Here is a 51,750-nt window from a genome sequence, read left to right on the forward strand (position 1 = left end):
AAACACAAGAAGGTGTGCTGATCATCGCTTTTGAATATGCTGATGATAATGATCTTCTTATTTTGGACCTAAAAGACCTTCGCAAACTTTTGATCCATGTCACTGAAGTGCGAGATGAGATCCAGAAAGAATATGGAAATGTGTCTCCAAGTTCTGTGGGGGCGATACAGCGTCGATTGCTTGTTCTTGAACGCGATGGCGCTGAAGAATTTTTCGGTGAACCTGCGCTTGAGTTAGAAGATTTTATGCGCACGACGCGAGATGGGCGCGGATATGTATCTATTCTGGATGCAACGACACTGATCAATTCACCAAAATTGTATTCGACATTTCTGCTTTGGCTATTGTCTGCATTGTTTGAAGAACTTCCAGAGGTGGGTGATCCTGATAAGCCTAAAATGGTGTTCTTCTTTGATGAAGCACATTTGCTATTTGATGATGCGCCAAAGGCGTTGATTGATAAAATCGAGCAAGTGGTGCGTTTGATCCGGTCTAAAGGTGTGGGTGTTTATTTTGTAACTCAAAATCCACGCGACCTGCCAGACAGTGTGCTGGCGCAATTGGGCGCGCGGGTTCAACATGCATTGCGTGCCTATACGCCATCTGAGCGCAAAGCCATTAAAGCGGCAGCGCAAAGTTTCCGCGAAAACCCTGATATTGATACAGAGACAGCTATCACTGAACTAGGAGTGGGTGAGGCGCTTGTGTCTACTCTGGATTTGAAAGCTGCACCTTCTATTGTTCAACGTACATTGATCCGTCCGCCTTCATCGCGCATGGGGCCGGTGACGGATGCTGAACGCAAAATAGTGATCGAGAATAGTCCCGTCTTTGGGAAATATGATGACGCTGTCGACCGCGAAAGTGCGTATGAACTGCTAAGTGAGCGCGAGGCAAAAGCAGCAAAAGAAGAGGCTGAATTGCTTGAAGCTGAAGCCAAAGCAAAGGAACAAGCGGCCAAGGCAAAGAAACGCAAACCAACATCGCGGCGTCAAACAGCGACTGAAGCAGCGACCAAATCTATGATGAGGACGGCTGCTAGAGAGCTAACCAAATATGTATTGCGCGGCGTGTTTGGCGGGCGTAGCCGCTAGAGAATGACGCACAGGTAATAAAACTGTGAACGCTCAATGTGTTAATAATGGTGACTTGTAGCTGTATGGTCTGCTATAGTCAGCTCAACTATGGAAGTGTGTGCACTTGCTGCGCTTCAATAAACGAAGGAATACATCATGCGCCAGTCTTTATTTGCTCTAGTTACAGTGTCAGCTCTGGCTATCAGCGCTTGTGCCACTCAGCCTGCTTACAAACAAGCAACTTCCTATAATGGAAGAGGTTATTCAGACCAAATTATTGAATCTAATCGTTTTTATGTGTCATTCAAAGGTAATTCCACAACGCCGCGCGATGAAGTGGAAACATTTCTATTGCTTCGCGCTGCTGAGCTAACATTAGAAAACGGATTTGATTATTTCGTTGTTGTTGAGCGCGAGACGGAAACAAAAAGTCGTATGCAGTCTAGTCCCTTTGGTGGACATTATTCTCGCTATGGATTTGGATATTCTTATTTTCACCCGCGTAGCGGCTGGTATGGAATGTATGATCCATTCTGGAGCCGTGGGTCATATGATTACAACCAAATCACGAAATATGAGGCATCTTCCGAGATTGTTATGCATTCAGGGAAAAAGCCCAAAGACGAGCTTCGTGCATTTGATGCCCGTGATGTTGTCAAAAACATAGGGCCGACAGTTCAACGCTCATAAACAGCGCGGTTAACTGATCCACTTTAGCAGGCAACCATAGATATAATGGCTCATGATCACATGCCTGCGGGCCGAATGAACCCGCCGGAAGCAGCGGAAATTACAAAGCAAACTGTTTTGATTTCAGTTACAGTGGCTTCAATCCTTATTGGGTTGAAACTGTGGGCTTGGTTCGTATCTGGTTCGGTGTCTGTGTTAGCATCATTGGCAGATTCTGGGTTGGATCTGGCGGCGTCATTGGTAACTTTGGGGGCTGTAATATATGCGGCTGTTCCACCTGATGCTGATCATAGATATGGGCATGGAAAGGCTGAGGGGTTTGCTGCATTAATGCAAGCAGGCCTTGTCGGCGCTTCATCTGCATTGATTGCGCGAGAAGCGTTTGATCGCTTTTTTGATCCTCGACCGATGGAAGAGGGCGTTATTCCAATTGTTGTGATGCTGATTTCAATCGGTTTAACGCTGGGATTAATCTACTTTCAAACGCGCGCCTTAAAGAAGACTGGCTCTATCGCGACGGCGGGAGACCGTGCGCATTATATGGCGGATTTGGGGGCAAATGTTGCGGTGATTATTGGGGTTGCGGGCGCTTCTTTTCTGAAAATTCCGTTGATTGATCCGATTATCGGGCTTGGTGTTGCGATCTGGCTGGCTTTTGGGGCGCTAGATGTCGCCAAAGAAGCATTTAATCAACTCATGGATCGGGAATTAAGCGATGAAGCGCGCACGCGGATTATTGCGTTGGCGCAAGGTGATAGTAAAGAATGGTTTGTGCATGATTTAAGAACCCGTTCTGCGGGGCCAATTATTCACATACAATTCCATCTAGATTTACCCAATACCAGTTCGCTGGCTGAAGCGCACGATATTATGGTAGAGTGTGAAAAACGAATCTTATCTGAATTCCCCGGAGCCGATATTCTTATCCATCCAGATCCTAAAGATGCAGTTCCTCACGGTACCGACTTTTTCAAATCGATGAGACAAGAAATAGCTCCAGATACATAAAGCGGAACCGTATTGATGCGCACTTTATATCACTGGATATTGGACCCGTTTTCACGTTGTGTACGCATTGCTCTTGCAGAGAAAAAGATCGAATTTGCATTAGAAACATCATCTCCGTTTGAAGCGGATTCAGAAGCGCAGAAGCTAAACCCTATAGGCGGTGCTCCAGTATTGGTTGATATGTCAGCTGCCGGCCGGGTTATTATTTCAGAGCCGCGTGCCATTTTAGAATATATTGATGAAGTTTATGCGGGTTATCCTTTATTGCCTAAGAACCCCGTTGATCGTGCTGAAGTGCGTTGGGTTATGGGGTGGCTGGAGCGCGGCTTTGAAAATGATGTAAATGCCACATTGCTGCGTGAACGTATCATGATGCGTTATTTACGCGCCGGGAGACCCAATACGAGCGCATTGCGCGAAGGCGCAAAAGCGCTGGATGGATATCTTAAACATATTGAAGCGATAACCGCTGTTCGTCCTTATTTGGCGGGGGATGATTATACGCTCGCTGATGTCAGCGTAGCTGCGCATTTGTCTTGTTTGGATTATTTTGGGGATGTTGTTTGGAACCGATTTGAAAATACGAGCAGCTGGTATCTTCGTATGAAAAGTCGAGCTAGTTTTAGAGAAATACTCAAAGATAGTTTGGAGGGTGTGCTGCCAGCTCCACATTATGCAGAGCTGGATTTTTAGACCCAGTATTATTGATCCAACAAGGGAACACTCATACCGCGACCAACGGCTGCGCGTTGCCCGATAATATCAAGCCAGCGCAATATGTTTGGGAGGGATGATGTATCATCTTCAGCAAGGTTGAAGCCTGCTTTTACCCATGGATAGAGTGCCATATCAGCGATGGTATATTCGCCCGTGACATAGTTTTTATTTTCCAATTGTTTATCTAAAACAAGATGAAGGCGATGCACTTCATTTTTAAAACGCCTAAAAGCATAGTCACTAAATTCTGGTTTTTCAGCTAAGTTTTTGAAGTGATAAAATTGACCCGTCATGGGGCCATATCCACCAATTTGCCACATTAGCCATTGAAGCGTGAGTGATCTTTCAATGGGGGAGGTGGGCAGAAATTTTCCAGTCTTTTCTGCCAGATAGATTAGTATCGCTCCGCTTTCAAATATGTTGATTGGGCCTTTGGGGGTGTCAGTGTCGGTGATGGCAGGAATTTTATTGTTGGGGGAGATTTTTAGGAATTCAGGATCGAATTGTTCTTCCTTACCTATATTGATAGGGTGAGCTATGTAATCCAAACCGGTTTCTTCAAGCATAATCGAAATTTTCTGGCCGTTTGGAGTGTTCCACGTGTATAGATTTATCATCTATTGCATCCTGTAATTTTAAGCTGGTCGTATTTGCTTTAATGACTGTAAACTGAAAATAGATTTGAAAAGTAACTAGACCTTCATTTGGTTCGGTGCAGTGTATTTCGCAATATGGATATTTAGACGAGGTCGTCACAAATGAGTGATTTGCAAACAGCTAAAGATATTCTCACTAGACTTGTTGGTTTTGATACGACTTCGCGTGATTCCAATTTGGAATTAATTGAATGGGTTAGAGCTTATCTTGAACCTTTCGCTTCGCAAATCAATATCCTGCACAATGAAGAAGGCAATAAAGCCAATTTGTGGGCGCGTATTGGGCCTGATGTTGCTGGTGGGATTGTATTATCGGGTCATTCGGATGTTGTGCCTGTGGATGGTCAACCTTGGTCAACACCGCCGTTTGAACTGACAGAAAAAGATGGCAAATTATTTGGTCGTGGGTCTTGCGATATGAAAGGCTTTCTCGCGCTTGCACTTGCGTTCGCACCAGAAATGGCGGCAGCGGATTTAAAGAAACCTTTCTACATTGCTATTTCTTATGATGAAGAGATTGGCTGTGCTGGTGTGCTCAGCATGATTGATGAGCTTGTTAGTCTGGAATCAAAACCATCAATCTGTTGGGTGGGAGAGCCAACGCTTTGGGGCGTGGTGACAGGTCATAAGGGCATATGCAATCACGAAGTTGTTGTGACCGGTATGGAGATGCATTCAAGCCTGCCGCATCTAGGCGCATCTGCCATTCATGAAGCATTGGAAATTATGGGTGTGCTGCGCGACACTGCGAAATGGTTAAAGGAAACAGCACCAAGCGAAAGCTTGTTTGAGCCACCTCATGCCACATTGACCATTGGTGTTGTTGAAGGCGGTACAGCTGCCAATATTATTGCGAGAGAATGTCGCTTTTTGTTTGATTTAAGATCGCCCCCTGGTGTGGATGCAGCGCAAACTTTAATTCCATTTTATGAAAAAGTTGAAGAAGTGGATGCGCGATTGAAGGCTTTCCATCCATCTTGTGGCGTTGAGGTTGTGAAATTATCGGATGCGCCACCACTAGGAACTGAAGAAGATGGTCCGGCTGAATTGTTAGCACGATCTTTGACCGGAGATAACCAAACGCGGTTAGTGGGCTATTGCGCAGAAGCAGGGCAATTTCAGAACGCTGGCTTGTCCACTATCGTATGTGGACCGGGCTCAATTGAACAAGCGCATCAGCCAGATGAATTTGTCGCTGTTTCGGAGTTGGAAACAGGAATTGGCATTATGAAGAAAATGCTCAACACAATGGTGTGATAATTCAGGCTATATATTGACTTTGGTTAGCTATTTGCATGTCTGCTATTTGTAATGAGTTGTTTTAATTTAGAGATTTTCTTTTTCGCTTAAATGTGAACGAAACCGGGGCAAGGGGAGCTTCTTCTAAAATGCCAGTTATTCTGTTTCTTATTGGTATTCTGGCATTGGGTGTTGCCGTGCTTATGAGAGCGCCGCGCAAGAGCAATGCTTTTTTGCCAATTGCTAGTTTTACCGGCGGGCTGATTGTGAGTGCAATATGTATTGCTGGGGCGGCACGTCTTTTTGACTTTCAACGTACAACCGATTTTGATCATTTTACAGCCAATAGTATTGAAGTGACTGCGGCGGATGACGCGCCGATTGCTTTGTTTTTGGGAGCTAGTCTTTCTCGAAATGCGATTGATGATGAGCGTTTGACCCAATTACTGCGCGAAAAAGGATATCCACATCGCGCGATCAATCTGTCTCTTGAAGGATCTTCACTGCAAGAACGCAACAAAGCTTTGCTTGAATACTTAAAACGTGCACCCAGAGCACCCGATGTGGTGTTTTTGAGCGTGGTGCAGGAATTTGATGAATTGTCAGCCTATGTATTTAAGGTCGCGAAATTTTCAGATCGCGCCATTGATCAGTTTGACCGTGAGGCCGCTGAATGGGCTGGTTTAGGTATTGTCGGCGGTGCGTGTTATGGCACAGTTGGATGTATTAAGGACATTGTCTTTGGCGGTATTCATCTCACGCTGAACTCACTAAATGTCGGTTTGCTTTCAAGTGGCGAACGTTTCTCCGATGTTGAAAAAAAGCCCGCTTATGATCCACAGACTAATCCACGCCAAGAACAGACACTCGATGAAATTGTTGAGGGTCTTGAAGAGGTTTTGCCGACGGAAGCAACAAATGGTCCACATTGGGCAATGAGCTTTAGAGCAATGCAGCGAGGGCATTTAAAAGATGCCGGTGTTCGGAGAATAAGTTATTATGCGCCGCCAACAGTGGATGCTGGCATTCGCGCTTATACTCAAAATGTGTGCGCGGGGGAGTTGGTTAAGTTCAATTGTATTCCGGCCAATGACCCAATATTGCTTGATCAACTAAAGTCTCAAATATGGTTTGACCCTGAGCATTTATTGGCTGACGGCGCGCAGATCTATACAAGCTGGCTTGCAGACAAGATAGATGAGACTGGAGCGCTGAAATGATTTTTACAGACGCAATTTTTCCAATATTTCTGACACTTGTTTTTGCCGCGCATTGGTTGCTGCCAGCTAAATTTAAAGAAACGCGCCTGATGGTATTGTTGGGTGCAAGCGCGATTTTCTATGGATGGTGGGATGTCCGCTTTCTGGCGCTTATTGGTGTCGTCATCGCTATTGCATGGGGCGCAGGCCTGTATGCGGGTGACAAATCGCTGGACGAGAAACAGCGCAACAGGGCGACAATGTTGGGTGTTACCGCCAATTTGCTGATCCTTGGTGTTTTCAAATATTTCAATTTCTTTGCTGATAGCTTTATTGATCTGCTCAATTTGGTTGGGGTGAATGCGAACCCTTCGACATTGAAGATTATTCTGCCAGTTGGGGTGAGCTTTTATATCTTTCAGGCGATTAGTTTTATTGTCGATGTGCGCCGTGAAGAATTAGCCGTTGAAACGCGGATACGACGCGTTGCACTATATATTGCTTTCTTCCCGCAGCTAGTGGCTGGTCCTATTGTGCGTGCGGCTGGATTCTTTCCGCAGATGGAAAAAGACCGCAAATTATCTAGCGAGATTATGCTGTCAGGTCTGCGTTTCTTTGCGATTGGTTGGGTATATAAGGCCGGCTTTGCCGACAATATCGCGCCATTTGTCGATCCCGTATTCGGTAATCCGATGGTGGCGGGCGATTCAGATGTGTCCAACTGGACCAATTTATCGCTAGTTGGTGCAACTTTCGCATTTGGCGCGCAGATTTATTTTGATTTTGCTGGCTATTCCATGATGGCGATTGGGGTGGCGCGTTGGTTTGGCTTTTTCATTCCGCGTAACTTTGACTTTCCATATTTATCAACATCGATTGCTGATTTCTGGCGACGTTGGCACATATCCCTATCTAGCTGGTTACGTGATTATCTATACATCTCGCTTGGCGGGAATAGGGCGGGTAAACTGCGCACATATGTCAATCTGTTTGCAACAATGTTGCTGGGCGGTTTATGGCATGGCGCGGCGTGGACGTTTGTAATTTGGGGTGCATTGCATGGGGCGGCCCTTGCTGTGCACCGTTTGTTGCTGGGGAATAAGAAGTATTTGATTGGCGGCGTGCTAGGTGCTGCAATCGGATTGGTTTTGACGCAGATGTTTGTCATCATGGTATGGGCACCATTCCGCGCTGAGAATATGGGCGATGTTTTGCAGGTTTGGGCAGCGTTTACTGGGCTACGTGATAGCTCTGAGGCGGTGAAGTCACTTGAATGGATTGTCTGGCTTGCACCCTTGGCTGTTATTCTGGATGGCATCTTAGGCAAAAGCGGCTTTTCAAAATTGTCTCGCTCGACAATCATGCGGCATCCGGCATTGTTTTGGGGGGCGTGCGGTGTATTTGCAGGCTGTGCCTTTGCATTCTTCCCGCTGCAAGCTGCACCCTTTGTGTATTTTCAGTTTTAGGGAAAAAGTAACGGGGATGGAATTGGCCCAAAGGCGACGGATGAACGAAATTCTGGATATTTAAATCGTTCATTGGTAAACGCCTCCAAATACCACTATATAGTAATTGGCACGTTCTAATTGTGGAGACTATTATAGGCATCGGTGAAATTCAGGAGTTGTTAAATTTGGCTAATAAAGTAGGTTGGCCGTTAGCTTTGGTATTTGGGATATCCTGTCTGACATTAACCATCTCAGGACACATGATCTATAAAAAGCTGTATCCACATGACACCTCTAGATCAGCTCAAACCACAAATGAAAATACTATAGTTGGTGATCAGTCGGTAATTCAAATTCCCGACATAGATGTTACTGGAAGCGCTGAGGTCAATCAGACCAATATCGGCAACGTCAACATTTATAGCGACACAAAGGTCCCGCCCAGAGTATCACGCCTGCCAACGGGATACAAAAAACATGGTTTAGACGGTATCGATGAAATCGAAATTTCGAGCCAAGAAATAGAAATAACACTCTCGTCAGGTAGGCAGGCTGATATAAAAGTTTGGGTTATTTCTAAGGATGGTTCTTGGAAGTCTGGAAAAGCGAGTTTAGGAAACTCACGAAAATTTGACGAATTTCTAAATAGCTCTCTTCTCGAACGCGAATTTGAAGAAGATGATGTTATTGTTTGTGCAGGTTTAGTTTCAAATAAAATGGATCCTAAACTTAAAGCTTCTGCCCCGAACATACGTGAAAACCATCTGGGACCATTATCCGATGATCGAGCAAGTAAGCTTTGTTATTTACTGGCAGAAAAGGCAAGATCCATTAAATCGACTTCTAGATTTATTGGTATTGGGCTTGGATACTCCCACAAAGATACCCAAACTAAAAATGAAGAATTGGGTCAAAGAGCTACTGTTTTTCTCGGTGTAAAGTCCCCCAAGGGAAAACCGTTTGAGAAATCAGATGTTGATGAAATTATACGTGGCATTCTATCCAATAAAGAAATTAAAGATTTTTCTCCCCAAGACTATTCTAGGGTGAAAGAGAAGAGGTCCATTTGCTGGATATCGGTAGAGCAAGGCGTATTTACGCATGATAATGATGAGTGCAATCGACAAAACTGAATGCCACCTTTTGACGATCAAATCCCAGCCTTCAAACACAAAAAAAGCCGCCGCTTCTGTGGAGAAGGGCGGCTCTTTAAATTAATAGCTCAGTTAATTTAGCTGAATTTCTTCAATAGAGCTTCAAGGATTTCGCGAGCTTGTGCGCTGTGTTCTTTGTCAGCGAGTGCGTAGCCAGCTTGAGCTTGGAGATAAAGCATTTTGTCACCGCAATCATAATCGTCACCGTCAAAACGGGACGCATAGAATTCTTGCTTCGCCATCAAACGTTCCATTGAGTCAGTCAACTGAATTTCATTACCAGCACCGGCGCTTTGTGTTTCAAGAAGCGCGAAAATTTCTGGCTGTAGGATATAGCGACCAGTGATTTTAAGATTGGAAGGTGCATCTTCAGTCGCTGGTTTTTCAACCATAGCATCCATCTTGATCAGCTTTTTGGAAACATCTGCACCAGCGGCTGGTTTGATCACACCATATTTGTGAACACGCTCCATCGGGACTTCATCCACAGCAATGATATTGCCACCAACTTCATTATAGCTGTCCATCATCTGCTTTAAGCACGAGACCTTGCTGTTGACCAAAACATCAGGAAGCAGAACAGCAAATGGTTCATCGCCGATAATGTCTTTGGCACATAAAACAGCATGGCCAAGACCTTTTGCTGTTTGTTGGCGCGTAAAGCTTGTTGATCCTGCAGGAAGCGTTGTCGCCTGTACTTCAGCTAAGATTGCCTCTTTGCCGGAACGTTTGGATAGACTGTCTTCTAGCTCATATGCGCTGTCAAAATAATCTTCGATAGCACCCTTATTGCGACCCGTTACAAAGACGATGTGTTCAATACCGGCTTCAAGCGCTTCACGAACCACGTGGTCGATTGCTGGACGATCAAATACCGGCATCATTTCTTTTGGAATCGATTTTGTTGCTGGTAGTACGCGTGTTCCAAATCCTGCGACAGGTAGAACTGCCTTACGTACGGGTTTAATAGCCATTTGTGGTCCTCTAACTTTATCGTCTGATACAATTTGTCCCGAAAATGGACGTTGAACTATAATCACAACATTATATGCAAATCACGGGACACATATCTTAAATATGTAATTGTCTGCTTACAGTAGAAAAATTACTCAACTGTGACGGATTTTGCTAGATTTCTAGGTTGATCCACATCAGTTCCTTTTTCCACAGCTACATAATAAGCAAGCAGCTGAATAGGCACTGAATATAAAATGGGTGCAATAAATGGATCACAGCTAGGCGCTATGAGGGTCCAAGCAGGTGTATCTGCACCGACCTTTGCACCATTCTCATCGGTGATTAGTAAAACTTTACCATGGCGAGCAGCAACTTCTTGCATGTTGGAAATTGTTTTTTCCAGCAATGGATCTGTTGGCGCGATCATAACAACGGGTGTGTTTTCATCAATCAGAGCTATCGGGCCATGTTTTAGCTCACCTGCGGCATAGCCTTCTGCGTGGATATAAGAAATTTCCTTAAGCTTGAGGGCACCTTCCATTGCGATAGGGAACATGGTGCCACGCCCCAGATAAAGAACGTCGCGCGCTTTGGATAGATCGACTGCGAGTTCTTTGGCTGCATTTTCAACCTTCAAGGCTTCTGTTATGCGACCTGGAATTTGCATGAGTTGTTCGGTGAGGTGTGTTTCGTCTTTTTCGGTAAGAACACCTCGTGCACGTCCTGCGATCACTGCTAAGCTGGCAAGGGAACATAATTGCGCGGTGAAAGCTTTTGTTGAGGCGACCCCAACTTCTGCACCGGCCAATGTTGGAAGAATTGCATCTGACTCACGGGCTATTGTAGAAGTAGGGACATTGACCACAGCTGCTGTCGTTAATCCATTTTCCTGACAATAGCGAAGTGCAGCAAGTGTATCGGCTGTTTCGCCTGATTGAGTCACAAAAATAGCAAGCGCATTTTTAGACAATGCGGGTTCACGGTATCGGAATTCAGAGGCGATATCTGTTTCTACTGGTAGTTTTGCGTATTTTTCAAACCAGTATTTAGCAACGCAACCGGCATAATAAGCTGTCCCACACGCAATAATGTAGACACGATCAAAAGAGGTAAAATCCAATTCCTGCTCATTGGGTAATTGGGCTGTTTGATCGACTGCGTTGACATAGGCACCGATTGTGCGCGCTGTTGATTCAGGTTGCTCAAAAATTTCCTTGAGCATGTAGTGGCGATAGGGACCTTTATCGACAACATCGGCAACGCCAAGCACTGTATCAATCGTATAAGCAACTTGTTCGCCGTCATCGTTGAAAACATTGATGCTGTGACGGGTGAGAGCACACCATTCGCCCTCTTTCAGATAGATGACTTTATCGGTGAAGGGGGCGACGGCAAAAGCATCAGAGCCTAGATAGGTTTCTTCATTTCCAACACCAATAATAAGGGGAGATCCTTTTCTCGCCCCAAACATAAGATCTTCTTCGCCTTTGATGATGATCGCGACACCAAAAGCACCGCGAAGTTTTGCAATTGTCGTTTTGACGGCTTCAAAAGGCGGCTTTCCGGCATCCAATTCAATTTCGACGAGGTGGGCGATAGTTTCGGAGTCTGTTTGCGTTTTGAATTCACATCCCTTCGCTTCAGCTTCTTCACGAAGTTCACGAAAGTTTTCAATAATTCCGTTGTGAACAATTGCGACACGGCCAGCTGTGTGAGGGTGGGCGTTATTTTCGTTAGGAGCACCATGGGTTGCCCAGCGTGTGTGTCCGATACCTGCATTTCCAGGTGTTTTCACAGACTCCATCGCAGCTTCTAGATTTTTTAGCTTTCCGGGTGCCCGCACGCGGAACATTTCGCCAGAATCCAATGTGGCAATACCTGCAGAATCGTATCCACGATACTCAAGTCTGCGCAATGCCTCCAATATCCGTGGAGCTGCTGGCTTAGTCCCCAATATTCCAATTATCCCACACATAATTTGAAGCCCTCTACTAAAATTTATCGTCTACCGTAATGCACGTTTCTCGCCACTGCTAGATGACCCAAAAAAACACATTAGAAAAGCTAATTATTTCGCAAATAATGATGCAATATATTTCAATGCTTTAGGTGAAGAGTTTTGTTCTCAAAGAGAAAAAGGCGCGGTGTTTGGGGGAAACACCACGCCTTTATAGACTCGGGGAGAATCTGGTGTCCGACGGCAAGGGGCTTGGGGGCTGTTGAGGTTTGCCGCCGGACTGATGTCGTCAGCGTGACTACCTTTGCTGCCGACAAACTCAGAATGGAGTCCAATTGCGGCAGGTAAAAGGCGGGACAATGGTCAAACAATGAGCAAGCAAGGTAAATTTATGATTCACCAAAAAAGAAAAGGGCGCTCAAAAGAGTGCCCTTTATATTTCTCATTCAAATCACTTTGATATGCGATATGAGGAACTTATTTTTAGATTTCTTGGTTGTATGCACCAACTTCATCAAAAGCAGCCAAGCGAGGTTTGACTTCTTCACGGAAAAGAGCACGCATATCTTCGTCTGACACCATGCTTTCAACCACGACGACCAATTCTGGCTTGTTAGATGATGCGCGAACCAAAACCCATGAGCCATCTTCCAAAGTTACACGTGCACCATTTACTGTGTTCACTTCAACGATTTTACGTCCAAGAATTGATGCACCTTCTTTTCCAAGTGCTTCATAAGCTGCCACAACTTTATCGACGACACCGTATTTGATTTCATCGTCACAATGGGCTGCCATTGTCAAAGATGTGTATGCAATGCCGAGTTCGTCTTTTAGCTGTGCAATAGTTTTGTCTGGGTTGCGGTCCAACATACGCAAGACTTCAGCAGCAGCCACAAGACCACAATCATATCCATATCCAAGTGGTGGACGGAAGAAGAAGTGCCCTGATTTTTCAAATCCAGCGAGAGCATCAAGGTCGGTTGTGCGACGCTTAATGTATGAGTGGCCAGTTTTGTAATAGTCTACTGTTGCACCATTTTCTTTCAAAACTGGATCAGTTTTGTAGAGACCGGTGGATTTTACATCGACCACGAATTTTGCATTTGGATAGTTTTTAGAAAGGTCACGCGAAAGCATTAGGCCGATTTTATCAGCAAAAATTTCTTCACCTGTATTGTCGACAACACCGCAACGGTCTCCATCACCATCAAAGCCTAGCGCAACATCAGCATCATGTTCTTTGAGCGCTTTAGCCATTGCTTCAAGCATGACTGAATCTTCAGGGTTGGCGTTATAGTTTGGGAAGGAGTGATCAAGTTCACAATCAAGTTCAATAACTTCAACACCCATATTGCGAAGGGCGTCTGGTGCGAATGCACCGGCTGTTCCATTACCACATGCTGCAATGACTTTGAGAGGGCGTTTGATTTCAATTTTGTCGGACACGGACTCGATGTATTTTTCGCGCATGCCTTCAACGCGGATAAGTTTACCACCATCACGCGGCTCGAACTTTCCATTGAGGACGACATCACGAAGTTGACCCATTTCATCAGGTCCAAAAGTGAGCGGTTTGTTGGCACCCATTTTGACACCAGTCCAACCATTTTCGTTGTGGGATGCGGTTACCATGGCGACACAAGGAATATCGAGTGCAAATTGAGAATAATAAGCTGTGGGGGATAGTGCGAGTCCGATGTCGTGGACTTCCATGCCGGCTTCAATGAGGCCAACAATAAGTGCTTGTTTGATTGCGATTGAGTAAGAGCGGTAGTCATGTCCAACGACGATTTTTGGTTCCACGCCCATTTGATGCACGACAGTACCCAAACCAAGCCCTAGCGCCTGTACACCTAAATAGTTTAATTCAGGAGCTTTAGAATTACCGTCAATACCGAACCACCAACGCGCATCATATTCTCGAAAACCTGTAGGCTTCACGAGTGGTGTTGTTTCAAATTCAAGTGTATTTGCTGCGATATTTGCTTTTGGCATCATTGGCATAGGCTTTTTCCCCTTTAAAGGTCCCACTATAACTCGCTTATAGGCTAACCCATTCGCGTTTGGTTGGTCACAATTGCAATAGTCCTCTACCTCGCAACTGACAACGCAGCGTTAAGGTAAAAGCCAACTATTGATGTAATAACATGTAACACTCGCAATTACGGTGCCTAAATCAGGGTTGTACGCAAGAAATTACATTAATGTCACAAACAGCGGCTTTTGTATGAATGTCGTCTGAATATTGTTCAATTTGATGCGAGCATTTCAAAACGAACTGATTTCACTTCTACATCAAAACCTTGATCGGCTGTAACGGGGCGAAGCGCAAAGAAGTCGTTTCCGATACCATCACCCGCGCCTGGAGGGCGGTATTCAAAGCTAAATTCAGAGAATTGCGGTTCAAGTGTGAACTTCTGCCACCCAGATGTTTCTGTCGCATTTGCAGCATAATTTGCTTCAAATGCCATTTTTTCATTTGGGCCGGATTCTTTGTAGTTGGCGGGCTGTCTTGCTATGATTGTGATTTTTAAAAATTGTTTAGCATAAGCTTTTTCAACATCAGCTTCGAGTCTGAGGTGGGGACCAAAGCTTGGCAGATCGTATAGCTCGCCTTGTTTGACGCCTATTTTAAGAAGGTAGGAATCACCCGTTTTGGATAATTCAAGTTTTCCCGCTTCACCCGTAATAAACCGGTTGAGATTACGGTTTTTGACGAGCAGATCTTTAGTGTCTAGGTTTGCAGCACTCATCGCACCTGTCGGTAATTTGTCGGACCAAGGTGATAAAGCAAGTAGAAGGAGAATTGTACCAACGAGCACACAAGATGAGAAAAAGAACTTGTCTGACATTTTTCCCTCTCTTAGATGCCTTGCTCAATATATGTTAGTTTTGCAGTTATCTATGTCATAACGGCTTAGTTAATGTGCACAAGTCACAATTAGCATATCTTTTTATAATTGGTTGGACTTGGAGGTTTGGTAAGCGAATGGTAACTCTCTCCTTTTACAATCTGTAATTTCTTTCAACGAACATTTGAAGTGGAAAATGAACGTCGTAAATTTGGATAGAGATGAGCTAGCTGCCGCAAACATCAATCCTGACACAGGGTTGGCGACGGATTATCTCAACCATTTTAATGAAGTCGCGATGTTGATTGATATGCTTGAATCCATGCCTGATATGAGTGAGGAAATATTGGATTGGGCTCCGCTTGCTTATCCTGAACACTTCACTCAGACAGGATTTCGCGCGAAAGATTTGGCGATTCGAGCGTATGAATTGTGTGATCCAGATATACGCAAACGGTTTGATGATGCATGCCAAGCTGTTGAAATAAAAATTGGCGAAGTTCAAGTAATATTGCAAAGTGGGGTTGAAGCTTTGGGAGATCCGACTATTTGGTCTAAGCAATTATACAGTTTAATTGCCGCAATCGGTGGTGTGATTAATCCCAATGGGCTAGGCGATTATGCTGTCGGTCTTGAAGAAGAACAAAGTTCTGGTGATGATCAGTCTGCGATTGATGCCTTGTTCGATTAGAATTTATTGATTTGACCCTTCATTCCCAACCTTTCTGGAAGTCAAAAACCTTAGAGCAGCTTTCTCATGATGAATGGGAAAGTTTGTGCGATGGGTGTGGCAAGTGCTGTCTTTTGAAACTGGAAGATGAAGACACTGGTGAAATTGCATATACCAAACTGCATTGTAAGCTTTTTGATGCGTCAACATGCCGGTGTAGCAATTATGAAAATAGAAAAGAAAAAGTGCCTGAGTGCGTCAGCCTTACGCCAGCGAAAATACCAGACTTAAAATGGATGCCTGTTACGTGTGCGTATCGCCTTGTATCGGAAGGTAAAGACCTGCCAGAGTGGCATCATTTGGTATGCGGTGATCGCGGTGCTATTCACAAAGCAGGAAAATCTGTCCTTGGAAAAACAGTCTGTGAAGACACTGTATTTGAAGGCACCGAGTTTGACTGGATCGTGAACTGGGAAGATATGGAATTTTGATTGAGCTATTTTACCGACTTAAAAACGTTGGGAGATAGATTTTTGAGACTCAAAATTTTGCATTGATAATTCTTGGATTTTTCGTTGCATTGCATCTGCCAAGTTTAAAACAATCTCATCATCTCTTGTATCTTTTGAGGTCCACCTAGCCAAAGTGTTGCGTTTGGGGCGTTCTGCCCAAGTAGACGCAAGCGGTGCACCACCGTTCAGATCGAGTAGATGAGCTTCACCCATGATGTCTAGATGGCTTGCTCGCGTTTCAACATAAGACTCTTGTGCATAATCCCAATCCCAAAATGGGAGTTTGCTTTTGATATGTCGAGATAGTCTTAAAGCCGGATTGGCTGTTTTCTTTGTACGGTATTTTACGCCTTCAGATTTAGAAACAACGCCATAAACCAATAGATAATCATATCCTTGATTTTGTGCTGCGAGCCTTGCCGATAGAATGGCAGAGCCTTGACCTGATCCAGTCTCCAGAGCACCGCCCGGCAAAAGGTTATTGTGAGGGATTGGTTCTATTCTTGAAATCAACGCGCCAAGATTCATTGAAAATTGGCTCCATATACGGCGATCTAATTCACCGGGTATGACTGCTCCGTTTTCATCCATTCTAAGAAAGACAACAGAGGCAGGTAACTTTAACAAAGGGTGGGTGCGCGCTGATGCTTTGGGCGTGAGCAAAAGACTTACACCGCCAGCTGCAATAACAGAGCGGCGTGAATATGTAGCTAGTTCGGTTTTAGCTGTCATTAGAATGTCCAATTGCATCCAATATCACAAAAAGCAGTCATTTTTGTAAGAATCACCACAATCGCGTTAACGTAAGGTACACAAAATCAAGATGATGTAGGCTGGAACAAAACAAGACTCGCTATTTTGCAGTTCACGCACCAGTTATGGGAAGATATTCATGTCTAAGGCCGTTCGCATTCTAGGAGTTGACCCCGGGCTGAGAAATACTGGATGGGGCATCATCGATATGGTTGGACCTAAACTTTTGTGGGTCTCACATGGCGTGATAAAACCCAAGACGAGTTTGCCCATGTCTGAGCGTCTTGCATTTATAGTAAACGGCTTAAACGAAGTGATTGAAACACATAAACCAGATGAGGCCGGCATTGAGGAAACATTTGTCAATGTGAATCCCAAATCAACCTTATTGCTGGGGCAGGCGAGAGGGGCGGCAATGGCTGGTTTGTCGTTGGCAGGATTGTCTGTGGCGGAGTTTGCTGCAACGAAGGTTAAGCAATGCGTGGTAGGAACGGGAGCTGCTGATAAAGATCAAGTGACTTTCATGATAAAACGTTTACTGCCAAAGGCTGAAGCGATGACGGCTGATGCCGCTGATGCGCTTGCAATTGCGATTACGACTGCTAACCATCGCGACATTAAAAGTTATAGGAAAACAGCATGATCGCACGCCTAAAAGGAATTGTCGCGGCCACGGGTGATGGTCAGGCGCTTATCGATGTAAATGGCGTTGGGTATGTGCTTTTTTGCGGTGGTCGCACATTAGCTAGATTGACCATTGGGCGCGAGAATACAGTTTTTGTTGAAACGCAAATGTCAGAAAATGCTATAAAATTATATGGATTTGAGACGGCAGAAGATAGAGCTTGGTTCTCACGGTTGCAGGATGCGCCGGGTGTTGGTGCAAAAGCGGCCTTAAATATTCTGGATGCCCTGACACCAGCGCAACTGATGGATGCAATTGTATTGGGAGATGCCGCATCTGTTCAGCGTGCACATGGCGTCGGGAAGAAATTGGCAGAGCGCGTTGTGTCTGAATTTAAAGACAAGCCGCCGCCAGCAGGTTTATTCTCTGTTAGCTTTGCGCCATCTGAAGGCGTAGAAGGATTAGCATCAGCCTCTTCTGCCTCAACGGGAAGTCGTGCTGCGGCTGCATCCGCACTGACGAACCTTGGTTATCAAAACGTAGATGCGCAGCGTGCAGTGGCCGTTGCAGCAAAAGAGCTTGGTGAAGATGCAAGCGAAGGAGCTTTGATTAAAGCTGCTTTGAAAGCACTGGCTCCAAGCTAATTTTCGGTGTCTTTAGGTGGGTCTTCAGGGTAGGTTGGAAATTTTAAAACCCAACTTCTGTTCATTGCCAGCATTCGAAGGGCAATCGCGCAGACCATTGCTATTATCGTTTTGATATCATGTCCCAGCCAAGCATCTGGCATGAGCACATATATTGTGCCGCCAAGAAGTGCTGCGCTTATATATATTTCTTTGTGGAATATGATGGGTTTGTCACCGCATATGACATCGCGGATAATGCCGCCAAAGCTGGCACTCATAGCACCAAATAAGACTGCTGCCATGGGATGAGCACCTGCTTCCTGAGCTCGTGCTGCACCAAGAACGCCAAACAATCCCAGTCCGATGGCATCCGCATATAGCAACCATGTCATGCGCATCCCGATCAGTCTTTTATTCAAAAAGCAGATTATGACTGCGCTGATGATACAAAGAATGACATTGGTTGGGTCCGTCACCCAGCTTATCGGTGTTGCACCGATAAGAACATCTCTCAAAGTCCCTCCGCCAACACCTGTAACTGTTGCCAAGAAGGTGACACCAACAACATCCATTTTTTTCTGGACGCCGAGTAATGCACCTGAAATCGCGAATACGATAATTCCGATATAGGAAATATACTGAAGGATATTGTCCAACTTGCGACCTCATGAGCAAGAATAAAGTAGTTTGTTTATCTAGGATGAAGTGTGTGATGCCAATGGTCAGCAAGGTCAACTGAACATGGTTATTTGAACACAAAAACTAGGACATTAGGAATGAGGATATGACAGCACATTCCATATTATATAAAAAACGCCAGACAATTCCTGTCTGGCGTCCTTTGAATATATGGTTTGGAAATTCGATTAGAATTTTAAAACCTTAGCGTAACGCACTTGAGTTAGCGCTTCGATTTTTGCCATTGCTTCAGCTGGTACATCTTGATCAATACCAACCATCGCAATTGCGTCACCGCCTTGTTCTTCACGGCCAAGGTTAAATGTGGCAATATTGACACCAGCTTCACCAAGAATTGAACCAAGGCTACCGATAAATCCAGCTTCGTCATTATTGTTGATGAAGAGAATGAATGGACGGAATTTTGCTTCTAGTGCCATGTCTTTGACGGCAACAATACGAGATTGTCCGTTGACGATCGTACCAGCGATTGTACGCCATTTACCACCAACGCGTACTTTAATGCGGATTAGGCTATCATAAGTGTCGCTGTCTTCTTGTGTGCTTTCTTTTAAATCAATGCCGCGCTCTTTAAGAACTGTAGGTGCAGACACCATGTTCACATCTTTCATTGATGCGCGCATGATTCCAGCCAGAGCCGCAGATGTAAGTGGCTTGCGGTTTAGTTCACAAACTTCACCTTCATAATCGATTTCAACTGCATCAAAGCCTTCAGTTGATATTTGACCAGCAAACTCACCAAGCTTCTCAGCAAGTTCAGCAAAAGGCTTTAAACGCGGTGCTTCTTCAGCTGTGATTGATGGCATGTTCAGGGCGTTAGACACGGCACCTGTTAGCAAATAGTCCGCCATTTGTTCAGCAACTTGGAAAGCAACATTGTCTTGAGCTTCTACGGTTGATGCACCAAGGTGAGGCGTTGCGATAAAGCCGCGTGTACCAAACAAAGCGTGTTCTTTGGCTGGCTCTGTTTCAAATACATCAAGCGCTGCTGCTGTGATGTGACCATTGTCTAGAAGGTCTTTCAAAGCTTCTTCATCGACCAGACCACCGCGGGCACAGTTGACAATGATGACGCCTTTTTTTGTTTTACCCAAGTTTTCACGAGATAGAATATTTCGTGTTTGGTCAGTTAGAGGCGTGTGCAATGTGATTGCGTCAGCGCGTGCAAGCAACTCGTCTAATTCTACTTTTTCAACACCAAGTTCAACAGCGCGTTCTTCTGTTAAGTATGGGTCAAAAGCGACGACTTTCATTTTGATACCAAGCGCGCGCTCAGCAACCAAAGATCCGATATTCCCGGCACCAATTAGACCAAGTGTTTTTGCGAACAATTCTGTTCCAACATAGTCTTTTTTCGGCCATTCGCCGTTTTGTGTGCGGGCAGAAGCTGCTGGTATCTGGCGGGCAGCAGCAAAGAGCATAGCAATAGCGTGCTCAGCTGTCGTAACTGCGTTTCCAAACGGTGTGTTCATGACAGCCACACCTTTGGCAGTGGCGGCTGGAATGTCGATATTATCAACACCGATACCCGCACGACCAACCACTTTTAGCTTGTCAGCTTTAGCAAAAACGGCAGCATTAGGTTTACATGCTGAACGTACAGCTAGACCGTCATAATCGCCAATAATGTCTGCTAGCTCGTCTTGTGAAAGACCCACTTTAACATCGACTTCGATGCCGCGAGCTTTGAAAATGTCGATAGCTCCAGGAGCTAGGCTGTCACCGATAAGAACTTTAATTGTCATCGTTTTATCCTTTTACGCATAAGCGCTGAAATTGTGCACATGGAAGGGGAAATTAGATATGTCCACCAGTGCCGTCACCAATGGAATTCCACGTGCGATTTCTGTTGATTTTCATTTTATTGTCGACTTCGTCAGCAAGCTCTTTGTTTAAGGTTCCCATAAGGCGATGAAGCAGGATTGTGACATCTGCTGCTTCTTTACCGGCTTCTTCGGTATCGCCATTTTCAAGGGCTTCGATTAGCTCATCCATTTCTTCTGCCGCACGTTTTACAAGTGCGACAGGGTTTTGGACTTTACCAAACGTTTCATCACCCCAAACCAGAATAGATTTGCTGGTTTCGGTCATGATTTATAGCTCTGCAACTGTCGCGGCGAATGCCCAATCAAGCCAAGGTCCAAGCTTTTCAAGGTCGGATGTATCAACTGTTGCACCACACCAGATACGCAGTCCTGGAGGTGCATCACGATATCCCGCAATGTCGTATGCCACATTCTCTTTATCGAGAAGGCCAGTCATTTTTTTCACAAAAGCTTGCTGTCCATCAGTGTCAAGGCCAGCCACACGTGCATCAGTGATTTTAAGCGTCACAGATGTATTTGAACGTGTCGCTTGGTCTTCACAAAGGAAAGCGGCCCAATCAGAAGTTTCCACGAATTTAGCGATAGCAGCGAGGTTTGCATCTGCGCGTGCCATTGTTGCTTTTGCGCCGCCAATGCTTTCAACCCAGTTGAGGGCGTCAAGGCAATCTTCCACAGCTAGCATAGAAGGTGTGTTGATTGTTGCACCTTCAAAAATGCCTTCGTTCAACTTGCCCTTTTTGGTCATGCGGAACAATTTTGGAAGCGGGCGGTCTGGTGTAAATGTCTCTAGGCGCTCAACAGCTTTAGGTGACAGTATCAACATACCGTGTGCACCTTCACCGCCGAGGACTTTTTGCCAAGAATAAGTTACAACATCGAGTTTATCCCATTGTAGGTCTTGGGCAAAAACAGCAGATGTCGCGTCACAGAAAACCAAGCCTTCTTGATCGGCAGGGATCCAGTCAGCATTTGCAACGCGTACGCCGGATGTTGTACCATTCCAAGTGAAGATGACGTCAGCTTCTTTGCGAATTTTGCTGAGGTCAGGTAATTGACCATAGTCGGCAGTGTGTACTTCTGCGTCGACTTTAAGCTGTTTGGTCACATCTGTGACCCAGTCATTTCCAAAGCTTTCCCATGCGAATACATCAACCGGGCGAGGGCCAAGCATAGACCACATAGCAGCTTCGATGGCACCTGTGTCCGAACCAGCCATAATACCGATACGGTAACCTGCTGGCAGACCAAGAAGCTCGGCTGACTTATCAATTAATAATTTAAGTTTGGATTTTCCAATTTTGGCGCGGTGTGATCGGCCATTGGGAGCATCTTCAAGAGCTGCTGGCGTCCAACCTGGACGTTTGGCACATGGGCCTGAAGAAAACTCGGCACGCGCAGGGCGCACGTCTGGTGTCGTGAGTGTCGTCATCTGAATTGTACTCCTATCCTTACAGATAGGCTGAGCGCCGTTGGGGACGCTTGGCCCGCAGTCTGTGTCTCGCAAATTTGAAGGGACGTCAAGCCATTAAAATATTGTACATTTGTTCTATAAATTTACCTCGAGTTAAACAAATAAGCTGAAGTATTAACCATATCAAAACAATATAGAAAACTCGAATGCGAGATGAATTATGCTCTTGCTATGACAGCTATATTAAGAAGCAGGACGATTATAATGACTAGCAATATTGAGCTAGAAAATAGGCTGACATTTATTGGAATGGACGCTAATTATCGAAATTATCTAAAACAAGCATCTCCTATTATATTAGAAGCTCTGCCATCGATATTGGATGATTTATACAAGCATTTCGATAAGCATTCGTCGGCTTCAGGCTTTTTTCTTAATAGTGCTGTTAAAAAGCATGCGCGAGACAAGCAGCTTGACCATTGGACGCTCATCCTAACCGCTTCTTTCGGTGAAGCGTATATCAATTCAGTTCAAAAAATTGGTGCCGTTCATGCGCAATTAGATCTGCCGCTGGATCTTTATATTGGCAGTTATTCATTCATAATCGAGCGATTAAATAACATATTGGCGGAGGTCTTTTTTGCTCAACGTCGAAAGGGCTTGCAGTTGTTTCAGCAATGCTCAGCCGCTGTTTCCAAAACCGCACTATTGGACATGGAGTTGACTGTTTCAACAATTGAGAATTTGCGTCATCAAAGCCGTGATGGAGCGCGTTTTAAAATTGTCGAAGATTTTGAAAGTAAGATTCTCGTTTTTGTAGATAAAATTGCCAATTCCGTGGGGAATTTAGAATTAACTGCGCGGACTATGGGGGAGGTTGCTGATTCAACTTCTCAACAATCAATATCCATGTCAGCGGCGGCAGAACAAACATCCTCAAATGTGTCTGTGGTGGCAAAATCAGCTGAAGAAATGGGAGGGGCGGTTCAGGAAATTGCTCAGCAAGTGAACCATGCATCTCGCATCGCAGCTGAAGCAGTGACAACTGCTCAAGAAACAGGGAATACAATTAATTCACTGTCGGTTGCCGCGTCCAAAGTGGGAGATATTATTTCTCTTATCTCTGATATAGCGGAGCAAACCAACCTGCTTGCATTAAATGCGACAATTGAAAGCGCGCGTGCAGGTGAGGCCGGAAAAGGTTTTGCTGTGGTTGCCTCAGAGGTCAAGCAGCTTGCAAGCCAAACTGCAAAAGCGACCAGTGATATTCGTTCTCAAATTGAAGAAATGTTGACTATAACCAGCCGGTCTGTGGAAGCTATTGATGTGATTCAGTCAAAAATTGATAATATCAATTCAACGAGTATTTCAATAAACGCTGCTGTCGAAGAGCAGGCTTCTTCTACGCAAGAAATCGCTAGGAACACGCGTGAAGCTGCTCGTGGTACACAGGAAGTTTCTGAACACATCATCAACGTTAAACAAGGGGCTGTTGATACAGGAACTGAGTCTTCCAAGGTTATTCAGTCCTCCGCTGAATTGGGTGATCAGGCGAGTGTGCTTCGCGAGGAAGTGCGCGCATTCCTTCAATTGTTGAAAGCTGCCTAGTTAAAAGTTGCAACCTCGCAATGGATAGCTGTTTATAAATTAAAATGGCCATCTATTACGAGGACAGCACTTCCAATGAGTTTTACGCGGTCTCCCTCCAAGCGTGTCGCAATATCAGCGCCGCGCCCAGGGAAAGCCTGAAAACAATTTAAGCTTTGCTTATCCAAGATCTTGGAGAAAAGTGGAGCAATCATGCAATGCGCCGACCCTGTTGCAGGGTCTTCAGGGATGCCTGAACCGGGACAGAAAACGCGAGATACGACATCATGTGTCGCACCGTCAATTCCGGTGCATATTAGATTACCAGTATCACCCTCATGTCCTAGCGAAAGTTTGGATATAGCTTTTGTGTCGGGTTTGAGATTGCGGACTGTTTCAGCATCACTGAAAATAGCAAGCATAAACGGTCCAGACCATAATTCTGACGGTGTGTCTCGTAATGCTGACGTAAAGTCTGCAAGCAGGAATGATCCTGACCAAACGCCATCTTCAGGGATGTCTTTGGGGTTAGGAAGATTGATTTTTTCACTCTTATACGCAGGGAAATCCATTTCCAGACGCCCATCTTCTAGACGTGAAACAAAGAGGTTTCCTGAATGGGTTGTTTGAAATGTGATTTGTTGGCTGTGAACCTGATCTGTTTCAAACAATACATAAGCGCTGGCTAATGTGGCATGTCCACATAACGGAACTTCAACGCTAGGCGTAAACCAGCGGATATCCCAAACATCATTGCCTTTTGATACGATGAAAGCTGTTTCGGCGACGTTATTTTCTGCTGCAATAGCTTGCATTTTCTCTGTGGGCAGAAATGAATCCAGCGGAATAATTGCAGCAGGGTTACCCTTCAAAGCTTCGTTTGTGAAAGCGTCAATTTGGAAAAAGCGATACTGAGCCATGATACTTGCAATCTTAGTTGGGATAATATGCTTAATTATATAATCACGATTGGAAAACTTGATTAATAGATAGATTACGCAGGCAAATTGTGGAAGTTGTATTTCTCAAAATTTCAAACGACGAGGCTGTCATATGTCATCTGCCGGATTAACAGGTTTTTTCCTTCTAGCTGCTGCGTTTGCAGGAGGGGTCCTTGTTTCAGCGCAGGGGATGGTGAATGGAAAGCTCAATCAGGTCTTGGGCAGTCCAATTCAGGCGGCGTTTATATCTTTCACGGGTGGTTGGCTTATCCTTGGGGTAATGATGTTCTTATCAGGGCATGGTGCACCATCTATGACGCGGCTTTCAACAGCACCTTGGTGGGCATTATTAGGCGGGGTCGCAGGGTCGTATATGGTTGCATCTACAGCTTTTGGCGTTCCACGTGTTGGAGTAACAGTCTGGTTTGCAGTTCTACTTGCTGGTCAATTGATAGCTGCTTTGATTTTTGATCATTTCGGTGCATTTGGACAAGATGTGCGGCCAGTGACGTTAGAAAAAATAGCTGGTGTAGTCGCGCTATTTGGCGGAGCTTGGCTCATTCTTAAGCCTTGAATTTTCCTAAAATTTTGTCTGCAAGGTCGGGGTGCTTTACTGGCCAACCATGATCAAGTGGCCCGTGTCCACGGCCATATCCGGGAGCCAATTTTATTGCTTGGGAAACATAAGCTTGTGCGCGCCGGAAGGCTGGTTCTAGCGTTAGGCCTTGGGCAAGTCCTGTTGCGGTCGCAGATGCAAGTGTACATCCCGTACCATGTGTGGAATTGCCTTCAATGCGGGCATGTTCGCAAAATATTTCCCCTTCAGGCGTTGCGATTAAATCAATGATCACATCTCCCTCAATGTGGCCACCTTTCACAATTGCGGCCTTGGCACCGGCTTCCAATATGCGTTCGGCGGCACGGCGTTGACCGTTAAGGTCGAACACTTCTTTGCCTGTTAAAAGGCCGGCTTCTGGAGCATTGGGCGTAACAATGGCATTGGGCAGCATTAGAACTTTTACAGCATCAACCGCTTCGGAAGGAAGTAGTCTGTCACCTGATGTCGCCACCATGACAGGGTCTACGATACGGGGAATATCTTTGGCTTGATCTGCAAAAGCCTGAGCGAGTGCTTCAATTAGTTTTTTATCGCCCAACATACCTGTTTTTATGGTATCTGCACCAATATCTGAAAGGACAGCACGCATCTGCTCTGTAACAGCTTGCACAGGGGCAGGAACAATGCCGCTAACGCCCAATGTGTTTTGAATTGTGAGTGCTGTTATGGCTGTTGCAGCATAGCCTCCAAGCATGGTGATGGTTTTGATATCGGCTTGTATACCGGCACCACCACTAGAATCAGATCCGGCAATGACAAGGACGCGACCTAAGTTTTGGGGCGTATCACTCACTTGCATACCTCAACATTTTCAAATGATTTTGTTTCCCATGAACATGCATAAGTGGAGTCTGTAAAACACATCCATTCACCGTTAAATTCTTGGCAATCACACTTGTCAGCATGTGTAACAGTTAGTTCTGGATTGCGAGAATTAGGTGAGGACGTGAAGTTTTTACAGAGTTTTTCTACCTGACGTTCGAAATTAGATTGCGCCATAGAACACGCAGCTTCACGGTCCGGGAATATCTGTTTTTCTAAATCATAAACGGACGTATCTGATGTCGCGCGTATCATTTGGCCAGCGGGCATTGGGATGGGTATCCATTTGTCGCGTTGTTCGTATGAGCAGAATGGCAATATTTCCTCACGAATTTTCTTTGCAAATGTACCTTGAGGATAGATTTTTAAGTAATCCAGATAGTCAGCTTTTAATGTACTTTGACCAGCCTTTTCAAATAAATCACTTTCAGCCTGACTTGGTGTTGCAGATTTACGTGAATATTCTGAGCTAGTGCCATTATCATAATCAACTGATACGCCTAATATAGAGTCTAACTTTGTTAGCACAAATATGCCCACACCGACGACCAGTGCAATGAGCGCCAATATTGGCAACATTTTTAACCAGACTGATTTGCGCTTTACAGGGCGTTCCAATCCTTCAACGGGTTCACCAGAAAGCGTCGCTTTGGCCGCTGCTAGGAAATGCTCCCAGTGTTGATCATTTGTATCTCCATCCCAATCAATGAGGTTTGCCATCTGAATGAGACCAAAACCCAATGGTGGATCAACTTCATCAATACGGACGGGGAGTAGTTTGCCGCGTGCTTTACCAACGCCGGCTTCTTCTTTGACCCAAGGTGCAGATATTGAAAGCTCAGACCAGACAGCCATGACCATTTTTGCTTCTGTCAGTTCTTTTTGAATGGTTTGGTCCCATTGGCTACCCGGGGCAATGCCATGGTCCCACCAGACTGAAAATCCAGCTTCGCGAAGTCCTTCAACGATGCGGACGACTCGTCCTGCATCTTCTTTTTTATATGAAATGAAAATATCTGCCATGAGAGACCCCGCATTATCTACATGCTATCAATTTTAACCATGCCAATAACCCATCTTGGAATAAAGGCACATAAGCTGTGTTTTTTGATATTCGTTTCTAAACCCACGCATTTTTATTAATGAGTTTGGATTAGAGGTCATCGTCCATTGCTGAATTTGCTAGATATGCATGGACCTTGAGGGCTTGTTTTGTAATTTGCACATCATGTACACGGATAATATCTGCCCCATGCTCGGCGGCATTGAGTGCCACAGCAATCGAACCACCAAGGCGTTGATCAGCATTTTGAGCTTGAGGGTCTATTTCAGCAATAAATCGTTTGCGGGATGCACCAAATAAAATCGGTAGGCCTGTCGCTTCGCTCAGTGAGTCCAAATTTCTCATTAATTCAGTATTATGTTTGAGTGTTTTGCCAAATCCAATTCCCGGATCAACCCAGATATTGCTAGCTTTGACGCCTGCTTTTATGGCTTTGTTTTTACGCTCAACAAGGAAGGCTGCAACTTCGCTGACGACATCTTCATATCGAGGCGCTACCTGCATTGATCGTGGTTCACCCTGCATATGCATGAGGCATAATTTGCAATTGAGTTGGGCTGCTATTTCAAGACTGTCTTCAGCAAAGCGGCCCGCACTGACATCATTCCACATATCAGCACCTGCTTGTATGGCGGCAATAGCTACATCAGGCTTCATAGTATCTATAGAAATGAGGGCGTCAGTATTAGCACGCAGACCAGTTATAACAGGTAAAGTGCGAGCTATTTCATCAATGGCGGAAACGGGCATAGCACCCGGACGCGTACTTTCGCCTCCTATATCAAGCCAGTCTGCACCTTGTGAAACAAGATTTAAGCCATGCTCGATGGCGATATCAGCTGCGGAATATTGGCCTCCATCCGAGAATGAATCGGGCGTGACATTGATTATTCCCATGACGGAGGGGGATTTAGGCATATCTATCCAAATGCTGTGTGAGGCGTTGTCTTTGGCAATCCAAGGCAGTTGACGAAATCTTACACAAACGATTTTGGGAATGCTAGAGAGAGGGGTTCAAGCAGTGTGTTTCCTCGCCAACTTTATTATTTCAACTTGGCCGAGTTTAACTGCGACCTAGATCAAGCAATGAATCAATGACTGTTTGATTGCCCTTTGAGAATTCAAGCGTGCATGGAAAAGGCGTATTGTTTAAAATAGCATTGTTGAACGCGCTAACCTGAAGAACATACTGACGATCCGAAGGAAAGTGCTGGACGGTTTCAGTGCCGTCTGCATGTATGGTTTCGACATAGGTTGCACGCACTTGGGTCGCGTTAAATGGCGTGTTCACGCGGATAAAACCTTGAGTGCCGTGAAATACCATTTCTTGTCTAAGGTTCATTCTCATCGAGACATAAAAATCAAAGCTGACATTATTGGAAAATTCCAATTGTCCACGTGATATCGTATCAATACCATTTTCCCACACTGATTGGCATGATTTTACAGTCGGATCTTCACCAAGAGCATAACGGGCTGTGACGACGGGATAGACACCAATATCATACAATGCTCCGCCGCCAACGTCTGACTTATTGCGTATGTTGGTCGCATCATCATTGAAAAAAGTGAATACACCTTGGACGTGTTTTAGTTGGCCGATCGCATTGGAAGATAAGAGGTTGCGTACATATTCCCATTGCGGGTGATGTGTAACCATGAAACCTTCAGCAATTAGCTTTCCGGTTTCTTTTTGCGTCTGAATTAACTGATCAATGTCTTTTGCATTCAGCGCGATTGGTTTTTCACATAATACATGTTTGCCAGCACGAGCAGCTTTTTGAGACCATTCCACATGCATATGATTGGGAAGGGGAATATAGATAGCATCAATATCTGGTGAAGCTAAAAGGGCATCATAACTATCAAATATTTCAATTTCTGGAGCGAGTGCAGCGAATGGCGCAACTTTTTGAGGCGAGCTGGTCGCAATGGCTTTCAGGCATCCATTTTCAGCTTCATGAATCGCGGGAGCCATTGTCTTTTTAGCAAAATTTGATGCGCCTAAAATGCCCCAGCGGATATATTTTGACATATGAGTTTCTCCCAGATTTGAATATAAATGCCCAGACATTTGGGTCTGGGCATTTATGTAATATTTAGATTGTAAGATTGGCGAGTTTAAGCGCCTTCAGGCTCAGTGCCGCCAAGTTCGCCTTTGGGCTTTTTCTTTGGCTTCACTACTGGCACAGCCGAAGTTGGACCTGCATCAAAATCATCAGGACGTTCAGGCGGGTTACCTTTAATCAGCTCGTTGATTTCTTTTCCTGAAAGCGTTTCATATTCAAGAAGACCTTCAGACAAAGCGATCCAGTCATCATTTTTTTCTGTCAAAATACGGCGTGCTGTTTCGTTTGCCTCGTCGATTAGACGACGCACTTCTTCTTCGATAATCTTTGCTGTGCCGCTAGATATAGAACTGGAATTACCGATTTGTTGGCCAAGGAATGTATTGCCACCATTGTCATCGGAATAATCAATCGTTCCAATTTTATCAGAGAAACCCCAGCGTGTTATCATAGCACGCGCCAAACGTGTGGCTTGTTGGATATCTGAAGATGCACCGGATGTGATTTTCTCTTTTCCAAATTTCAACTCTTCTGCAACGCGCCCGCCCATAGCAATGGCGAGGAAAGACGTCATTTGAGTGAAGTTCTCTGACAGCTTGTCTTCTTCTGGCAGGCGCATCACCATCCCGAGTGCACGTCCGCGAGGAATGATAGTCGCTTTGTGAACAGGGTCCGCTTCGGGCACATTCATCGCCACAATAGCGTGTCCCGCTTCGTGGAATGCAGTCAGAATTTTCTCTTTTTCAGACATCACCATGGATTTGCGTTCAGGCCCCATCATGACCTTGTCTTTAGCGTCTTCAAACTCACGCATAGCAACAACGCGTTTTCCGCGACGTGCAGCGAGCAGGGCTGCTTCATTCACAAGGTTGGCTAGATCTGCACCAGAGAAACCTGGTGTTCCGCGTGCTATTGTTTTGACTTCGACATCTTTGCCCATAGGTACATTGCGCATGTGAACTTTTAAGATTTTCTCACGCCCAACAATGTCTGGGTTTCCAACAACAACTTGACGGTCAAAACGACCCGGACGAAGCAGAGCAGGGTCTAGTACGTCTGGTCTGTTGGTTGCAGCAATCAGGATGATACCTTCATTGGCCTCAAATCCATCCATTTCCACAAGCAATTGGTTGAGTGTTTGTTCGCGCTCATCGTTTCCGCCGCCCATTCCGGCACCACGAGAACGACCCACCGCATCAATCTCATCGATAAAGATGATACAAGGTGCGTTTTTCTTAGCTTGTTCAAACATGTCACGAACACGAGACGCACCGACACCCACAAACATTTCAACGAAATCAGAACCTGATATCGTGAAGAAGGGCACATTGGCTTCACCAGCAACAGCGCGGGCAATCAAAGTCTTACCTGTTCCCGGAGGACCAACAAGCAAGGCACCTTTGGGGATCTTACCACCAAGGCGTTGGAATTTTCCTGGCTCTTGCAGAAATTCGACGATTTCTTGAAGTTCTTCTTTGGCTTCATCAACGCCGGCCACATCATCAAATGTAACACGGCCCTGACGTTCAGTTAGCAAGCGAGCTTTGGATTTACCAAATGACATCGCGCCGCGACCGCCACCACCGCCGCCTTGCATTTGACGCCATAGGAAAAACCAAATCCCAATAATAATCAGGATTGGAAGGAAGTTTCCAAGGTAGCTGAGTATTCCGCCGCCGCGATTCACAGGCTCGGATGAAACATCTACACCATAATCCTGAGCGAGTTTCTCGCCGAGGTTAAATTCAATTGGAGGCATGTGCGTGACATAGGGCGTTTCAGACGTTTCCTGACCGGAGATCTGATTGCTTTTGAAAATAGCCGTTTTGATTTCACCATTCTCTGCTTTCCGAAGGAATTCAGAATAGGAGATATTACCAGCATTCTGGTGAGTGGTATTGCCTTGCACCAAAGTGACGAAAGCGAAGAGTAAAAGCAGAACGACGCCTAGAAGCGCCAGATTGCGCATGTTCATGCGGCAAACCTTTCAACGGTCGGATTAAACAATAGTACTAGTCAACATAGGTAAGCTTGACGTGAAAAACGAGATGCAATCTTCAAACCGCTTTACAATTATTGCTAACTATAATGAATAATACAATCAAAACAAAGTATTACATATGATATTGCATTTTCGTATAAGTGCAATTTCTGTCATTTGTTTGTTTTTCGTACAATTCATTCGTGTTTTTACCTAAAAAATGCATAAAAAGCGACCCGATTTTCGTGGGATAACGCATTAAATTAAAGAAAAATCTCATCACTCAAATGGTTGTTTCTGACAGAATGCAGACTTTGGAGTGTGTAGGCCTCTGCAGGTAGGCATTCTTTGAGCTTATCTTGTGTGTTTAATGGGATGAGAACCGGCATTGAGCGTTGGGCGCGCTTGTTCTCGCTTAAAGGGTGAGCAGCATATCCTAGTGCTTTGGCTTCATCCCAAGATAGCACTAAGCTATCGGGCATTTGGGGGGATAAGCGGATATCAAATCTGCCCATATAACAAATTTTTTGACTGGATTTTATGACGGACCGCGTTGTTTGTGGAGAATTTTTTGTAGTCGCTCGTTTGGTCGGCATAGCATAGATTTGAAGAGTATCTTCTGTTTTAATCAGCCAGCATTTGCCGAGGCAGTGCGTGATTTTACCTGATTTTGTATTCACGTTTAAAGCGTTTAGAAGAGAAATTACCCGTGATAAACCGACATTTTGTTTGGAACCCGACACGCAGATCAATATACGTTCTAAGGCTTTGTTTTGTATATCTAATGGATGTTTGAACAAATCTGACAAGCGTAATTCTACGCTTCCATCAGCACGCCAAACAACATGGTTTTTTAAAAAATATGTTAGATCAGTGACGAGTTTCTGTCGCTTGAGTGTGAGTTTTTTCAGTTTCTCTATCGACTTTTGTTTAGCTTGCTGTGGCATTGCTTCAAGTTTTTTTCGAATACGAACACGTTCGTATTTGTCGTCTTGATTAGAAGGGTCACACACCCAGGATATATCTGTTTCAATGAGGATCGCGCTTAGGTCTTGGCGTGTTAAATTATTTGCTGGGCGTAGCAATTTTAAATCTCGACCCTCTGGCCAGATTGGACTGCAAGATTGACTCGGCATAGCGGCGAGACCGTATTCGCTGGAATTGGAACTCTCACGAATCAGAAGTGTTTCCAAGCGGTCATCAAGTGTGTGTCCTAACATTAGAAATTGGATGTTTTGTTTTTTTGTCCATTCGCAAAAAAGTAGATGGCGCGCCATGCGGGCGTTTTCTTGAGTGGCGCGCTGGTCTTGCGGGCGTCGCCAATTCATCGTCGTGTGAGGAATATTCAATGTTTCACAGATACTTTGAACATAGACAGCTTCTTGCGCTGCTTCTGGGCGCATTCCGTGATCAATGGTGAGAGCTTGAAGATGCCAATTGTTTAGCCTTGCCCACTCAGCAGATAGTAATAACAAACCAAGCGAATCTGAACCGCCGGATACGGCGATACCGATTCTTTTGTTTATTGTCTCAGAAGACGTCAGTTGATCTAACTGAGAAAAGACCTGATGACGGGAAAAGTCGACGCGCGATTGATGATATGTTGTTGAATTTGAGTCGAGCGGTCCGTGACTATCTTCAGTCGGCGGGAGCTTGTGCTGCAAATTCGGTTTCGTAAGTTTCAAGAAGACGCCGCCATATATCCAGAGTATCCTCAATGTTACCAGCTGTGACGCCGCCATCCAAGTTTACATCCATTTGTAAACGAACGACATTGGAGGTGAGCGAGGCACGAACATAGCGCCAGCGAGCGTTAAATGCATTGACCTTTTCCATTGTCATAGCAGGCGGAATAGGGGTGTCTGCTAGAAATTGGATGGAATTACAAAACTCACCATTTTCACATTCATAAAAGTGGATTGTGTAGTCAGATGAGGAAATCCGCCCGCTTATGATTGGATCGCCTGCAGGACCAGTGGCCATATCTGCTTGATATCCAAGGGATGTCATGAAGCGAGATAACCTATTGGCATCGGATGCATCAAGGATGCCGCCGCGAACGCGTTCGGCAGATGCTGGTGTGTTTTGTGCGAAACTCGTTTGCGAAGATGCAATTATCCCAGCGATGATTATCAAGCAAGCCGATATTGCGGCTGGAAAGTCAAAGCGGCGAAAAGACATATACACTCGTTTCTATTGTTCAGACAAAGCGGATATTAACTGTCACATCCAGCCCGGTCGCGTTCTGTTTTGGCCAAACTACGCGTCATCGGGTTTGTTTGCGGATATAGGTTAGACAATTCTGTCAAAGCACCACAAGCTTGTGTAGTATCACCCATCATGCGCAGCGAGCGAGCAAGCTTAACTAAACTGTCAGGCGCTTTAGGAGCGTCTGGGTAGTTTCGTATCAAAGCAACATAAGCTTCAGCTGCTTCTGGGAAAGCTTCTTGAATAAGAAGTGATTCGCCTAGCCAATATTGAGCTTCAGCTGCTTCGGGTACATCTGGGTGCGTTGAGACTAAGTGAGCAAAGGCGGTTTCAGCAGCAGGATAATCACCCTTCAATAGAAGGTTTTTCGCTTGTCTGAAAAGTTTGCTTGGATCTTCAGGTAGATCTTCAATATCAGCGGGCTTTGACGCGATGGCTTCATCCGTCCGCGCAGCTGCAAGAGATGCTTTTGTTGTCGAATCCGTTGCACCAACCAATGGAACAGTCGTTTCTGCTGGTCCGTCCGCTGCGTTGGCTGCGGCGTCTAATGGTGCATTGATGATTGCTTCTAGCTTTTTAACTCGCTCATTTTGAGCCGCCAAAGCCTGTTTCAATATTGAAATTTCTTCAGCTTGAAATTCAATACGTTTTTGCAGTTGATTGGCTTGAAATCCGGACTCTTCGACACGGCCAGTCGCGCGTTGGATGTTCTGTTCAATTGTATCCATGCGGCTTTGAAGGCGGGCCACCATCGGGTCGACACTCACCTGAGCCTGTGCGGAGAAGGCAAAGACAGATACAAGAACAACCACAGGCGAAAGCACTGCGGCAGTCGAAAGACGGAGATCACGCATAATATTCATAATATTCTAGTTAGCAGGCCTCCGCGCCGAAAATAAGGCAGCGCGGAGACAAACTGCTGTAGATTTAACTAGCCAGTAACGCCGCTAATCAATTGTGTGTGAGCGTTACGGTTTACAGACCAAGCTTCTGTTGTTGAACGCGGGTCAGTTGGACGCTCTTTACCGTATGAGACTGTCTCGATGCGAGCAGCAGAAACGCCGAGGCCCATCAAGTAATCTTTAGCGGCTGCCGCGCGGCGCTCACCAAGTGCAATGTTGTACTCACGAGTTCCACGCTCATCACAGTTACCTGCAATAAGAATTGAAACGCCTGGGTATGTGTTCAGCCAAGCAGCTTGACGTGCAAGAACCTGACGGTCAGCGTCGTCTAGGCTGTACTGGTCAACGTCGTAGAATATTTTAGAGCCGACGTTTACGTTGAAGTCTTCCAAAGAACCAGGAATTGGACCTTGTGGAACAACAACAGGAGTTGGAGTAGGTGTTGGAACCGGTGCTGGTGTCGCAACAGGTGTTGGTGTTGGAACCGGTGCTGGTTCTTCTACTGTAGAAGCACAACCGGATGCGAGTGCCGCAGCTGAAAAAGTTAGTGCAGCGAAGCTTACTTTGTAATTCATTGGTCTTACAGACTCCCCTTAGGACGCGCACGCCCAGCGTTGGACGTGAACGGAATGCATTTGCTTCCTAATGGCTTTATGTGACCATTATACGAAACTAGCGCACGATCGATGAACGCATGTTCACCATAATGCGTCATGTTAGAAAACTGCAACACTTTCTGTGTCTCCTAACGTGAATTTTATAAAATAGTCTAATCGGCATGCATAGGAACAGCTACGATGATTAACACGCAAGCATACCTTTATGCAATCAATTTTATAATCAGCGATGCACAATAAAAGTCAATAAAAACAAAGAAAAGGCCAGTCTTTATCGACTGGCCTTTCATGTTTTTATCGCAGGACAGGTGACCATGCTGGGTCGGAAGCATCACCACGTGTTGGAACGCGTTTTAAATTTCTTCCACTTAAATCTATGCTCCAAAGGCTAGGTCTTCCGCCGCGAGCCTCTTTAAAGAATATAATGACTCGCCCATTTGGGGACCATGTGGGGCCTTCTACAAGGTAATCAGATGTCAAAGAGCGCTCTCCTGTTCCATCTGTCTTAATGACTCCGATCTCAAAACGACCTTTTGATTGCTTTGTAAAGGCGATCAAATCACCACGAGGAGACCAAACAGGTGTTGAATAGCTACCTTGGCCAAATGTGATTCGACATACTTTGTTGCGCGGTCCATTTTCACAATTTCGGTCAGATCCATCAGCATTCATAATATATAATTGCGGTGAACCACCTCTGTCGGACGTGAAGACGATTTCTTTTCCATCTGGAGAATAAGATGGAGATGTATCGATTGCGAGATTGTTTGTGAGGCGTGTGCGTTGACGACGTGCCAAATCTAGAATGTAGATGTCGGAATTACCGTCTTCTGCCAAACTCATAGCCACGCTGTTTCCATCAGGTGCGAATCGAGCCGCAAATGATGTGAGACCATAATCACCAATAACTTCTTGGCGACCCGTTTCAATATCAAACAGATAAACACGACGACGCTCTAATAGTGGGTTGCGTGCATCGGGGACTAGCGCCGTATAGATGATTGTTTGTGATGATGGGTCAAAACGAGGTGTTTGAACTTCAATACGGCCATCTGTGAGGTTTTCAGGGTTGGCACCATCTTGGTCCATAATGGCAAGGCGGCGAACGCGTTTTGTCTTTGGACCGCTTTCATCAATATAAACGATACGGCTGTCAAAATATCCGCTGTCAGGTGTTAGCTGCTCATAGATATCATCAGCAATAATGTGAGCCATACGTCTCCAGCTATCACGAGAAGATACTGTGTATTCCTGAGAATAGAGTTGCTTACCTGTGAAAACATCAAACAGACGGAACTGAGTGGCCATAGAACCTGTCGGGTCTATGATTGTTTTACCTACCAGAAGCGCATCTGCATTGATGACTTTCCAGTCGGCAAAAGTTGGCAATACAGCGATATCAAGGTTTTTCTCAACAAAGGCTTCTGGGCTGATCATACGGAAAAGGCCCGAGCCAGCGAGATCATTTCGGATAACTTGGGCAATGTCAGATCCGACAGTTGCAGCTTCAGTGGTATCACCAGAAAAATCCGGGATAGCCATTGGCATAGCCTCGAATGTGCCTTTGGTGATGTTTACGACATTTTCGTCCTGCGCATAAGCGGGCAGACAAAGCAGGCTGCATAATAAAGCAGCTAGGGCGCTGACGGCTGATTTCATGGCGAGGATCTCCTATCCTTCAAAGTCTCAATTCATGCGAATGCACTATGGTTACCGATAGTCACCATAGTGATCTGTCCGAAATATGTCATTCCCGAATGACGCGAAATTTTCGGGAATGGTCGTGGCTGTTTACCGAACTCCAAAGACGAATGTGAAGTCTTTCCATTCGTCATAGTATTCGGCTGGTAGAATGTCATTATAGGGTGCGCATTTTTCGATAGCGCGTGTGGCATTGATATCAAAAATGCGCATTTGTTGATCATTGCCTGGTATAATAGTGGGGCTTATGCGACGCGGTGAACGCATAAGGCTGCCATCTTTGTTGAAAGTGATTTTATAGGTCACCTGCAACCGTTCTGCATTGGCCATGTCAGATGGGTCGCGGAAACACTTGGTTTCGATTTTTGACTTTAGCATTGTCGTCCAAGTGGCAGTATCCCGAGAGCGATCACCGGCTGAGCGCTTATTCTGATTGGCGTTTTCAACCTTTTTAAGATCCGGCGCGGCTTTGTATTCGCGTTCGCGCGTTTTCTTTTTATCTTCGGTTGTTTGCAAAACGCTGTTTAGGAAAGAATTGGTTTGTTCTTTCTTCTCTTCTTTGGGCGGTATCACTTTAGGTGTCGGCGTCGGAGTTGGTTTGGGCTCCGGCGTCACTTCTGGCTCAGGTTCAGGCTCCGCTGTTTCTTCTGGCTCAGGTTCGACTTCTTCCGGCTCAGATTCGGTTTGGCCGTCTTCTTCCGCAAATGGATCGGGTTCATCTGAAACTTCAGCATCATCCTCAGGAATAGGTTCTTCTTCCGGCGGTGCTTCTTCTTCAGGTTCCGGCGTTGGCTCTGGTTCAGGTTCTTCAACCGGATCAGGTTGAGGAGCTGTTAGGTTTGTCGTGTCAGATACAGTGACAAGTTCAATTGGCACGATAATCAGTTCTTCGGACATGGTTGTCGTTGCCATGGGGAACACGACATATGCTGACCCGAAAATGGCCGCATGAAATATAAGAGAGAGGAATAAGCCTGGGCGCACGCCTAGTTTCCTTTGGCCTTACGGTTTCCAGTAGGATCTGTCACAAGACCTACATTGGTAAATCCTGCATCCCGCACTAATGAAAGGGCTGTCAGCACTTGCCCATAATCGGCTGCTTTATCGCCGCGCACGAGGACGCGATCTTCATATCCGTTCTGCGCAATAGCGATGAGTTGAGCACCAAGTTGAGCAGGCTCTACAGGTTCGGTGTTGCTACCAATAAATAAATCACCTGACGCGTTTACCGTTAGGGCGAGTGATTGGTTTTCACTTGGAGGTAATGGTTTAGAGCTGGTTTTTGCAAGATTAACCGGTTCACCGGTCACAACCATTGGTGCAGTCACCATAAAAATAACGAGCAGCACCAACATGACATCCACCATGGGCGTGACATTGATATCTGCGTTTTGCGAACGGCGACGACCGCGGCCGCCACCTGAAGAGGGGGACATCATGGCCATAATCTATTCATCCAGTCTTTCTGCAAGACGACGTGAAATGCGGACAGTGAATTCTTCTGCAAATGTATCCATATGCTCAACGAATTTGTTCACTTCACCAGAAAATTTGTTGTAAAACATCATTGCTGGGATCGCAGCTAATAGACCAAGCGCTGTCGCAAACAATGCTTCAGCCATACCCGGCGCTACAACTGCAAGGTTTGTTTCACCAGCCATACCGATATCGCGGAAGGCTGTCATAATTCCCCAGACAGTTCCAAATAGACCGATGAATGGTGCTGAAGATGAAATGATGGCCAATGTTGATAAGCCTTTTTCCAAACGCGCAGCTTCACGATTAACCGCGACATTCATTTGAGAACGCGCACGTTGCAAGAGGGATGTGGCGACTGTATCTGTCAGGGTACGCAGACGGCGCGCTTCCCGCCATTCTCTAGAACCAGCAGAATAAACACGGGCGAGGGCATCGGAAGGCTTGTCACCAACACGGTCATCCATTTCATCCAATGGCTGGCCTGACCAAAAAGCTTCTTCAAACTGGCGACCTTTTTTGCGAGCTGCGCCCATGCCTGTCCATTTGTCGAACGTTACCATCCAAGACCAGATGGACATAATAACAAGAACAAGCATCACGACTTTAACGACCGGCCCCGCGGCCAATATCAAAGCAAGGAAGGAGAAATCGCTGTGAGAAGCAATTTCAGCAGGCTCACTTCCAGTTACTTCAACAGCAGCAGCTTGCATCATGGGCAAGGCGGCTAAGTTGTCGATTCCGCTTGTTATCAAAAGTTCTAGCGACATCATTTGGACCTCGTACTTGAAAAGACCAGTCTTAAAATGCGCTAGACAATCTAGCGCCCACATTTGGTTCCTCTAGTCGCAGTCTGCATGGAACGCAAATTGGGCGAGATGAAGGAGACAAGTGTCAAATACACATGCAAAAGGCATTTGTGCAGTGATTCAACCCATGAAATTTTGGAAATATTGGATATAAAGCAGTTGCAAAGCAAGAATTGCTGGAAATGCAATCATATTGCTCTGCTAGTTTTGAGTCGTGAAAATCTCTAATTAGGAGACTGGTATTGTCCCCACGCACTGAGAAGTTCCTTTGTGGGACGAATTAATTGCCCATCCATATTTATCTGAACGATCGTAACATCTGCACTACAAAGCAGCGTGTCGTTTCTGCATATTTTTTGATTAAACAATAAACGTGCACCTTTTGAGCCGACGAATCGGGTGTGTACTGTCAGCGCATCATCTATTTTTGCTGGGCGTTTAAAATCAATTTCCATGCGTGCAACAGCAAAGGCAAGAGGATTTTGTTCTTGGGCCAGTTTCTCATGGCTCATGCCGGCAAAGCGTAAGAAATCGGACCGGCCGCGTTCGAAAAATTTGAGATAGTTTGCGTGGTAAACAACGCCTGTGAAATCTGTGTCTTCATAATAAACACGTACCGGCAATATATGTTCATCAATCTCAATGCGGCCAGCTTCAGGTTGATCATTCATAATATTAAAATCCTGAAAATATCTTCTACATAGGTATTGATTTCACCGTCTATCTTCAAGGGAGCGTGCGATGAAAGTCGCAAAGAGATTGGCTCAAATCAATAATTTCAAGCGTGTATAGTGAAATATAAAATACACGCAAGAGTTGTTTTATTGGCTGTTCGGATCAATCGTCTGAAAACATATCTTTTTGAGTATTGTTATCAGGTGTGGGCATGCCTAGACGCTGATAAGCCCCCGGTGCGGCGACGCGGCCACGCGGCGTTCTAGCCACCAATCCTTGCTGCATTAAATATGGCTCGATCACTTCTTCAATGGCATCACGAGCTTCGGATAAAGCAGCTGCTAAAGTATCTGCGCCAACAGGGCCGCCGGAATATGTCTTCACCAAAGCATTTAGATAACGTCGATCAAGTGCATCCAATCCGTCACTATCGACTTCAAGGCGGGCGAGACCTTTGCTTGCGGATGCTTTGTCAATTTGCACATTGTCCGCTTCAGCAAAATCTCTAACGCGGCGCAAAAGGCGAATGGCTATTCGCGGCGTACCACGCGCACGGCGCGCAATTTCTATAGCTCCGCTTTCGGTAATCTCAGCCCCCATTTTGATGCCGGCTTTAAAAACAATACCACCTAATTCTTCAGGCGTGTAAAATTCCAGTCGCACAGGAATACCAAAGCGATCACGCAGCGGTGTGGATAATAACCCTGCACGCGTTGTTGCACCGACAAGCGTGAAAGGAGGAAGGTCAATCTTTACAGAGCGTGCAGAAGGTCCATCGCCAATCATGATGTCTAATGTGTGATCCTCCATGGCTGGATAGAGGATCTCTTCGACGACCGGTGAAAGGCGGTGAATTTCATCGATAAAGAGGACGTCATTTTCTTCAAGGTTTGTGAGAAGGGCAGCTAAATCGCCAGCCTTGCCGATCACCGGACCGGATGTTGATCGAAACCCAACGCCCATTTCGCGCGATACGATTTGGGCAAGTGTTGTTTTGCCAAGCCCCGGTGGGCCAAACAATAAAACATGATCCAGTGCGTCCCCGCGATTGCGAGCAGCCTGAACAAAGACTTTTAGATTGGCTTTTGCAGATGCTTGTCCCGTAAAATCATCGAATGAGAGAGGACGAAGCGCGCGATCAATTGTTTCCCCCGGTTGGCGTGTGGGGTCTGTTATATCACCGTCTCTACCCATATTCATACGTCGTTTCGTTCTAAGTGTTCGTGAAAAGCAAAGTCTGCATATATCCTTGGAGGAAAATATCGCAAAATGCAAAACAAAGTGCGAACGAATATATGGAGTTTAATCACTGATGTGGTGATAAGCCTACTTTAAATTTCAAGATTCACGGTTAAATCATAAGGCTGTTGGTTTTAAGGGCTGTGACTATGAAACAAATGATATTGCTTTTTGCCGGTGTCGGTTTGAGCGCAAATATGCCTGCGCAAGCAGAAATTCTTGATAGCGTTCGTTTTGGAATTCTTGATCACAATGTGCAAGTGTTAACTCCCAAAAATTCGAATAAAGAACCTGGTGTAAATATATCTGCTGAAGTGCGGTTTTCTCAATTGGATATTCTGGGAAATACTTGGTCACCTCATCCATATGCAATGGTTTCAGCAAACACTAAAGGGTCAACATCTTATATAGCTGCTGGATTTGAATGGGATTTCGAATTTGCAAAAGGGTGGCATTTTCAACCGGGTTTGGGATACGCAATTCATTCTGGGGAATTAGACAGTGAGGGCGATACCGCTGCACAACGCGCAGTCTTTGAATCGACACATCTTCTTTTAGGGTCACGGGATTTATTTCGGACAAGTTTTGCTCTGTCTAAGGATATTAATGAGCAATGGGGTGTTCAATTAATCTATGATCATTTGTCCCACGGACAAATGTTAGGCAATGGACGAAATCAAGGGTTGGATGATGTTGGTTTACGGGTCACACGTACTTTCTAGCTCTTTCAGCTTGAAGACGGAATGATGTCAGTTTGAATGAGAAGCTACTTCAAACCGTTTCCTGAATCGCAAAATATACCTACTCACCGGTTTATAGCCTGCTATCTATTGCTTTTTGTTGCAGTTTAATGTCCTTTGCGCGCGGCATTCATTAAAATGGAGTAGCACATGTCCGGTGTGGTGGTTGTCGGCGCTCAATGGGGCGACGAAGGTAAAGGTAAGATTGTCGATTGGTTGTCTAGCAGAGCAGACGTCATTGTACGTTTTCAAGGCGGACACAATGCAGGGCATACGCTCGTTATTGATGGCAAAACCTTTAAATTAAACCTGTTGCCCTCTGGTGTTGTGCGCGGTGGAAAACTGTCCGTCATCGGAAATGGTGTGGTCGTTGATCCGTGGCAATTGCTTGCCGAAGTTGAGGGCATGGCCAAAGAAGGCGTTGAGTTGGGACCAGATGAGTTGGTTCTTGCTGATAATGCCTGTTTGATCTTGCCATGGCACAAAGATATTGATGCGGCCCGTGAAGGTGCGCTCGGAGATGCCAAAATCGGAACGACAAAGCGCGGCATTGGTCCTGCTTATGAAGATAAAGTCGGTCGCCGTGCTATTCGCGTGGCAGACCTTAAAGACCCCGCAGCATTGGATCTTAAGCTTGAGCGCCTGCTAGCGCATCACCGTCCACTACGTGTTGGGCTTGGACTAGATGAGCCCGATGCCGCAAAACTAAAAGCTGACCTTCTTGAAATTGCAGACAAAATTTTGGCATTTGCACAACCTGTCTGGAAACGTCTTGATGATAGTGTGAAACTTGGCCGCCGTATTCTTTTTGAAGGCGCGCAAGGTGTTATGCTTGATGTTGATCAAGGGACTTATCCATTTGTGACATCATCCAACGTTGTTGCCGGACAGGCATCTGCTGGGTCTGGAGTTGGTCCTAATGCGATCAATTATGTGCTTGGTTTGGCCAAAGCCTACACAACGCGTGTTGGTTCTGGTCCATTCCCGACTGAACAAGACAATGAAATTGGTGAGCGTCTTGGGACTGTTGGTCACGAATTTGGTACGGTGACAGGCCGTGCGCGCCGTTGTGGTTGGTTTGATGCGGTTATGGTGCGCCAAGCGTGTGCGACGTCTGGTGTAACAGGTCTTGCTGTGACAAAACTGGATGTTCTTGATGGCCTTGATGAAATCAAAGTGTGTGTCGGTTATAAATTAAATGGCGAAGTCATTGATTATTTCCCTGCCGGCATGACTGATCAAGCTGCTGTAGAGCCAATCTATGAAACGCTAAAAGGTTGGAAGGGGTCAACAAAGGGCGCACGTTCATGGACTCAGCTTCCTGGTGAGGCCGTTAAATATGTGCGCCGTCTGGAAGAATTGGTAGGCAAGCCTGTTGCGCTTCTGTCTACATCTCCGGAGCGTGAAGATGTGATTTTGGTGCGTGACCCGTTCGTGGCATAAGCCTATTTAAAAATACAAAAGCGGACGTTTATTCCGCCGCAAGGCCGCTAGCAGAAAAATTACTGTTGGCGGCCTTATTTGTTCGCATGGCAAATTTGGGAGCCAGTTTTTGCATATTCCAAATAACGGTTTCTCTTAAGCCCATCAGCAAGTTGTTTTTTGCATACCAGTTCAAATCTGTTTCTGCTTTTATCGGGCTTAGGGCGCATCGCAAAGGCGCTGTTTGGCTTTGAGGAGCGTCGTGTAAAAGCGCCTTATAGCTTTGGTGATCATTGCGTGGATAAACCCCATCCAAAATCATCAAGACATTAGTGGTTATGTCTATGTGGCGACGTTCAGACCGTCCTGAAAACAGATATGTATGTCCGTTTTTACCCGATTTTGCTGCTGCTAAAAGACCATCGGCAAAATCATCAACATGCAGCCAATCTAGCGTGTCATAAGCGTGATCAGGCGAAATGGATGTTTGCTTTACTGCCGCTTTCAATACGCTTGGTATAAGTGCGTCGCTGTTTTGATTCGGACCATAAATAGCGGAGGCACCAGCATAGATAACCGGTATTTTCGTTTCAGCCGACCAACCATTGACGAGAACAAGATCCATGACTGCACGTGCAGCTGTTATGGAAGTGGTTGAAAGCGGCGTATTTGTATCAAATTCAGCGACGCTGCCGTTCAAAGAACCATAAACTAATGTGTTAAATGGAATGACGAGCTTGAATTTTTTTTGTGCTGTTTCGTCTAGGCTTTTATAATATGTTTTGACAGCTTCCAGCACACCAATTGTCGCCTCGGCCCCTTGTAGGGATGGGGTGCCATGTTTTTCGCTGAGGCCGCCAGCACAATGGATGAATGCATCGGGTTTGAATTCTTTTAAAAGCGCACTTAGCATTACACTGTCAGTCACATTGCCGATGAGCTGAGAGTAATTCTTTTTGCCTTTTACCTCTGCAAGCTGAGGTGCGATTTGGGCAGTATTTCGCATATCCATGTTGAAAACATGAGAGCCATTTATAACAGCTTGTTTTACAAGGGAGGAGCCAACAAAGCCGCAGCCACCCGAAACGAATAATCGCATAATACTAAACTTACGAATCAATTGATCAATATGGGAATATTAGACAATCTTAGTAAGGATTGGTTAATAAAATTGCTAATTTTCAGCTTTGTATGCGTTTTCCATCCCAAGCGAATAGGTTTCCACTATCGTCAGCGTGCAGATTATCAGCCACATTGAGCAAATGAGCGGCACTGATTTTCGGTGTGAATAATTGCTTGCTTGGAACATTTGCTTGAAAAGGCTGAGAGAGGGCTGTGTCTACAGTGCCCGGATGTAGGCCAACTATCACTGCTTCTGGCAATTTGCGTTTCGCTTCAATTGCAAAATTTTTGATGAGCATATTGAGCGCAGCCTTGGAGGCACGATAGGCATGCCAGCCACCTAACCGGTTATCATCAATCGATGAAACACGCGCTGAGAGAGCTGCAAAGATTGTTTTAGAGGATTTAGACATTCGCGGCAGAGCGTGTTTAGCGATCAAGGCTGGGCCAATCGTATTGATTGCAAAAGCTTTTTCAAAGCTCAAAGCGGTCAACTGTTTCCAGCTTTTTTCTGGCGCAATAACGTCATCATGAAGAAAGCCTGTTGCGACAAAAACAAGGTCAAAAGTTAGATTGTTAGGCGTGGTGGAAGCTATTTTATCAAAAGCAGTAATAATGGAACCTTCATCCTGAAGATCCAAAATTCCGGTAATGATTTTGCTATGTTTAAATGTCGTTTGAGATCTAGATAGCGCGTAGACTTTGCTGCATCGAGGATCATCTGCAATGGCTTGCACACAGGCGTGACCAATGCCACCACTGGCACCAATAATGATTGCTGTGTAATTTTCTTTTAATGTTTGAAACCCTGAAAATGCCAAAGGGTCTGGCCCATTGCTGGTACCAGACCCATCAGGGGGCATAGGGGGGCGCTTATTTGAAGCGATTATGCAACGCCTTGTTCTATTGCAGCTTCCTTCATTGCTTTTTGCAGTTTTTCAAAAGCACGCACTTCGATCTGACGAATACGCTCACGAGACACATTATATACCGCAGAAAGCTCTTCCAGCGTTGAAGGTTCATCTTTCAGGCGACGTTCTGCAATGATGTGTTTTTCTCTTTCATTTAAGCCTTCCATCGCTGTTTCCAGCAATGACATGCGCGTTGAAAATTCATCATTCTGCTCGTATTCTTCCGCCTGATTTTGCTGATCATCATCTGATAGCCAGTCCATCCATTCGCCATCACCATCGGCTCCACCGATTGGTGCATTCAAGGATGCATCACCACCCGTCATGCGGCGGTTCATGGATATTACTTCAGTTTCACTCACATTTAGACGTGTCGCGATTTCTGCAACGTTTTCAGGGCGAAGATCACCTTCTTCCAACGCTTGGATTTCACCTTTGAGGCGACGCAAGTTGAAGAATAGTTTTTTCTGTGCCGCTGTTGTACCAAGTTTTACAAGGCTCCATGAGCGCAAAATGTATTCTTGGATAGATGCACGAATCCACCACATTGCATATGTGGCAAGTCTGAAGCCTTTATCAGGGTCAAATTTTTTGACAGCCTGCATAAGGCCAACATTGCCTTCAGAGATAACTTCACCGATAGGGAGGCCGTATCCGCGATACCCCATTGCAATTTTTGCAACGAGACGTAGGTGAGATGTCACCATTTTTTCCGCAGCTTCAGGGTCTTCATGGTCGCGCCATCTATTGGCCAGCATGAATTCCTGATCTTTTTCCAGAAGAGGATATTTACGAATTTCAGTCAGATAGCGCGACAAGCCTTGCTCGGGTGAGAGCGCTATAGATGTTGATAACTGTGCCATTGGATGGCCTCCTCATTTTACCTATAGATGAGTTCAAATTCTCATCTTAGAACCTTGTGTGGGCTAAAGATGACGAAAAAAATCCGTTTCGTCTGCCCCTGTTTTCTCTATATGTTCCATAAGTGCCATGAATAATGGTCGAATGGAGTATATAAAATATTCATCGAACCAACACCGAAAATAACTTCCCGCATCGCAGTTTTGATCCGCATTTTAGTAATATAGGGAGGTCCGTGTTCGATTTAAGAGGTTGATTTCATATATTTTTAAATTCAAAATACGATGAATTTCGTTTCAGAAGTAAAATGCTTGTAAAATCAAAAAAGTAGAACGATTATTCTAAATTTTGAGTTAGAATAATTATTCTAAAAATATTGTTTTTTTCTTTAATCACGTATTTTTGATCAGTTGTTTTGGCCGGTTTTGCCAGACTAAAGACGTAGTTCAGCACTCTTGTAATCTTAACGAATACCTAATTTAAATGGTTTAAATTTTGTACAGTTTCCCTGTTAAGTTTATCTGGATCATAACATGACTGAAGTGAAGCAAGTTCAACAAGATAATTTTTCTTCGAATTTGGAACAAGATAAAGAGACAAACCTTCTTAGAGATTTTGCGAAAGAGGGGACAGGAGTTGCTCACGGCATAGTTGATGTTTCATGCAGTGTCAGGGAATTAAGCTTTTTGCTTGAAGGGCAGGAAGCTTTGCTTGTTAAAGTGCGTTCGGAGATGAGCGATCTGGAAACAGCCAATGCTGCTATCGTGACGAGCGCGGCAGCCTCTCAGAATGTTGCTGATGCGACAAATCAAGCTTTATCACAATCCTTAAATGATTTTCGCGAAGCGTTATCTTGTATTGATACATTGGCGGGCGCAGTGTCTGAAAGTCAGGTTCTCGTATCATCGTTGAAACAAGAATTAGATAAAGTATCCAATGTCGCACAAACTATTGAGGCGATTGCCGGTCAGACAAATTTGCTGGCGCTGAATGCGACGATTGAAGCAGCGAGAGCAGGTGAAGCTGGCCGTGGGTTCGCTGTTGTTGCCGCTGAAGTTAAAGCTCTGGCTGCCCAGACAGAAAATGCCACAAAGCAGATATCATCAACAGTCGATGAGTTAGGAAGCAAATCCGATCAGCTTTTTGATGGTGGGCTTAAAAGCTCCAAACTAGCGGAGCAAGCTTCGCAAGCAACACGCGCGATCAATGCGACATTGGACAAAACCGAAAATTCGGTTGGTCAGATGGTTGGAGAAATCACTCAAATACTGGGGGCAGCAACTCATATAGAAGAGCTTAGCCAACAATTAGGCGGGAATGTCAGTAATTTTGCAAAAGGGTTTGAAAAATCCAGCGAAAACCTGCGCGGCGCTGAAAAGCAGCTTCAGGGTTTAAGAGGTATGGGTGAAGGATTGATGGCTGTAACTGCCCGAACTGGCATTGAAACCGTAGATACCAAATTTCGAGAAAATACCATTTTCCTAGCAGATCAAGCGTCTAAGTTATTATCTGAGGCTGCAGCACGCGGTGAGTTTGATGTCGATGAGAGTATTTCGCCAGATTACAAATTAGTCCCAAACTCATCCCCAGAGCAATTCCTGACGCCTTATAACGAAATATTCGACCGGATTCTGCACCCACTTCTTGATGGTGCATTGGATTTTGATTCAAAAGTCGTATTCTGTTGCTGTCTTGATAAAAAAGCATACCTAGCGACACACAATTCGAAATTTTCCAAACCACAAGGCGATGACCCAGTTTGGAATAATGCCAATTGTCGAAACCGACGCTTTTTCGTGGATACAGTCGGGAAAAGAGCTGGAGCAAACACATTGCCGGTCTTAAGCCAATGTTATGAACGGGATATGGGCGGCGGAAAATTTACACCCATGGTGGATGTGTCAGCCCCAATATTTATTCAGGGTAAACACTGGGGAGGCTTGCGCTTCGCATATGCGCTCTAATCTTACCTTATAATTTGCTAGGTCGGCAGGTTTCTAAGCGCTGCTAACAGATTTAGCATGTCTTCAGGTGGTTCCACTTCAAAGCGAAGGTTTTCCCCTGTTACTGGGTGCTCAAACCCTAAAATCGCCGCGTGCAATGCTTGGCGTTTAAATTCTTTACAAGCATGTGTTGCTGTTTCAAATGCGGGGCCGGACCCGTGTGCTTTCAAACCGCGATAACGTCCATAGGTCTGATCCCCCAAAAGAGGGGCACCAATATGCGCCATGTGAACGCGAATTTGGTGGGTGCGTCCTGTTTCCAATCGGCATTCTGTAAGGGTGGCAGCCGGCAAGCCAGATGTGGCGTCTATTCTCCCAAATTGTTCCAGCACTTTGTAATTGGTAATGGCGTGCTTACCCTTCTGTTCGTAATCCTCTTCAGATTCGCCATGCCATTCAGCAGACGCAGACAGGCGAGATTCACGAACAACAGCCATCTTCTTTCGGTCAGTTGTTGAGCGAGCGATGCGGGTTTCAATTTTTCCCAAAAGAGGGCGCGGCGCACCGCGTGTCACCGCAAGATAGGCACGTTCCATAAAGTGAGCTTGGAAAAGTGAGGATAGGCCTGTGTGCGCAAATTCTGTTTTTGCTGCCACCATCACACCGGATGTGTCCTTATCCAATCGGTGGACAATTCCGGGGCGGGCAACGCCGCCAATACCAGGCAATTGACCTGCGCAATGGTGCAATAATGCATTGACGAGCGTGCCAGACGTAGAACCGGGCGCAGGGTGAACGACAAGTCCCGCTGGCTTGTTGATGATGATCAGATGCTCGTCTTCAAATAGCACATCCAATGGAATGTCTTCTGGAAGCGGTTCTGCATCTAGGGGTGGCGGCATCAAAATGACATAACGACCATCAGCTATCACTTTGTGCTTTGGACTAGTGATCGCTGTATCATCTAGCAAAACATCACCTTTTTCGATGATGGCTTTAGCACGAGAGCGCGACAATTCTGGCGCGGCGATAGGCAGCCATTTATCCAGTCGTTCACCAGCAAATTCTGCGGGGGCGACGATCACAATAGATTGTGTTGTGTCTGAGTTAGGTGAATTGTCTGAAGAGAAGTCGTTTATATCTGTCATTTCAAGACAGGTGCCGTTCAAATAGTCTCTTGTCAAATATCGAATTGATAAATTTCATAAAACTAAGGTGTTTTTGCAAATTTTAATGCGAAGCTTAAACGCCGACTGGCGGGAAAGTTCTTAACTGGTTCCAGACATCATACATGGCCACAAAATCAAAATTTTGATCAGCACGGTCATCTGCATCAAGATCAGCAGGGGAGTTGCGTGTAATCAAAATACCAACAATTGCTTTGCTTGTGGCATCATACACAACGCCGCCCGACATCCCCACAACAACGGGTTCAGCTGGACTTGATATTGTGGCTATCCAATCTGTCGTTTGTGGGCGCTGCATATAGACTTCAGCTTCTCTAAATGAAGGCGTGCTAGAGCCAGCAGGATAGCCTGCAACCACAATTTTTTGACCTATCACCGGCGCACGAGGTTGTTGGTCAGGTATAGTGCACCCCATAAGTGCAGCATCCATTTGGCCCGGATATAGAATTTGTTGACCGCTCGCAAATGGAGGGGATGTATTTAGCATTTGCCGAATGACATGGCCGGCAGTGATCCAACCGCCCCAAAGTTGAAAGAAACTTCCATACACTTGAATGCCGCGTTCATCGAAAAAGTGACGTTTCAAACTAATATTTGCCGGAAGAAGCGGCGAGGGCTCGACTATGCTTGGCGCGTTATTCGCAGGTGTATCCGCAGGATTTTCAACGGGTTCAGCCGGTTCTGTGGCACCATTCCGCGAGTCCGTTAAAATCGAATGCGCAAGACGTGCACCAGACACTAAGCGTCGCGCCCATCCCAATCCAAATGATGTAAATGTTTTCAAGCTGCCGTAGAATACACCGCGTCTAACCACGAATTCATTCAGCAGTTTCTCTTCGTCTATTTGTCTGACTGCGCGCAATGTGTTGGGGCCGATCGCGCCATCCACTTTTATTTTCTCACCGAGTGCACCCACTGCACGTTGTAATGTCTTGATAGCTGCACCCGGACCTGAATTGACAGCTGCATCCATCATTAGCATAGCGATGGAAGGTGGTAGGTCGTCGCCAAGGATTTTGTTCCAGTAATTTGCACGATAAATTTGCGCAGCTTCATTGTATGATAGGTCTTTGACTTCCTGTTTCGGAATGGAGGGTTTGCCGCGCCAGTTCGCAAGGGTTTGTCGCGTAATGCCATAATTGGTGGCACCACCCGGATCATTGGGGTGATCAACATATCCACCTTCCCATGTGAATATGTGTTTCATTGTTCTTTCATAGACATTCGAAGCCGACATGAAATTCACCCCCTCAGACTGATGCGTATGGTCCCGCTTTAAAAGCAAATACCCATCTTCATTGGTATATTTTTGGCTTTATATCAGTGTTTCGATATTTTGACATGCTTGCATTGCAGCGACAAGATACAAACAGTGCAGCATGACGAGTTTTGCTCTCAATGAACAAGATTCATATTATGCTGGTTTGTCTTCTGTTGGATTAAGTGTCGATAAGTCAGTGATTTGGCGATAAAAACAAGATACCCGTCCAGTGTGGCAGGCACCATCAGTCTGGCGCACTTTCAGCAAAATTGCATCCTGATCACAATCCGTGTGGATCGATTCGACATATTGATAAGCACCGGATGTGTCGCCCTTGCGCCATAATTGATTGCGAGAGCGGGACCAGTAAACAGCGCGTCCTGTTTCAATTGTCAGCTTGAGCGCGTCTTCATTCATCCATGCAAGCATCAACACTTCATTGGAAGATACATCCTGCGCGATAGCAGCAACAAGTCCATCACTATTGAACCGAGGACGAAAGCTTGTTGTTTCGTCTTGCTCAGATCCAGAAAGCGGCGGCGGAAATATAGGTGTTTTATTAGCTTGGGACATGGCGCAAACTTAGGCGTATTTTTCCTTGTTTGCCAGCGGTTTTTAGACATTAATCACTTAATTTTTGGCATGTGACTAAGGTGTCAAATAAACTGCTTTGTCAAAAATATGCGACATTTTTTGTAAATAATGTTTGACATGTAAAAAATATATGACATTTTGTGTCCATAATATTTTACATTTGTGGAGATAAGGAATGTCATTTAGAGAAAAAAGCGCTTGGGTCTGTTTTATTGGATTATTAGGCGTGTATGGGACCTATTTCGTCCAGAACGGGTTTCAGCTTCCAGACACGGCAACGCGTGCTGGATTAGCGTATAGCCAATTCTGGTTGATGATTTCGTTGGTTGTCATAATGGTCGCAGGGCACATTGTTGCAGCTGTGCTCTCGCCTAAAGATGCTGAAGCCGATTGTGATGAACGTGATAGCCAAATCATTGCAAAATCTGGTGCCTTGGGCGGCAATATCGCCATGGCGGGAGCATTACTTGCGGCGGCAAGCGCTTTTAAAGGGGCGACTGGGTTTCAAGTTGCAAATTGGGTTTTGCTTGCTGTGTTTGCCGGTGAATTGGTGCGCTATGGTATGCAAATCGCTAAATACAGATATTGGCTTTAGGGGGAGGCATGAGTAAAGAACTCCCATTTAGCAATCATATTCAAGAATTGCGCAAAGCCAAAAAGCTGACACAGCAAGAATTGGCGGATGCAATCGGCATGACGCGCCAGACAATTGTCGCGATTGAAAAGGGGAAATACTCTCCTTCACTTGAGGCAGCATTTAGAATTGCGCAGACATTGGAACAAAGTCTCACAGACGTTTTTGTGTGGAGCGAGTAATAAAAAAGCCCAGGCGTTTCCTGGGCTTTTTCAAATTGAATTTTTTATGCGATTTAGCGTTCGCTCAATCGTAGAAAGCGGTCGCGTAGATCTTTGTCTGTTTTGA

At 45.4% G+C, this 51,750-nt stretch carries 51 protein-coding genes; 19 read left to right on the forward strand and 32 right to left on the reverse strand.

Annotated features, from left to right (window positions below):
- From AC5EF3_RS13650 to AC5EF3_RS13665, 4 genes are all read left to right on the forward strand, one after another.
- Positions 1-1,094 (forward strand): helicase HerA-like domain-containing protein (locus AC5EF3_RS13650; RefSeq protein WP_493548444.1); only part of this gene is annotated, 1,094 nt, incomplete at its 5' end.
- 138 nt (positions 1,095-1,232) lie between these two features.
- Positions 1,233-1,766, forward strand: coding sequence for a CC0125/CC1285 family lipoprotein (locus AC5EF3_RS13655; protein ID WP_015828260.1), 534 nt, complete (start codon positions 1,233-1,235; stop codon positions 1,764-1,766).
- 45 nt (positions 1,767-1,811) lie between these two features.
- A complete protein-coding gene (locus AC5EF3_RS13660) occupies positions 1,812-2,774 on the forward strand; it encodes a cation diffusion facilitator family transporter (RefSeq protein ID WP_493548445.1) in 963 nt (320 codons plus the stop codon).
- A 15-nt stretch (positions 2,775-2,789) separates the two neighbouring features.
- Positions 2,790-3,467: a glutathione S-transferase family protein gene (locus tag AC5EF3_RS13665; RefSeq protein WP_015828258.1), complete on the forward strand. Its 678-nt coding sequence runs from the start codon at positions 2,790-2,792 to the stop codon at positions 3,465-3,467.
- An 8-nt stretch (positions 3,468-3,475) separates the two neighbouring features.
- On the opposite strand, the gene AC5EF3_RS13670 is transcribed toward AC5EF3_RS13665, so the two are convergent.
- Entirely contained in the window at positions 3,476-4,108 is a 633-nt protein-coding gene (locus AC5EF3_RS13670; RefSeq protein ID WP_493548446.1) for a glutathione S-transferase N-terminal domain-containing protein, read from the reverse strand.
- Between the two features lie 141 nt (positions 4,109-4,249).
- Here AC5EF3_RS13670 and argE point away from each other — a divergent pair, with 141 nt between their 5' ends.
- The 4 genes from argE to AC5EF3_RS13690 all read left to right on the forward strand — a co-directional run bounded on the left by argE (position 4,250) and on the right by AC5EF3_RS13690 (position 9,166).
- Positions 4,250-5,404 (forward strand): acetylornithine deacetylase, encoded by a 1,155-nt coding sequence (argE, locus tag AC5EF3_RS13675; protein ID WP_493548447.1) that lies wholly within the window; start codon positions 4,250-4,252, stop codon positions 5,402-5,404.
- A gap of 131 nt (positions 5,405-5,535) precedes the next feature.
- Entirely contained in the window at positions 5,536-6,606 is a 1,071-nt protein-coding gene (locus tag AC5EF3_RS13680; protein WP_493548448.1) for a hypothetical protein, read from the forward strand.
- Positions 6,603-8,051, forward strand: coding sequence for an MBOAT family O-acyltransferase (locus AC5EF3_RS13685; RefSeq protein WP_493548449.1), 1,449 nt, complete (start codon positions 6,603-6,605; stop codon positions 8,049-8,051). Before AC5EF3_RS13680 ends, AC5EF3_RS13685 begins: the two co-directional genes overlap by 4 nt.
- A 167-nt stretch (positions 8,052-8,218) precedes the next feature.
- Positions 8,219-9,166: a hypothetical protein gene (locus AC5EF3_RS13690; protein ID WP_493548450.1), complete on the forward strand. Its 948-nt coding sequence runs from the start codon at positions 8,219-8,221 to the stop codon at positions 9,164-9,166.
- 98 nt (positions 9,167-9,264) lie between these two features.
- On the opposite strand, the gene galU is transcribed toward AC5EF3_RS13690, so the two are convergent.
- The 4 genes from galU to AC5EF3_RS13710 all read right to left on the reverse strand — a co-directional run bounded on the left by galU (position 9,265) and on the right by AC5EF3_RS13710 (position 14,956).
- A complete protein-coding gene (gene galU / locus AC5EF3_RS13695; protein ID WP_015828252.1) occupies positions 9,265-10,161 on the reverse strand; it encodes a UTP--glucose-1-phosphate uridylyltransferase GalU in 897 nt (298 codons plus the stop codon).
- A 131-nt stretch (positions 10,162-10,292) separates the two neighbouring features.
- Entirely contained in the window at positions 10,293-12,119 is a 1,827-nt protein-coding gene (gene glmS, locus AC5EF3_RS13700; RefSeq protein ID WP_015828251.1) for a glutamine--fructose-6-phosphate transaminase (isomerizing), read from the reverse strand.
- Positions 12,120-12,584: 465 nt separating this feature from the next.
- Positions 12,585-14,108: a phosphomannomutase/phosphoglucomutase gene (locus tag AC5EF3_RS13705; RefSeq protein ID WP_493548451.1), complete on the reverse strand. Its 1,524-nt coding sequence runs from the start codon at positions 14,106-14,108 to the stop codon at positions 12,585-12,587.
- 245 nt (positions 14,109-14,353) lie between these two features.
- Entirely contained in the window at positions 14,354-14,956 is a 603-nt protein-coding gene (locus tag AC5EF3_RS13710) for a hypothetical protein (protein WP_015828249.1), read from the reverse strand.
- A gap of 196 nt (positions 14,957-15,152) precedes the next feature.
- Between AC5EF3_RS13710 and AC5EF3_RS13715 the strand changes: the two genes are divergently transcribed.
- Together AC5EF3_RS13715 and AC5EF3_RS13720 are read left to right on the forward strand one after the other, a co-directional pair.
- Positions 15,153-15,647 carry a hypothetical protein gene (locus AC5EF3_RS13715; protein ID WP_015828248.1) on the forward strand — a complete coding sequence of 165 codons (495 nt, stop codon included), beginning with the start codon at positions 15,153-15,155 and terminating at the stop codon, positions 15,645-15,647.
- A gap of 11 nt (positions 15,648-15,658) precedes the next feature.
- Positions 15,659-16,117 carry a YcgN family cysteine cluster protein gene (locus tag AC5EF3_RS13720; protein ID WP_493548452.1) on the forward strand — a complete coding sequence of 153 codons (459 nt, stop codon included), beginning with the start codon at positions 15,659-15,661 and terminating at the stop codon, positions 16,115-16,117.
- Positions 16,118-16,135: 18 nt separating this feature from the next.
- Here AC5EF3_RS13720 and AC5EF3_RS13725 read toward each other — a convergent pair whose 3' ends face one another.
- Entirely contained in the window at positions 16,136-16,870 is a 735-nt protein-coding gene (locus AC5EF3_RS13725; RefSeq protein WP_015828246.1) for a hypothetical protein, read from the reverse strand.
- 160 nt (positions 16,871-17,030) lie between these two features.
- Here AC5EF3_RS13725 and ruvC point away from each other — a divergent pair, with 160 nt between their 5' ends.
- Entirely contained in the window at positions 17,031-17,534 is a 504-nt protein-coding gene (ruvC, locus tag AC5EF3_RS13730; RefSeq protein ID WP_015828245.1) for a crossover junction endodeoxyribonuclease RuvC, read from the forward strand.
- Positions 17,531-18,160 carry a Holliday junction branch migration protein RuvA gene (ruvA, locus tag AC5EF3_RS13735; protein ID WP_493548453.1) on the forward strand — a complete coding sequence of 210 codons (630 nt, stop codon included), beginning with the start codon at positions 17,531-17,533 and terminating at the stop codon, positions 18,158-18,160. The genes ruvC and ruvA overlap by 4 nt, the downstream gene beginning before the upstream one ends.
- On the opposite strand, the gene AC5EF3_RS13740 is transcribed toward ruvA, so the two are convergent.
- The 4 genes from AC5EF3_RS13740 to AC5EF3_RS13755 all read right to left on the reverse strand — a co-directional run bounded on the left by AC5EF3_RS13740 (position 18,157) and on the right by AC5EF3_RS13755 (position 22,096).
- Complete coding sequence (locus AC5EF3_RS13740; protein WP_493548454.1) at positions 18,157-18,798, reverse strand: trimeric intracellular cation channel family protein; 642 nt, start codon at positions 18,796-18,798, stop codon at positions 18,157-18,159. The two genes, ruvA and AC5EF3_RS13740, sit on opposite strands and share 4 nt — an antisense overlap.
- Before the next feature lie 210 nt (positions 18,799-19,008).
- Complete coding sequence (gene serA, locus AC5EF3_RS13745; protein ID WP_493548455.1) at positions 19,009-20,586, reverse strand: phosphoglycerate dehydrogenase; 1,578 nt, start codon at positions 20,584-20,586, stop codon at positions 19,009-19,011.
- A 52-nt stretch (positions 20,587-20,638) separates the two neighbouring features.
- Positions 20,639-20,932 (reverse strand): dATP/dGTP pyrophosphohydrolase domain-containing protein, encoded by a 294-nt coding sequence (locus AC5EF3_RS13750; protein ID WP_015828240.1) that lies wholly within the window; start codon positions 20,930-20,932, stop codon positions 20,639-20,641.
- A 3-nt stretch (positions 20,933-20,935) separates the two neighbouring features.
- A complete protein-coding gene (locus AC5EF3_RS13755; RefSeq protein ID WP_493548456.1) occupies positions 20,936-22,096 on the reverse strand; it encodes a phosphoserine transaminase in 1,161 nt (386 codons plus the stop codon).
- 246 nt (positions 22,097-22,342) lie between these two features.
- Here AC5EF3_RS13755 and AC5EF3_RS13760 point away from each other — a divergent pair, with 246 nt between their 5' ends.
- A complete protein-coding gene (locus AC5EF3_RS13760) occupies positions 22,343-23,686 on the forward strand; it encodes a methyl-accepting chemotaxis protein (RefSeq protein ID WP_493548457.1) in 1,344 nt (447 codons plus the stop codon).
- Positions 23,687-23,718: 32 nt separating this feature from the next.
- Here AC5EF3_RS13760 and AC5EF3_RS13765 read toward each other — a convergent pair whose 3' ends face one another.
- Positions 23,719-24,585 (reverse strand): PhzF family phenazine biosynthesis protein, encoded by an 867-nt coding sequence (locus AC5EF3_RS13765; protein WP_493548458.1) that lies wholly within the window; start codon positions 24,583-24,585, stop codon positions 23,719-23,721.
- 133 nt (positions 24,586-24,718) lie between these two features.
- Here AC5EF3_RS13765 and AC5EF3_RS13770 point away from each other — a divergent pair, with 133 nt between their 5' ends.
- Complete coding sequence (locus AC5EF3_RS13770) at positions 24,719-25,180, forward strand: DMT family transporter (protein ID WP_493548459.1); 462 nt, start codon at positions 24,719-24,721, stop codon at positions 25,178-25,180.
- Here the strand turns inward: AC5EF3_RS13770 and thiD are convergent.
- The 15 genes from thiD to ruvB form a co-directional block, all read right to left on the reverse strand.
- Complete coding sequence (thiD, locus tag AC5EF3_RS13775) at positions 25,170-26,018, reverse strand: bifunctional hydroxymethylpyrimidine kinase/phosphomethylpyrimidine kinase (protein ID WP_493548460.1); 849 nt, start codon at positions 26,016-26,018, stop codon at positions 25,170-25,172. The genes AC5EF3_RS13770 and thiD overlap by 11 nt on opposite strands.
- Complete coding sequence (locus tag AC5EF3_RS13780; RefSeq protein ID WP_493548461.1) at positions 26,015-27,070, reverse strand: toll/interleukin-1 receptor domain-containing protein; 1,056 nt, start codon at positions 27,068-27,070, stop codon at positions 26,015-26,017. Before AC5EF3_RS13780 ends, thiD begins: the two co-directional genes overlap by 4 nt.
- A 130-nt stretch (positions 27,071-27,200) precedes the next feature.
- Positions 27,201-28,028, reverse strand: coding sequence for a dihydropteroate synthase (gene folP / locus AC5EF3_RS13785; protein ID WP_015828233.1), 828 nt, complete (start codon positions 28,026-28,028; stop codon positions 27,201-27,203).
- Positions 28,029-28,173: 145 nt separating this feature from the next.
- Complete coding sequence (locus AC5EF3_RS13790) at positions 28,174-29,145, reverse strand: Gfo/Idh/MocA family protein (protein WP_493548462.1); 972 nt, start codon at positions 29,143-29,145, stop codon at positions 28,174-28,176.
- Positions 29,146-29,231: 86 nt separating this feature from the next.
- Positions 29,232-31,154 carry an ATP-dependent zinc metalloprotease FtsH gene (ftsH, locus tag AC5EF3_RS13795; protein ID WP_015828231.1) on the reverse strand — a complete coding sequence of 641 codons (1,923 nt, stop codon included), beginning with the start codon at positions 31,152-31,154 and terminating at the stop codon, positions 29,232-29,234.
- 269 nt (positions 31,155-31,423) lie between these two features.
- Entirely contained in the window at positions 31,424-32,845 is a 1,422-nt protein-coding gene (tilS, locus tag AC5EF3_RS13800; protein WP_493548463.1) for a tRNA lysidine(34) synthetase TilS, read from the reverse strand.
- Complete coding sequence (locus tag AC5EF3_RS13805; protein ID WP_493548464.1) at positions 32,799-33,341, reverse strand: type III secretion system chaperone family protein; 543 nt, start codon at positions 33,339-33,341, stop codon at positions 32,799-32,801. Before AC5EF3_RS13805 ends, tilS begins: the two co-directional genes overlap by 47 nt.
- 35 nt (positions 33,342-33,376) lie before the next feature.
- On the reverse strand, positions 33,377-34,222 hold the full coding sequence (gene ybgF / locus AC5EF3_RS13810; protein ID WP_493548465.1) for a tol-pal system protein YbgF: 846 nt from the start codon (positions 34,220-34,222) through the stop codon (positions 33,377-33,379).
- Positions 34,223-34,299: 77 nt separating this feature from the next.
- Positions 34,300-34,845 carry a peptidoglycan-associated lipoprotein Pal gene (pal, locus tag AC5EF3_RS13815; protein ID WP_015828227.1) on the reverse strand — a complete coding sequence of 182 codons (546 nt, stop codon included), beginning with the start codon at positions 34,843-34,845 and terminating at the stop codon, positions 34,300-34,302.
- 336 nt (positions 34,846-35,181) lie between these two features.
- Positions 35,182-36,546 (reverse strand): Tol-Pal system beta propeller repeat protein TolB, encoded by a 1,365-nt coding sequence (gene tolB / locus AC5EF3_RS13820; RefSeq protein WP_493548466.1) that lies wholly within the window; start codon positions 36,544-36,546, stop codon positions 35,182-35,184.
- Positions 36,547-36,678: 132 nt separating this feature from the next.
- Positions 36,679-37,485 (reverse strand): cell envelope integrity TolA family protein, encoded by an 807-nt coding sequence (locus tag AC5EF3_RS13825; RefSeq protein ID WP_493548467.1) that lies wholly within the window; start codon positions 37,483-37,485, stop codon positions 36,679-36,681.
- Positions 37,486-37,574: 89 nt separating this feature from the next.
- Positions 37,575-38,033 (reverse strand): ExbD/TolR family protein, encoded by a 459-nt coding sequence (locus tag AC5EF3_RS13830; RefSeq protein ID WP_015828224.1) that lies wholly within the window; start codon positions 38,031-38,033, stop codon positions 37,575-37,577.
- A gap of 3 nt (positions 38,034-38,036) precedes the next feature.
- Complete coding sequence (gene tolQ, locus AC5EF3_RS13835) at positions 38,037-38,837, reverse strand: protein TolQ (protein WP_493548468.1); 801 nt, start codon at positions 38,835-38,837, stop codon at positions 38,037-38,039.
- Positions 38,838-39,097: 260 nt separating this feature from the next.
- The gene (gene ybgC, locus AC5EF3_RS13840; protein ID WP_493548469.1) at positions 39,098-39,544 is read right to left on the reverse strand and encodes a tol-pal system-associated acyl-CoA thioesterase; all 447 of its coding nucleotides are present in this window, start codon (positions 39,542-39,544) and stop codon (positions 39,098-39,100) included.
- A gap of 166 nt (positions 39,545-39,710) precedes the next feature.
- A complete protein-coding gene (gene ruvB, locus AC5EF3_RS13845) occupies positions 39,711-40,742 on the reverse strand; it encodes a Holliday junction branch migration DNA helicase RuvB (RefSeq protein WP_041302294.1) in 1,032 nt (343 codons plus the stop codon).
- A 194-nt stretch (positions 40,743-40,936) separates the two neighbouring features.
- On the opposite strand from ruvB, the gene AC5EF3_RS13850 reads away from it, so the two are divergent.
- Both AC5EF3_RS13850 and AC5EF3_RS13855 read left to right on the forward strand, forming a co-directional pair.
- Positions 40,937-41,509, forward strand: a complete 573-nt coding sequence (locus AC5EF3_RS13850; protein ID WP_015828220.1) for an acyloxyacyl hydrolase — start codon at positions 40,937-40,939, stop codon at positions 41,507-41,509.
- 168 nt (positions 41,510-41,677) lie between these two features.
- Positions 41,678-42,970, forward strand: coding sequence for an adenylosuccinate synthase (locus AC5EF3_RS13855; protein WP_015828219.1), 1,293 nt, complete (start codon positions 41,678-41,680; stop codon positions 42,968-42,970).
- Positions 42,971-42,998: 28 nt separating this feature from the next.
- Here AC5EF3_RS13855 and AC5EF3_RS13860 read toward each other — a convergent pair whose 3' ends face one another.
- The 3 genes from AC5EF3_RS13860 to rpoH all read right to left on the reverse strand — a co-directional run bounded on the left by AC5EF3_RS13860 (position 42,999) and on the right by rpoH (position 45,845).
- Positions 42,999-44,048, reverse strand: a complete 1,050-nt coding sequence (locus AC5EF3_RS13860; RefSeq protein ID WP_493548470.1) for an NAD-dependent epimerase/dehydratase family protein — start codon at positions 44,046-44,048, stop codon at positions 42,999-43,001.
- 82 nt (positions 44,049-44,130) lie between these two features.
- A complete protein-coding gene (locus AC5EF3_RS13865; RefSeq protein ID WP_493548471.1) occupies positions 44,131-44,934 on the reverse strand; it encodes an SDR family NAD(P)-dependent oxidoreductase in 804 nt (267 codons plus the stop codon).
- Between the two features lie 23 nt (positions 44,935-44,957).
- Positions 44,958-45,845, reverse strand: a complete 888-nt coding sequence (gene rpoH, locus AC5EF3_RS13870; RefSeq protein WP_493548472.1) for an RNA polymerase sigma factor RpoH — start codon at positions 45,843-45,845, stop codon at positions 44,958-44,960.
- A 531-nt stretch (positions 45,846-46,376) separates the two neighbouring features.
- Between rpoH and AC5EF3_RS13875 the strand changes: the two genes are divergently transcribed.
- Positions 46,377-47,807: a methyl-accepting chemotaxis protein gene (locus AC5EF3_RS13875; protein ID WP_493548473.1), complete on the forward strand. Its 1,431-nt coding sequence runs from the start codon at positions 46,377-46,379 to the stop codon at positions 47,805-47,807.
- A 17-nt stretch (positions 47,808-47,824) separates the two neighbouring features.
- Here the strand turns inward: AC5EF3_RS13875 and AC5EF3_RS13880 are convergent, their stop codons facing one another.
- The 3 genes from AC5EF3_RS13880 to hisI all read right to left on the reverse strand — a co-directional run bounded on the left by AC5EF3_RS13880 (position 47,825) and on the right by hisI (position 50,807).
- Positions 47,825-48,934 (reverse strand): RluA family pseudouridine synthase, encoded by a 1,110-nt coding sequence (locus AC5EF3_RS13880; protein ID WP_493548474.1) that lies wholly within the window; start codon positions 48,932-48,934, stop codon positions 47,825-47,827.
- A gap of 94 nt (positions 48,935-49,028) precedes the next feature.
- The gene (locus tag AC5EF3_RS13885) at positions 49,029-50,210 is read right to left on the reverse strand and encodes a glycoside hydrolase family 108 protein (RefSeq protein ID WP_493548475.1); all 1,182 of its coding nucleotides are present in this window, start codon (positions 50,208-50,210) and stop codon (positions 49,029-49,031) included.
- 177 nt (positions 50,211-50,387) lie between these two features.
- Entirely contained in the window at positions 50,388-50,807 is a 420-nt protein-coding gene (gene hisI, locus AC5EF3_RS13890) for a phosphoribosyl-AMP cyclohydrolase (protein ID WP_015828212.1), read from the reverse strand.
- 196 nt (positions 50,808-51,003) lie between these two features.
- Here hisI and AC5EF3_RS13895 point away from each other — a divergent pair, with 196 nt between their 5' ends.
- Together AC5EF3_RS13895 and AC5EF3_RS13900 are read left to right on the forward strand one after the other, a co-directional pair.
- Entirely contained in the window at positions 51,004-51,423 is a 420-nt protein-coding gene (locus tag AC5EF3_RS13895) for a hypothetical protein (protein ID WP_015828211.1), read from the forward strand.
- Between the two features lie 8 nt (positions 51,424-51,431).
- Positions 51,432-51,644, forward strand: coding sequence for a helix-turn-helix transcriptional regulator (locus AC5EF3_RS13900; RefSeq protein WP_015828210.1), 213 nt, complete (start codon positions 51,432-51,434; stop codon positions 51,642-51,644).
- Positions 51,645-51,750 lie beyond the last annotated feature (106 nt).

The sequence above is a fragment of the Hirschia sp. genome (assembly GCF_058892565.1).

Excerpts from the sequence above, each read along its gene's own strand:
- argE (WP_493548447.1), top strand. The coding sequence starts at position 4,250 with ATGAGTGATTTGCAAACAGCTAAAGATATTCTCACTAGACTTGTTGGT.
- AC5EF3_RS13770 (WP_493548459.1), top strand. The coding sequence starts at position 24,719 with ATGTCATCTGCCGGATTAACAGGTTTTTTCCTTCTAGCTGCTGCGTTT.
- rpoH (WP_493548472.1), bottom strand. The coding sequence starts at position 45,845 with ATGGCACAGTTATCAACATCTATAGCGCTCTCACCCGAGCAAGGCTTG.
- AC5EF3_RS13685 (WP_493548449.1), top strand. The coding sequence starts at position 6,603 with ATGATTTTTACAGACGCAATTTTTCCAATATTTCTGACACTTGTTTTT.
- AC5EF3_RS13885 (WP_493548475.1), bottom strand. The coding sequence starts at position 50,210 with ATGTCGGCTTCGAATGTCTATGAAAGAACAATGAAACACATATTCACA.
- AC5EF3_RS13665 (WP_015828258.1), top strand. The coding sequence starts at position 2,790 with ATGCGCACTTTATATCACTGGATATTGGACCCGTTTTCACGTTGTGTA.
- AC5EF3_RS13655 (WP_015828260.1), top strand. The coding sequence starts at position 1,233 with ATGCGCCAGTCTTTATTTGCTCTAGTTACAGTGTCAGCTCTGGCTATC.
- ruvA (WP_493548453.1), top strand. The coding sequence starts at position 17,531 with ATGATCGCACGCCTAAAAGGAATTGTCGCGGCCACGGGTGATGGTCAG.
- AC5EF3_RS13750 (WP_015828240.1), bottom strand. The coding sequence starts at position 20,932 with ATGACCGAAACCAGCAAATCTATTCTGGTTTGGGGTGATGAAACGTTT.
- AC5EF3_RS13725 (WP_015828246.1), bottom strand. The coding sequence starts at position 16,870 with ATGACAGCTAAAACCGAACTAGCTACATATTCACGCCGCTCTGTTATT.
- AC5EF3_RS13895 (WP_015828211.1), top strand. The coding sequence starts at position 51,004 with ATGTCATTTAGAGAAAAAAGCGCTTGGGTCTGTTTTATTGGATTATTA.
- AC5EF3_RS13875 (WP_493548473.1), top strand. The coding sequence starts at position 46,377 with ATGACTGAAGTGAAGCAAGTTCAACAAGATAATTTTTCTTCGAATTTG.
- hisI (WP_015828212.1), bottom strand. The coding sequence starts at position 50,807 with ATGTCCCAAGCTAATAAAACACCTATATTTCCGCCGCCGCTTTCTGGA.
- serA (WP_493548455.1), bottom strand. The coding sequence starts at position 20,586 with ATGACAATTAAAGTTCTTATCGGTGACAGCCTAGCTCCTGGAGCTATC.
- folP (WP_015828233.1), bottom strand. The coding sequence starts at position 28,028 with ATGCCTAAATCCCCCTCCGTCATGGGAATAATCAATGTCACGCCCGAT.
- AC5EF3_RS13880 (WP_493548474.1), bottom strand. The coding sequence starts at position 48,934 with ATGACAGATATAAACGACTTCTCTTCAGACAATTCACCTAACTCAGAC.
- AC5EF3_RS13760 (WP_493548457.1), top strand. The coding sequence starts at position 22,343 with ATGACTAGCAATATTGAGCTAGAAAATAGGCTGACATTTATTGGAATG.
- AC5EF3_RS13850 (WP_015828220.1), top strand. The coding sequence starts at position 40,937 with ATGAAACAAATGATATTGCTTTTTGCCGGTGTCGGTTTGAGCGCAAAT.
- AC5EF3_RS13715 (WP_015828248.1), top strand. The coding sequence starts at position 15,153 with ATGAACGTCGTAAATTTGGATAGAGATGAGCTAGCTGCCGCAAACATC.
- galU (WP_015828252.1), bottom strand. The coding sequence starts at position 10,161 with ATGGCTATTAAACCCGTACGTAAGGCAGTTCTACCTGTCGCAGGATTT.
- AC5EF3_RS13860 (WP_493548470.1), bottom strand. The coding sequence starts at position 44,048 with ATGCGATTATTCGTTTCGGGTGGCTGCGGCTTTGTTGGCTCCTCCCTT.
- glmS (WP_015828251.1), bottom strand. The coding sequence starts at position 12,119 with ATGTGTGGGATAATTGGAATATTGGGGACTAAGCCAGCAGCTCCACGG.
- tolB (WP_493548466.1), bottom strand. The coding sequence starts at position 36,546 with ATGAAATCAGCCGTCAGCGCCCTAGCTGCTTTATTATGCAGCCTGCTT.
- AC5EF3_RS13755 (WP_493548456.1), bottom strand. The coding sequence starts at position 22,096 with ATGACGACACTCACGACACCAGACGTGCGCCCTGCGCGTGCCGAGTTT.
- AC5EF3_RS13830 (WP_015828224.1), bottom strand. The coding sequence starts at position 38,033 with ATGGCCATGATGTCCCCCTCTTCAGGTGGCGGCCGCGGTCGTCGCCGT.
- AC5EF3_RS13765 (WP_493548458.1), bottom strand. The coding sequence starts at position 24,585 with ATGGCTCAGTATCGCTTTTTCCAAATTGACGCTTTCACAAACGAAGCT.
- ybgF (WP_493548465.1), bottom strand. The coding sequence starts at position 34,222 with ATGCGTGATCTCCGTCTTTCGACTGCCGCAGTGCTTTCGCCTGTGGTT.
- AC5EF3_RS13790 (WP_493548462.1), bottom strand. The coding sequence starts at position 29,145 with ATGTCAAAATATATCCGCTGGGGCATTTTAGGCGCATCAAATTTTGCT.
- ybgC (WP_493548469.1), bottom strand. The coding sequence starts at position 39,544 with ATGAATGATCAACCTGAAGCTGGCCGCATTGAGATTGATGAACATATA.
- AC5EF3_RS13900 (WP_015828210.1), top strand. The coding sequence starts at position 51,432 with ATGAGTAAAGAACTCCCATTTAGCAATCATATTCAAGAATTGCGCAAA.
- ruvC (WP_015828245.1), top strand. The coding sequence starts at position 17,031 with ATGTCTAAGGCCGTTCGCATTCTAGGAGTTGACCCCGGGCTGAGAAAT.
- ftsH (WP_015828231.1), bottom strand. The coding sequence starts at position 31,154 with ATGAACATGCGCAATCTGGCGCTTCTAGGCGTCGTTCTGCTTTTACTC.
- AC5EF3_RS13710 (WP_015828249.1), bottom strand. The coding sequence starts at position 14,956 with ATGTCAGACAAGTTCTTTTTCTCATCTTGTGTGCTCGTTGGTACAATT.
- AC5EF3_RS13825 (WP_493548467.1), bottom strand. The coding sequence starts at position 37,485 with ATGTCCGAAGAACTGATTATCGTGCCAATTGAACTTGTCACTGTATCT.
- AC5EF3_RS13805 (WP_493548464.1), bottom strand. The coding sequence starts at position 33,341 with ATGTCTTTTCGCCGCTTTGACTTTCCAGCCGCAATATCGGCTTGCTTG.
- AC5EF3_RS13670 (WP_493548446.1), bottom strand. The coding sequence starts at position 4,108 with ATGATAAATCTATACACGTGGAACACTCCAAACGGCCAGAAAATTTCG.
- AC5EF3_RS13780 (WP_493548461.1), bottom strand. The coding sequence starts at position 27,070 with ATGGCAGATATTTTCATTTCATATAAAAAAGAAGATGCAGGACGAGTC.
- AC5EF3_RS13680 (WP_493548448.1), top strand. The coding sequence starts at position 5,536 with ATGCCAGTTATTCTGTTTCTTATTGGTATTCTGGCATTGGGTGTTGCC.
- pal (WP_015828227.1), bottom strand. The coding sequence starts at position 34,845 with ATGAATTACAAAGTAAGCTTCGCTGCACTAACTTTTTCAGCTGCGGCA.
- AC5EF3_RS13855 (WP_015828219.1), top strand. The coding sequence starts at position 41,678 with ATGTCCGGTGTGGTGGTTGTCGGCGCTCAATGGGGCGACGAAGGTAAA.
- ruvB (WP_041302294.1), bottom strand. The coding sequence starts at position 40,742 with ATGGGTAGAGACGGTGATATAACAGACCCCACACGCCAACCGGGGGAA.
- AC5EF3_RS13865 (WP_493548471.1), bottom strand. The coding sequence starts at position 44,934 with ATGCCCCCTGATGGGTCTGGTACCAGCAATGGGCCAGACCCTTTGGCA.
- AC5EF3_RS13660 (WP_493548445.1), top strand. The coding sequence starts at position 1,812 with ATGGCTCATGATCACATGCCTGCGGGCCGAATGAACCCGCCGGAAGCA.
- tolQ (WP_493548468.1), bottom strand. The coding sequence starts at position 38,837 with ATGATGTCGCTAGAACTTTTGATAACAAGCGGAATCGACAACTTAGCC.
- AC5EF3_RS13705 (WP_493548451.1), bottom strand. The coding sequence starts at position 14,108 with ATGCCAATGATGCCAAAAGCAAATATCGCAGCAAATACACTTGAATTT.